This is a genomic window from Streptomyces sp. NPDC093591 (assembly GCF_044764885.1).
Lineage (GTDB): Bacteria > Actinomycetota > Actinomycetes > Streptomycetales > Streptomycetaceae > Streptomyces.
Genome location: NZ_JBIWIY010000008.1, coordinates 283524 through 339918 on the forward strand (window position 1 = coordinate 283524; position 56395 = coordinate 339918).

Here is a 56395-nt window from a genome sequence, read left to right on the forward strand (position 1 = left end):
AGGCTCGCTTCAAGGTCGTTGAGGGCTCCTCGCGCGGCCGTGATGCGGTCGCGCAGTTCGCGTTCGGCCTCGCATGACCGCGGTCCTGGTCGGGCTGGGCTGGGACGTGCGCACCACCACGGGCACCGACTACGACCTCGACGCCTCTGCCCTGCTGCTCGACGCCTCCGGCAAGGTCCTGTCCGACCGGCACTTCGTCTTCTACAACAACCTCATCAGCCCGGACGGCTCGGTCGAGCACACCGGCGACAACCTCACCGGTGAAGGCGAGGGCGACGACGAGTCCATCAAGGTGGACCTCGCCGCCGTGCCCGCCGAGGTCGACAAGATCGTGTTCCCGGTCTCCATCCACGACGCCGAGAACCGCCGCCGGGCGCGGTGCGGACGAGCGAGCTGGCGGACTGGGCCGCGTGGTTGGCGGACTGCGCGGTCGGCGTCCAGCGGTACGTCCCTGTGGGGCCTTTCTTGCCGTCTGTGCCGGTGCCGTCCCACGTCGCGGAGATCTTGCCGGTGGCCGGACCACCGGTGAGGGTACGGACGGTCCTCCCGCTGCCGGCGGCAATCGTCAGCTTCCAGCTCGCCGTCGGCTTCGGCAGTTGCCGCACCCCCGTGTACTGACTACCGTCCGCAGGCAGATCCACGCCGGCGGGGCTGTCGGTGGAGAAGACGGCAGGGGAAAGGTGGTCACCTGCGGCCATTTGACCGTCACATCCCCCGCGTCGGTGAGGTAGGCGACGGGTCCGCCGAACCGGTCCACGGCCCAGAAACGCCCACGCCGGTCGGCGGGGGCGCCCACCTGGTCCTTCAGCGGGCCCAGTTCGCTGGTGCCCACGCGATCGGACGGAACCGCGCCGGGGAAGTAGGTGATCTCCAGCTTGGCCGCCGCCTCGTTCTGGCTGACGAGGTAACCGTCTGCCAGTTCCGCGTAGCCTGACGGCACCGTGATCACGTGTTTCGTGGTGCGGTCGTAGACACCGGCTTTCCCGGTGGGACCGCAGGACCAGTAGATCCAGCGATCCACCACCTGGATCTCCTCGGGTATGCAAGGGGCGCCCACGGACACCGCGGAGCCGACTGCCTTCATCGACGGCAGGGACACCGCGGTGACGGTGCCGCTCTTGCTGCCCGCGCTCCACAGCTGGTCGCGCCACAAAGAAGCGGCGTGCCACTGGTCGGTGTGGCTCAGCTCCTTGGTTCCGTCGAGGACGTACTGAAACCGTGAGTCACGGCGCTGAATGCTGTACCTGCCGGATGCCGACAGCGTGGGTACCCAGTGGCCCTCGGGAAACCGGACGACGTCGCCTTCCCCGGTGGGGACCAGCCGCAGGCACTCCCCGGTGCACTGCAGGTCCCCCCTGGGGCCGTCCGCCGGACGCCACCCGAGGTCGCCGACGTTCCGCAGGGGCGTGGCGTTCAGCGTGCCTTCCGCGGTAAGCGACAGGGAGGAGCCGGAAAGATATGTGGTCGCGCGAGAGACGCCGAACGGTACGTGCAGCGTGCCGACCCGCAGTTGTCCCTGGTCGACCGCGACACCGCCGACGTCGTACACCGTCTGCCGGGGCAGCGGTACGTGTGCGGCGACGGCCGGGGTCCCGTCGGCGCCGAGCGTAATGCGCCGAACCGCCCAGTCGTCCGGGTCCGAGCCGCCCACGACGTAGACGGCGCCGTCTGCACCTGTGATGGGCCGGGTGTCGGATTTCGGCAGCAGGGTGCGGGCCGTGCCGCCGGCGGCAGGCTGGGCCAGGAGTTCGCCGTCGCCACCGGGGTAGACCATCCAGTCGCCCAGCAACGTCAAGTTGGCCGGAGAATCCTTGAGGGGGGTTCGGGGCGCGTCCGGATGGTCACGGTCGACGAGGTAGCGGGGCTGATCGGCGAAGGTCTCGTACAAAACCGTGGTGGCGCTGAGCGACACCAGTTGCGTTGCGGAGGCGCCATCGTCGGGCACCACGGTCAGGCGGCCGGTCGCGAAGTCCAGCAGCGCCTGGATGCCGTGGGGGCCCTCCCCGAAATGGATGGCGGCTCCCCGGGAGTCCACCAGCGCGTCGGTGACGGTTCCCGGCAAGGTGTCCGGGACGCCGGACACCAGCCGGTCGACCGGGCGGCCACCGGCCGCAGGCATCTCCAGCAGGTGCAGCGTCCACTTGCCGACTGTTTTCCGCAGCGTCATCAGGCGGTTCTCGGCGAACACCGTCGTGGCCGTGTCGCCGGCCGGCAGATCGAACTCTACGGCCTTGCCGGTGTCGTAGTCCCGGATCCGGTAGGAGCGGGTGGTGCCGACCCGCTCCAGGCCGAAGCCACCATTGACGCCCCACACACGACTAGGAGCAGGTCCAGCCGGTGGCGCAGCGCCGCCTCGCATGTCGTCGAGATGGAGGGGCTGGGGCAGGCCGTTCACGTACGTACCGTCCCGCCGCTCCCACGTGAATCGCGCAGGATTGCCACTCTCGGTGCCGAAGGACAGAAAGCCGGAATCGTCGGCGCTAATCGGGGCCGCCGGCTTCGTCAGCGGCCCCAGCTCCCCCTTGAGGGTGACCGACGGCATCCCCGCGCTGTCCGCGACCGCGGACCCCGCCTCCGCCGACGGCACCAGCCCAGCCCCAACCGCCAGGACCGTCACGACCGAGGTCGCCCCTGACGTGGTCCTTCGCCATCCTCGCCGACGTCCTTCCCGCGTCATGCGCCCGCCCCTGATCCGTTGATCCCTTGAACACGATGTGTGATCGCTGAACACCGTGGACGGCGTTCAGCCGCTGTGCCGATCCATCTGACGCTCGATCCCGGCGGAACGTTGTACGGGGACGACATGGCGTCCTGATCGCCCGACGGTCCCGCCGCACCCACGATCGCTCCCACACTTTTTTCACCGACTCTTTCGGGTATCCGCGCAGTTCACACGCCGCTTGCGATGTACTGGGCCACCTTCTGGGGCCTCGTGCTACAGCCGTTTGGTCACGTGACGTGCACGGGAAGCCGATCATGTGACCGTGCGCCTGGCCAGGGCCTGAGTCAGGGCGCGTGATCGACCCCTCCCGGGCTTCTTGCCGAGTTCGCCGAGCTGCTGTAAAGGCTGAACAGCGCTGGCCGACGTCACGACCACCACGGCCAGCAGGTCCCGGGCGGCTTGCCGGACCTCTGGGGACCGGTCCCGGCCCGTTGGCCTACGGTCGTCGGGCATGACGAACGAGTCGCCTTTTCGCACCTATCGCGGCAGGTCATGGATCACCAGGGCTTGCGGGTTTGAGACGACCACGCACCACGATTACATCGAGGCGCGCTTCCCGTTGGAGACGAGGCGCGTAGCCTGGAGCGATATTCAGGACTTCGAGATCAGCAGGAACATGTTCAGCGGCGAGTTCGTCGTGGTGCGCCTCAACTCCGGGCGTCGGCTGGCCTTGCCGAACATCGACTCCCGATCCGTAGCCTCGGTAAAGAATGAGGTGCAGGCCCTGCGCGAGCTGTGGGAGCAACTGCGCGGACCGGACTGGACACCACTCCAGCGCTGACAGACCTGCGGCGATTCCCAGGGGGAGATAGGGGCAAGGGACGTCGCCCCATTAGGAGGTGTCGCCCATGGTCGACGGGGCACGGCAGGGCGAGGGTGGCGCTGATGCCGGGAATGTCACGGAGCGACGCCAGCCAGCGGCCAGCGCCGGGCCGGTGCGGGGCGCGCCTTGCCTATTCGCCCTGATACGGGGGTCGTTGGGTGTAGGGGTTGGGGTGCTGCTGGGCCTGGGGAGGCGCGTGACCCTGCTGAGGTGCGGTGCTCGGGTAGTACTGATAGCTCGACGGCGGCTGGGGCGGATAGCCGACACCGTGAGCGGGCGTTCCACCGCCGATCTCGGGACCGCTTCCAGCGCTGCGGCGACTGCGGATGACCAGCCACGAGATGACGCCGACGATCGCAACGGCCGTGATACCGCCCACGATGACGATGAGGCTGCCGGACGAGGTCTGCGTCGCGGCGTCCGTTTCCTTGGATGACTCGCTGGAGGGTGGGCTGGCAACGGTCAGCTGGCCGAGGGGGTTCTTCTTGGGGCCAGCGGGGAGGTCCATTGTGAGTGCTGAGTAGGGGCGGACGATGCCGTAGCCGTATTCCTCGTCGGGGGCTTTCAGCCCCTTGTGGTGCGCGAAGGTGGCGGACTTGATCAGCCGGTTGATCACTTGGCCGGCGGTGAGGTCGGGGTACTTGGATCGGACCAGCGCGGCAGCGGCGGATACGTAGGCCGTGGAATCCGATGTGCCGTTGGACAAGGCGTAGTGCTGCGGCCGGTCCATATCCGCGGCGAGTATTTCAACCCCGGGTGCCACAAGGTCCAGCCCTTCACCGGTGTTTGAGCCCTCCCACAGATTGCCCTTCTTGTCGTGAGCGCCCACGGAGAGCACGCCAGGCAGCGCTGCCGGCTCGTCGACGGCTATGGAGCCGTCATTGCCTGAGCCCGCAACGAGTACGACATCGTGGGCTTGCGCATACGCGATCGCTGCGCGGCCGTCGCTCAGGGTCTTGCCGCCATCGTTGCCGAAGGACATGTTGATGACCTTCGCGCCCTGATCCACGGCGTAGCGCACCGCTGCGGCCCATGTCTCGTCATGCATGGGGTCCTTCTCCGTCTGGAGGACCCTCAGTGGCAGGATCTTCGCCTTTGGTGCGAGGCCCATCATGCCGGAGGCGTTTCCCGCACCATGGCCATGCGCAGCGATGATGCTGGCCATGGCCGTCCCGTGTCCCATCTTGTCTTCCTGCGCGTTATTTCCGCCAGTGAAGTCTTTGCCCTCCAGGACTTGGCCAGCGAGGTCAGGGTGTCTGGCGTCAACCCCCGAGTCGACCACCGCAACGGTGACGCCCTCTCCCTGGGAAACAGCCCACACGTCTTCTGCCGCGAAGGCCTCCAACACCCATTGCTGGTCCCTGACATAGTCAGCCGACGCAGTCGGGGCCGACGTGAGGAGCAAGGCCCCTGTCAAAGCCACGACTCCCGTCGTGGACCAGAATCGCTTGCCGCTCAAGTCCTTGCGCTCCTCTATCCCAAGGCCGGCCGTGCCAGCCACCACAGCAGACTGGATCCACGCTAGAGGATCAGGTGAAATGCGGTTCGCTGGGTGACGGAATGAGGCGGGGCTTCAGCTGGTGCGGCGCCAGCTCGGGAGCCGCGGCGTGGCCGCCGTGCGAACGAAGAGGTGGAGCGGCTGGGCCGCTCGATGGCCTTCAGCTGCCCGGCATCCGCCTTCAGCCGGGTATCGCACGGCAGCCTAGCGAAGCAACGCTCATTCCCCAAGGCCGTCACGACCACCTCCCTTTCACCGCGCGCGCCAGCAGCAGAGCGCGAGCAACCGCCGCGCACGGCCGGGTGAGCTCGGCGATCGTGGCTGCCCACCGCAGTTCCCGCCCCTGGTCGGAGAGCGACTGAGAGCCCCACGAAGTAAACGTTTTGGCTGGCTCACCAGATGTAGGTGTGTACGTCCTTGCGAGACTGAGGTGGAGGGGATGGCTGAGTATGTGGACGGAGTTGGGGCTGGACGGCCCTGCCTGGCCCATCGTGTGTGCTGTGCTGCTGCTGGGTGGAGTGCTGCGACTCCTGGCGGAGCGCGCCCGCCGTAAGACGCTCGTGGATGTCACGACGCGGGCGCCAGCGGGTACGAAGGTCGTTCAAGGCAGCGGCGCGGGCGGGCCAGCGATGTGGATCAGGGTGGGCAGCGACGCCACGGCTGACTGCCCGAATGAGGAGTCTGGGTGAGCCGCATCCCGCCGGAACACAGACCAGAGATCGCCCGGCTGTACATGGAACTCAGCAGCGAGCTGAAGGGGTTCGCGACCCGGCTACTCGGCTGTTCCGAAACGGCCTCCGACATCACCCAGGAGGCCTTCCAGGCCGCGGCGATGAGGTGGGGCCAGCTCAGGTCCCTGAACGAGCAGGCTCAGAGAGCCTGGTTATTCAAAGTCGTCAAGAACAAGGTATTCGACCACTGGAGTTCATCGAGACGGCATGCGCCACTGCCGGAGGTCCCCGACGCGCCGGCGGCCATGGACACACCGCGAGTCGCCGTTTCCAACGCACTGTTGAAGCGGTGCTGGGCCGCGATCGACGCGATGCCACCGGCGCGACGGCGCGTCGCCCTCCTGCGGTGGCAAGGAGAGTGGACCTCCCGGGAGATCGCCGAGCATCTGGGCATGAGCGCTGGCACGGTCCGAGTCCACTTGCACGGGGCACGCAGGGTGCTCCTGGAGAAATTCGGGACCGAGATCGTCTTCCCGTCCGACTGGTGGGAGTCACTTCAAGAGGAGGTGCCCAGTGAGCAACGCTGACAGGACTTACAGCCCGTTCGGCCCTCTTGACGCCGAGCCCCGCAGCCCGGCCACCGTGGAAGACCTCCTGCAACAGCTCGACCGGATCGCCGAGCCTTGCGCGCCGGAGTTCGACCAGGACGGGCTCGACCATCTGATGGCATGGATGGCTTCAGACGACGACCCGAATGAACCCGACCCGATCGACAATGAATCTGGCGCCCCAGGCGACGACGGATTGGTGCACGGCAAATTCCTCGTCGCGGGCGGTGAACGGGCAGGCACAGTTGAGTTCATTCGCCAGGTCAGCGATGTCAGCGGCATGACGGACATCGCACTGCCGGCAGAAGCATCGCCACCTGTCCCCGACGAACATCGCCGCGTCTTCTTCGGACGCCTGGCGGTGGCGGACGATCTCCACCTGTATCACCTGACCACACCCGACTCTTTCAACCCGCGTGTGTGGAACCAGCTTGTGAAAGGCGGGATCGGGGCGCTGGTACTTGCTGAAGCACGGCACTTGCCGGATAGCCACGATGCGCTCAACTACTTTGACCAGTGCGGCTTGCCGTACGTACTGGTACTGCGCGGCACCCCCGAAGCCTGCCCTTACGACCTCGCGGAGATCCGGGAAGCGCTGCGCCTCCCGGACGATGTCCCGATCCTGTTCTGGGACCGGCGCATTACCGCCAAGGCCGCTCTCATCGCCCTACTTGAACTCGCACTGGCACGACGCAGAGCGGAAGCGCCAGAAGGAGATAACAACCTCGACGACGAACTGACCGCCCTGGCATTGCTCACACAACTGGAGCTCCTCATGCAGTAAGCGGCGCACGCCGAGTCCCAGGACGACAGAGTCGATACAGCGCCCTCTTCCACGGGTCCGCCACAGGGCGCAGCTGGGCATCATTACTCGGCAGGCATCGTCCAGCGGGAGACGATCTTCGGCGACAAGCCGTCTTCCGTGACGCCATAGGCCCCGACCGGGCCTCCCACCCGGTTGGGGCAGCAACTTCCTGCTGACCGCAGCCGAGGCGCGCGAGACGCTGCCAGCTGTCGAGCGGGCGCTGGGCTTCCCCTCGTATGAGCGTGCCACGGCCGAGGACCAGGACTGGCTGGACTACCGCGACGATGAGGAGAGCGACGGAGTCGGCTCCGACGGCAGTGGCAGCGACTACCGAAACCCGTTCACCGCGATCATTTGGGGCGCGGGCTGAGCCAGTTGTATGGCAGCGTCACCTCCCCTGGCAGGCCGATCGGCTGGCCTTCGAACCAGGCTGCAGAACGGCCGCGTGCCGGCTTCGGACAGGCCCCGCTCACGCGGTAGTGGCGGGGCCGGGTGGAGGCTGACGCGTGCACTCGTCAGGTTCCCGAGACGACGCAGTCCTCCAGTTCCGCTGCTAGATCAGGATCCGGCTTGGGAATGGTGCCGTAATCGACATCATTGTCAGCCTCCAGCCGCCGTACGGCCTCGGCGAGGGAGTCGGACAGCGGCACCACCAGCAACGGCGTGCCGGCGTCATCCAGGTCCGCTGCCGAGTCGTCGACTTCGTACACGGCCAGGAAGGTCACGGTCCGCGGGGACCACGGCCAAGCACTGTCCCCCCGCTGCGGCGGCGTGACCTGCAGCATCGGGTTGTCGTCCAGCCGGCGCAACTCCCGTGTCTGGTCGTACCAGAGCCCAGCGTCGCGGAGTTCACTGTACTGCAGGTGATGCAAGTACAGGCAGTGGGCGGCGGTCGAGGAGTCCGCGCCGGCAGCGAACTGCCACCAGAACTGTGCGGCCTCGTGCCGCTCGGCGAGGTACAGCAGACAGGCAAACGTCAGGGCCCCGCCGGGTTCGATGGTGGCTCGGTCATCGACCAGGAGGGCCATCGCCGCGATCGCCGCCGGATCACGGACGACATGCGAGCACAGAGCCTGCAGTTCGTGAGCGGCCCGCTCATGCAGGGCGGCCGGCACATCACAGCGAATGCCGTCCGATGCGCGGCCGGCCGCACCGCTGGCCGTGCGGAACCAACGGGCACGGTCTTCGAGGTCGCTGGCGCTGTCCCACACCACGCGACGGGCGATCCGGTCCAGTGCGGCGCGCTCGTCGAAGTCCTCGTACTCGTCGGCCAGGACCTCGGCACCAGCCAGTACCTCATCGATACGCGAGCGCCTGGTACTCCCCCGACTCATCCTTCCTCCTCATCCATGTCTTCCGCTGCCCAGTCGATCCCCAGATCGCGGGACAGACGCCGCCGCGCTCCGCGCAGGTGGCTCCGGACCGTCCCGTAGGAGATGCCCATCAGCTCCGCCACCCGCCGCATCGGGTGACCGAGCACGAAGCGCAGCAGAATGACGTCGTACTGACGCTCTGGCAGCCGTGCGATCGCCGCATACAGCCCTAACCTGGACTCCAGGACGGTGAACCGGGACCGGGACGCATGGCGCACGGCGGCGAACGCGGCCGTCTCCACCAACGCCAGAGTCCGTCCCTGTATCTCCAGACGGCGGACGACTTCCTCTTTCAGTGCAGCCCAGGCGTACGCATCGACATTGGGCTGCTGCAGCACATGCGTCCAAGCCCGCGCCAGCTGAACGAAGACGTCCTCGACGACCTGCTCGGCCCCCTCACGGCTGTCCAAAGCATCAGGTCGGCTATCCGGTACGCCGTGGTCCACGACATGCCGGCCGTGCCGTCGTCCGGAAGGTCCTCATCGCGGGTGAGGACCAGGCCGGCGTTGTGGCACCAATGCTCGGTCAGCTGGACGTGACCGCCGCGTGTTCGTCGGCGCTCACGGCCCCGACAGCCCCCGGCCGGGTTTCCCCCTGGCGGCCGGCGGCTTCTTTGTGCGCAGGCCCGCTAGAAGGTGTAGCGGGTGTGGCTGAACACCTGACCGTCGTGCCCGAAGCCGTACGCCGTGCCGGGTGCCACCGCAAACAGCAGGTCGCTGCCCTTGCGGATGCTGTCACCGAAGCCGTAGAAGATCCCATCCGGCGAGGTGAGGTGGTCCCCGTACTGCGCCTCGAACGCGGCGATGACCTCGTCCTGCCGTGCCGGATCCGTCACCCGCTCCGCCGTGCCCTCGATCACGATGTCGAGGCCTTCGGAGAGTGAGTTGTGCCCTGTGGTGAGTGCGCAGTGGGCATTGCCGGCCAGGTTCTTCGCCTTCTGCTCGCCCGGCCCGGTGCTGAAGTGCAGCGCCCCGTCGTGCCAGGCGGCGATCAGCGGCGTGACGTGCAGCCGGCCGTCCGGCCGGACCGTGGTGATCCAGAAGACCTCGGCGGCCTGCAGCCGGCGCTGGACCTCGGCCCAGTCGGTGGCGGTGACGTCCTCCGCGCCCGGGCGCGGGTTGAGCGCGGAGCTGTAGCGGGCGTCGAGCTCGGTCCTGGGCTGCTTCGGCGTCATGCGGAACTCCTTTCCCTCTTCTTGTAACGAAGGCTACGCAGCCTGGCCCGGCGGCGCTCAGGCACGGCTTCCCGGCCGCCTTCGAGCTCTTCCTCACCACGCTCGAGGTCTTCGCCATCAGCCGGTTCCCAACCTGGGAACCCGCCATGACCGCCCAGACCGACGACATCGTGTGGCTGTGCACTGCGGTTGGCCACTATGCGATTCAGTTGGCCCTGGACGGCCCAACCCTGTGAGTGGCTGAACTGTCACTCCCTGTGCTGGCGGTCAGCGTCGTTCCGAGGGGTCCTTGCCACGGTGGATTGTCTGCGTGGACGGCCGAGGCGTAGCGGGACCTGCTGCAACGGCCGAACCCGCGGCCGTCGACCAACGCCGAGTGCAGGAGCAGGGGCATCCGCTTCGTCCGGGTCGCCGGCCATGCGCCTTCGGCGTACCGCCATGGCAATCACGGCAGCGATGGCGCTCACGGACATGGCTGCCAGTTCCCCATCCCGGTCATGACGCCGTGGCCCTCCCAGAACGTCACGCCGACCGCGTCTCGTTCGCCGTTCTCACCGGCATGCCGTCCCGGCGGGTACGCCCGTACGACCGAGTGAGCCTCGGCGGCCTGCGCGGCCAACGCGCTCGCGAGCTCCGGGTCGGCGACGAACGCCGTGATGAACGCCCGCTGCCTCCAGGGCCGGCCGTGGAACTCGGCGAGTTCGCCAGGTTGGCTGTTCTCTGTGAGTGTAGGGTCCGCGACTTCGTTGGCAGAGCTTCCTGCCGAAACACCGGAATCCGCGCGCAGTTGGCAGTGCTGGCGTCGGTCGCTTACTGACAATCAGTGGTTTCCCATCGGTCGGGCCCGTGACAGCGAGTGAGGCTCTATGGTCTGGCTGATCGCCGGTTTCGCGGAGGGCGCACCCCGCTCAGGTCATACCCTCGGGGTGCGCCCTCCCCCGCACAGGGGAGACGCTCCGCCGTAGCGGACGATGCGTGGCTGCCATGTCCACGGCCAGCCTGTATGTCATGACGACAGCGACCGCTCCACTGCCTACCTCTGACTCCGCACCCGTCTGGGCCCGCCGCGCCGCCCACGCCATCGCCCTCTGCGCCGTCCCGTCCGGTCTGTGGCGCATCGCCATGGCATCCGGTGTCTACGTCGGCTACAGCGACCAGGTCCTGCGCGACGTCTTCGACATCCCGGGGTGGGGTATCGCGTACGTCGTCGGCCTCTCCGTTATCACCGAGCTGGCCGCCCTGTTCCCGCTGCTACTTGTCAGCGACCGGTGCCGTCCGCTGCGCCCCCGAACTCTCGCCGCGCTGGCCTGGACCGCCTCGGCCGCCTTGGTCCTCGTGGCACTGTGGCAACTCGTGGTCGCCTTCACCGTCGAGAGCCAGACGTACATGTCAAGTGGTGCGGCCCAGACCGTCTGGAGCTTCGTCTTCGCCCCGCTGTTCGCCATCCCGGTATTGATGACCGCCGTGACCTGGTCGTACACGAAGCGGCACCGGGCACGGGGCCAAGCATGACCCCGCCCACGTGCACCCAGAGAAGTTGGAGAGTCCCAACAAGATCCCTACTGGATGTAGTCATTGCCAACGGGACCGCGGATTTGCTAGTCCACTGCTAACGAACTGCCTTCATTGCTAACGAAGTCGCGGATCCCAGAGTGAGGATCAAGGCGAGGTTGGCGGCCGCTAGGACGTCGACCAGCGGCAGCCCCTCCGGGTCCGGGCCGCCCCCGCGGCCGTTGGGATGCCACAGCATCTGACCCGGGCTGAACCCCCGGGCCTGGTACCAGGCGCGCACCCTGGAGGAGTTGGCGGTTTTGACGGCCCGGTGGCTGGCCTCCGGCAGGCCTCCCGCAACTTGGCCAGTCGACTGCGCCACTGCCTGGTGGCGACGGCGGGCGCCGGAAGGACGGTGGACTGGGTCATGCTTTCGTCACCCGGATCGCGAAGACGTCGATGCTCCGGGGCGCGGTCGGCGTGCCGGGCTCCTGGATGACGGTGCCGCGGACCTGCACCTGGTCGCCGTCGCGCAGGGGCCTGCCGAGGGCCTGATCGGCTGCGGCGATGCGGTCGGTGCTGAGCCGGGCGAGGGCTGCCTCACCGGCCGCGTCCTGCAGCAGCACGCGTAGGAACCCGCTGGACTGCCGGATCGCGGCGATCGGCGCGGTGACCTCGATGTTCCCGTCGACGGGCACCCGCGACAGCGGCCTGGTCGAGGCGCCGAGGCCGGTGTGGTGCTGGACGGGCAGGCCTCCCAGCATCGGCAGCGGGCGGCGCACCGGTTCCGAGCTCGCCGCCGGCGGGGCGGACGGGCACGATCTCCCCCGTCCGGTAGGCCTCGGCCAGGTGGTCGAGGTGCTGGGGACGGTAGCCGTCCGGGAGGTAGAGTAGGGCACAGGCGCGGTCGAGCGTCCAGTACAGGTCGTTGAGGGTGTCGTCCGCGTCCGACATGGCGCGCCACTGCTCGCTGCTCAGCTCGTTTCCCGGGATGTGGCGCAGGGGTTCGCTGTCCTGCTTCACCTGCAGGTAGCGGCGGATCGTCGCCTCGACCTCGGCAGGGGGCAGGTACGGTTCGGCGTTCTCGCGGGCGTGCTGCTCGTCGTACCACTCCCTTGCCCACTGCGTGTGAACAACCGGGCAGGGGTCGTCTGCGCTCAGTGAGAGATGTGCATCGTGAGGGTGCCGGTCACGGTCTGGCGCGGGTGTCGGTGTGCTCGGGCTGGCATCAGCAGGTAACACCGGTGTAGATCATCGGTTAGCGGGCGACTTCGCGGTTCGTCGCACTCCCCACGGTGGTGCGCACCACCGTGGCGTCCACTCCCCGGCCAGCGCGCACGATGTCGTCCACTCCCACCCGGTGGTGCGCACGGTGATGCGGGAGTGCACGGTCCCTGCACCCTCAACACCTTTTCCGCCTCACTCCGAACGGCGCCGCCGCTTCCGTCGCCTGGGACAGCAACGGCGGCCGGGCCAGCTGTGACTGAGCGCGATGGTTGGCCCCTGAGCATGCCAGTCGGCACGCGCCAGCTCGTTCTTCCGGGAGCGTTCGTCTCGTTGCCGGACGTGCACTCACGATCGTGTCGTATATGCGATGACCTGCGATGAAGAGCCGTGGCACAGTACGCCGCATGTCCGACGACATCGCCTTTCCGGTCTTCCGTACGCCCAACCGCACTCGCCTTGAGCACTGCGCGTCGCCTCATGGAGTTCGGTCAGTGGGAGCACTCCGCCGTCTGCGTGTACGCAGAGCTTCACTCCGTCGCTGAGGTGCGGCGAGTGGCGAAGGAGCTGCCCGAGGGGTGGTTCAGGGGGCGAGAGGAGTACGGGGAGTTCGACGGAGTCCCGTTGGAGGATCAGCCCGCGCTGGTCGTCGGCGTCAAGGGGCCGGGTGTGCCGGTCGACCCGGCTGCGTGCAACGGGCGGCTGCCGGTGGAGTGTGAACTGGACGACCTGCCGATTGGCAGCATCGAGGACGCCTTCACGGCGGCCATCGGCCCGAACAGAGGTTGGATCAACTGGGAGATGTTGCGTTGGCCGGACGCGCCCGAGGTGGGCTTTTACGGTGAGTCCAAGCACGCCGAGGTGACGCTCCTCTTCAACACTCCCACCCGCGAACTCGACGAACCTGCCGACGACCACACGGTCCTCGTCCACGTCCGTAGCGTTTGTGTCGACGGCCGTGAGATGCGGGAGCCGTATGCGCACTGGCTTGCCGAGCAGGTGGGACTCACGGTCATCGGGCCCGGGCAGCGGTGGTGAGGCCGGCTGGCCCACAACGATGCGGATCGGTGCTGGGCCGCGCCCAGGCCCTGCCGGAGCACCCGAGTCGTCACACACCGCCGAGCGTCGGGAAAGCAGCCCGGAACGGTCGTGATCATCACTGATGGCGGCGTCTTCTCCGGTTCTCCGGGGCCAGGGGCCTGAGTACCGAGGTTGTCCATTTGGGCCAGGTACGGGGTTCTGACCGTGCTTGCGTGAGGGATACGACGGCTTCAGGCCACCCTCGTACGCAGCCAGGCTGAGGCTGCGTGGACGAGCCGCCCTTCTTCTTGCCGACTGCTCTGAGTGGCCCGATCCTCTAGGAGTCGAGCATTGTCGACGATCACGAAATTCCCCATGTGAGACGGGTTCCGCGTCACGTAATTCCCCATCCTCGCGGTCATGTTTCCCCATGGGGGCGGCGGTCGTGAACGGTGTTAAGGAATGGCGGCTGCCGCCTTGGGGGTGGCGGCCAGCCGCAGCCCGACTTCCACGAGGGCCCAGCCGAGACGGGTGCGGAGGTCTCGGGGGTGTCGGGCTTCTGCAGCGAGACGGTACGCGTCGGCTTCGGCACGGAGTTCGGCGGCGCGGGCGTGGTGCAGGGCAAGGTGGTTCTCGGGGTGCATCGGGCTGTGGCCTTTCACTCCGTAGTGAGGGGGAACGCGTGCGTGTGGATGCGTACCTGGGCGGTGTTGGCGTCGTCCTCGTCGGCGGCCCGGTCGCGGTAGGTGTCGACGAGTGCGTGCATCTTCTCGACGAGTTCCTGGGTCAGTTCGGGCGTCAGCCGTAGCGTCGCGCTGCTCATGTCCCAGGTGCGGTTCCATTCCTCGGGCCATGCCTGGCGGTTGCCGAGCCAGGTCGACAGGTCCCGGGTCTGGGTGGTGGCGACCTCGTGGAGGTACATGTCGGCGGCGCCGCGCACGTCCGGGCTGGTGTCTGTGAGCAGCGCGTCGTCGAAGCGCAGGCCCTTGTGGACCGCCTTCCACCACCGCTCCCGGCCCTTGCCGCGCTCGGGGGCGTCCTCAATGAAGCCGTGAATGGCGAGCTGTCGCAGGTGGTAGCTGGTCGCACCGCTTGACTCGCCCAGTTTTTCAGCGAGTTGAGACGCGGTGGCCGGGCCACCGAAGCGCAGGGCGTCCAGCAGCTGCATGCGCAGTGGGTGTGCGAGCCCGCGCAGGGATCGGGCATCGAGATTGCGGACGTGCGAGTCCTGGGGCTCGTTCATGCCTACAAAGATAGCGATGCAAAGGAATGCTTGCAATGGAATCTTTGCATCGAGTCCTTTGGGGTGACTGCACCCCGCAGGACAGCGTCGAAGTCGCCATACCTTCAGTACATAGGGCGGTTTGCTGGATATGCGCCTTCCATTATGAATCCTCCTGATTGGCCATGGGTACGGCGGAGTTCGGGATCGAGGGACCTGGTCGTCGCGGAGCTCTCCGTGTTCCTCGTCCCGTGGTTCGGCAGGCCGATGGGCAGCCCGGATGGCAAGGAGAACGTTCGTCGTGGTCGACATCACCGAGATCTACGTCCACTGGTACGCGGGTCGCTCGAAGAGCGCGCTGGCCGCGTCGCTGGGGGTGGACCGCAAGACAGTCAGGAAGTACCTGGCGCCGGCGGAGGCGTCCGGGATCACCCCGGGCGGGCCGCCGATGACGGAGGCCGACTGGGCCGGGCTGATCGAGGGGTGGTTCCCCGGCCTCGTCGACAGGAGACTGCGGCAGGTCACCTGGTCCGACATCGACGAACACCGCGACTACATCAAGGACTTGCTCGGGACGGTGACGGTCTCCACGATCCACCAGAGGCTGCGGGACGAGCACAAACTGAAGGTGTCGATCTCCTCGTTCCGACGCTGGGTGCACGCCACGCTGCCCGACGAAGTGAACCGCTCGCAGGTCACCGTCCTGCGCGACGACATCGAGCCGGGCGAGGAAGCCCAGATCGACTACGGCTTCCTGGGCCAGTGGACCAACCCACGCACCGGAAAACGGCACCGCGTCTGGGCGTTCGTGATGGTGCTGCCCTGCTCGCGGCACATGTTCGTGCGGCCGGTCCTGCACCTGGACCAGCACGCGTGGACCGAAGCACACGTCGCAGCCTTCCGCTACTTCGACGGCGTCCCGCGCCGGCTGGTGCCGGACAACCTGAAGACCGGCGTCGACAAGCCCGACCTCTACGACCCCAAAATCAACAAGGCGTATGCCGAACTCACCACCCACTACGGCGCGTTGGTGGACCCAGCGAGAGCCTCGAAGCCAAAAGACAAACCCAGGGTGGAGCGGCCCATGCCCTACGTGCGCGACTCCTTCTGGCGCGGCCGGGAGTTCACCTCGATCGAGCACATGCAGACCGAGGCCGTCACCTGGAGCCAGCAAGTCGCCGGGCAACGCAAGTGCCGGCCGCTGGGCGGGGCGGCCCCGATGGCCGTGTTCGGCGCCGTCGAGGCCGCCGCCCTGCTGCCACTGCCACCCACCCCGTTCACCCTGGCCCGCTGGTCGACGGCCACCGTCGGACCGGACATCCACATCAAGGTCGGCCGCACCCTCTACTCCGTGCCCTGGAAACTGATCGGCCGCAAGGTCGACGTCCGCTCAACCCAGACCATGGTGCAGGTCTTCCTCGACGGCGACCTGGTCAAGACCACGCTGCCCTTGAGCAGGGAAAACGCACCGACAAGAGCGACTACCCGCCGGAGAAGATCGCCTTCCAGATGAAGACGCCCATCTGGTGCCGCACCCAGGCGTCCGAGATCGGCGACGCCTGCCGCGAAGTCGTCGACCAGCTCCTGGAGGTCAACGCCCTCTACCGGCTCCGCGCCGCCCAGGGGGTTCTCGGACTGCGCAAGAAGTACGGCGACACACGTCTGGAGGCCGCCTGCGCGAGAGCGATCACGGTCGGCGACCCGTCCTACCGCACCATCAAGGGCATCCTCATCGCCGGCACCGAGACCGACCCCGAGCCCGAGCCCAGCGGAGACGCCGGAGCCGCGGCCTTCCTCCACGGCCCGCAAGGACTGTTCGGCTCCATCGTGCCCCCGGACACGGCGGAGGACACCCGCGACGACCAGGCCCACGGCGAAGACGAGGTGGCGGCACGATGAGCGTGATGGACACCGCCCTGCGCGAGTCACTCAAGTCCCTGCGGCTCTCCGGGATGCTGGAGACCCTCGATGCCCGCCTCGCCCAGGCCCACGGCGGCGAGCTCGGCCACCTCGACTTCCTCCAGATCCTCTGCCAGGACGAGATCACCCGCCGCGAGACCGTCGCCTTCCAACGCAGGCTCCAGCGAGCCAAGTTCGAGCAGCAGGTCACCTTGGAGGAGTTCGACTTCACCGCCTCCTCGAAACTGCCCGCCGCCCAGATCCGCGACCTGGGCGCCCTGCGCTGGCTGCACGCGGGCGAGTCCGTCATTCTGTTCGGGCCGGTCGGTGTGGGCAAGACGCATATCGCCCAGGCCCTGGGCCACCTCGCCGTCCGACAGGGCGCCCACGTCCGCTTCGCCAAGACCAGCCGGATCCTCGCCGAACTCGCCGGCGGCCACGCGGACCGCACCTGGGAGAAACGGATCCGCGAACTGGTGCGGCCAGACGTGCTCATCCTCGACGACTTCGCCATGCGCCAGCTCTCCGCGGCCCACGCCGACGACCTCTACGAACTCGTCTCCGAGCGACAGGGGCGGTCCCTGATCATCACGAGCAACCGAGCGCCCAGCGACTGGTATCCCCTCTTCCCCAACCCCGTCGTCGCCGAGTCCCTCCTCGACCGCCTCATCAACACCAGCCACCAGGTCATCATGAACGGCCCCAGCTACCGCCCGAACAAGCGCCCCAAGAACCCCACCGACAAGCCCGCCAAGCCGTCGGTCAAGTAGCCGCCATCGGCTCCGGGGCTGGGGAATTACGTGAACTCAGCCCCGGGGAATTACGTGAACGTCCACAAGCATGGCCGACATGGCTGTCGTGTAGCTAAGAACCGCTCGGACCGCTGTCGTCGGGGCACTGGGGAGGGTGTCGCGTTGACGCAGGACGACCCGCCGGACGAATGGAGCACGCACGAGCGGCTCATGTGGGAGGCGTACCGGGTCGGCGACTGGTGTGAGGACGTGCCTGAGGTCCGCGGCAGCGCCATCCGCCATCTTCTGATCGCCGCGCCCTCGCCCCACCCGGGCTGCCAGGCCCGCCTGCGGCTGCGTGGCGCCCGCGTCAGCGGCCAGTTGGACCTCGCCGAGGTTACGGTCGGCGGCCCGATCCGTCTGGCTGGGTGCTGCTTCGATGACGCTGTCCGCCTCGACAATGCGCACCTCGACGCCGCCTTTGAACTCAACGCCTGCACGATGCCGGGGCTGAGCCTGGTCGGCGCCCGCGTCACCCTGGAGTGTGAGATCGTCGCCTGCACTGTCACCGGCACAGTTGACCTCCGCTCCCTCGCTGTCGGAAACCGGCTGTCTCTGAACGACACCGTCATACGCCCTGCCCATGGCGAGGCCGCGCTTGACGCGCAGTCTGTCGAGGTGGGTGAGGACTTCTGGGCATCGCGCTTGGACTGCGCGGGGACCGTGTTCCTGAACAGCGCCCGGATACAAGACGTCCTGGCCTTGCGGGGCACCCGCATCCGTGGCGACTCGGGTCTCCAGGCGCCCGAGTTGACTGTGGGCGGCGGTCTGTTCCTCGACTCCGGCTTCTCGGGCACGGGGCAGGTCAATCTCTACGGGGCCTCCATCGGCGGATCCGTCAGGATGGACGACTGCCGGATGGACGGACCCGGCGCTGGTCAAGGTCTGTACGCCTTGAACCTGTCCTGTGCGGAGATAGGCGGTGACATCTGGGCGGGGCGCGGTCTGGTTGTACAGGGCCCCGCCATTGTCCGGGATACCTCGGTGCGCGGCAGTGTGGTCCTCAAAGGCGCCCGCTTCGACATCTCTTCCAGCGTGCCGGCTGCGGATGCCGCTCTCGACGCCTCACGACTGCGCGTCGGCGGCGACATCGACTGCCGGGACGGACTCGTCGCACACGGCATGATCGACCTGCGTGACTCCCGCATCGGCGGCTCCGTCCACTTCGAAGGCGCCGAACTGACCACCCTCGACAACCGACACCCCGCCCTGCGCGCCAACGGAGTCGAGACAGGCGGTGTGTTCAACCTATGTGACGGCTTCACCGCGCACGGCAGGATCTCCCTCTTCAGCGTCACGATCCGGAGCCGTCCCTGCTTTGATGACGCCGTCCTCGACACACCTGCCGACGAGTGGGCCGTAAGCCTTATCGGATCGTCCGCAACCATCCTCTCGCTTCGCCTACGCGAGGTACCGGAGGGCGTGATCGCTCTACAACACAGCAGAGTCGGGTTGCTGCGAGACGCCCCCGCCACCTGGCCTACTCGACTGGTCCTCGACGGCGCCGTCTACGACAGTCTGCACCCGGCGCTGCCGGCTCACGCACGCCTGCCCTGGCTGGGCCGTGACCCTGCCGGGTTCGTGCCCCAGCCATACGAGCAGCTCGCCGCCACCTACCAGCGCCAGGGCCACGACGCCGATGCCCGCACCGTTCTGGTCGCCAAGCATCGCAGCATGCGGCGTACGTTGCCGCCCCCGGCCAGGTTGTGGAGCTTGCTCCAGGACGCGACGGTGGGCTACGGCTACCGCCCTCTGCGTGCCGTGTGGCTGCTGCTGTGTCTCCTGACCGCCGGATCAGCTCTCTTCACCGCTTGGCCACCCGCTGCTGTGGGTGACGGCAAGGCACCGCCCTTTCAGCCTGCGATCTACACGCTCGACCTTCTGCTGCCCCTCGTCGATCTGGGACAGGAACGCTCGTACGCTCCGACCGGAATGATGCAGTGGGCGGCCGTCGCACTGATCGGTACAGGCTGGCTCCTGGTCACGACGGTCGCGGCAGGCGCAAGCAGGGTTCTTCGCCGGACATAGAGCTCGCTCCTCCGGCTGCGGCCGCAGATCCACCCCGAATACGCCGGAAGCATCCATTTGCCTCCTGTGCTGAGCTGATCCTTCACCAAACGTCGGAGAAAGCCTTTCGGCTGGCTGTGGCCGCGTTCCACGAGGCTACGACTGATGCACCGTCGCTGTACCTCTTTCAGCCGGCCTTTCACGGAAGCGCGGCCAGAGCCAGGTACGGCGCTCAGTCACAGCCGTGCCTCGCTACGACTGGCCGGGGCGCCCCGCAGTACGCCGGAGATCCGCAGCAGCTTGCCCTGCCGGTTGCTGACGTAGATCAGGTCGTTGTCGCGGTCCAGCTCGATGCCGCTGACATTGCCCAGGCCGTCGGCCACCACGCGCTGACGGCCCTTGGCCTCGCCGTCGGCCACGACGACCTCGTGCACCTTGCCGCCGGCCGAGTCGCAGACGTACGCGTGGCCCGCGCCGTCCAGCGCCACGCGGACGCTGCACCCGAGATGGGTGGCCACGGTGCGCGGGGTGGCGCCGTCCGCCGTCAGGTCGACCTCGTACAGCCCGCCGAGGTCGTACTGACCGACGTACGCCCTGCCCTCGGCCAGCGCCACCCCGGCGGCCCTGGGCACGTTCCAGGTGCGCTGCTGCTGCGCCGGGCGGCCGTTCAGGCGGTACTCGATCAGCTGGCCGTTCTCCACGTCGGTGACGTAGGCCCGGCCGCCCGGCAGGTCCAGGGCGACGCCGTACGCGTACATGCCCTCGGCGATCGCGACCGGAGGGGCGGAGCGGTCGGCCAGGTCCACCGTGAACAGGCGCTTGCCGCTGTAGTCGGTGATGTATGCCTGATTGCCCAGCAGGTCCAGCGCCACGTCGTTGACCTGGCCCGGCGTCACCAGGACCCATTCGGTGCCGTCGCCGTCGTCGGCGAGATCCACCTTCAGCAGCCTGCCGCTGTTGTACCGGTCGGTGACGTACGCCTTCCGGTTCGCCCGGTCCAGCGCGAGGCCGTCGGCCGTGCCCAGCCCGTCGGCGAGCGTAACGGGAGGCTTCCGGGAACTCGCCTGCTTTGCGCCGCCGCCCTTGTGAAGAGGGTGCATCTTGCTGTCGAACTCGAGTTTCTCCAGCTCGAAGACCTCATGGACCCCGGCGAGAGTGGAGACGACCTCGGCCTCCCCCCTCTGCAAGAACGGCCTGCCCTCGTCGGTCAGGTCGAAGGTGTCCTCGGCCGCGCCGGTCTCTCCGAGCTTCCACGCGATGACCTTGGCGTACTTCGGCTCCTTGGCCTGCGGGCCGTCCGGGTGCGTCTCCTTGACCTCCACCGGCTCGGGGTAATACAGCGCGACCCACCCGCCGAAGGAGATGGGGAATTCGTAGTCGAACCTCCGCACCTGGCGCCGCTGCGTGGCCAGGACGTCCACCCGGCTGCCGACCTCACCGCTCAGCGTGGACGACGTCTTGAACGCGGTGGTCAGCGAGCCGCTGACCGACGCGGTGATCCCCAGCATCAGCTGTGCCGACAGCTCGCCGGTGCCGGTGGCGGTGCTCGTGGCCGTAGTCGTACTGGTCGACTGCGACTGGGACTCGGAGTCGACGCCCTGGTTGTCCTTGCTGTTCTTCAGGGTGGTCTTCTGCGACTGGTTCGCCGCCATGCTCTTCTGCAGTTGCTGCTGCAGCGAGGCGGTGGCCTTCGCGCCGAAGGTGAGCTGCACCTGTCCCTGGAGCGACCAACTGATCGTGTTCGAGATCGAGAACTCGACCGTGTGCGACCACTTCGTGGGGACGGGGTCGGTCCGGTTGACGTACGTCTGCTTGGAGATCACATCAGGAGGGGGCTGCGCGATGTCGGCCCGCTCTTCGACGAGCGGCACACCCACCGTCATGTAGGCCGTCCATCCGCGCTCGTGCGCCGTGGCCTCCCCATCGGGGAATTCCTGGAACCGCCCCTTGTTCAGGGAGAACCCGATGGGGTGGACGTACCGATCCTCACCGTCCGGCGACTTCTTCTCGGCCTTCCTCTTCAATTTCTCCCTGTCCCGCTCCAGGATCGCGGGGGCCTTTGTGGCGACGTCGAGCTCTTTCAGGTTCCGGCCGGTCAGCGGGTGGCGCATGTACCGTTCGCCGAGATGAGCCGTACTCACATTGTTCTTTTTGGCGTCGCCCATTCCCTTGGGCCCTCCCTTTCCCGCGCATCTCAACGATGTGACAGTCATTCACCCTCGGTCGGCGCGCCGTCGGTCCTTTCGACTTTCGCGGCCGCTTCGGAGTTCTTCCTTCTCATTTCTTCCATCTCTTCCTCGCTCATCTTCGGCAGGTCCTCGCCCTTGACCCCCGGCCGGTCCTCGTCCCTGATCTCCACCTTCACCTTCTTGAACGTCTCGCCCTCGGCCGAGGACGCCATGCCCGCCGTCGATGCGGGGTCCTCGCAGGTGACTCGCTGTTCGGCGGCCGCCGACCCGGTCCTATTGAACAGCGGAGACAGAAAGCCGTTCATGATGCGGAGCGCCTCGGGTGACGTCTCACGCACAATCTTCGGGTCGCGCTCGACATCCGGAATTCCGTCGTATAGTTCCGGGTCGACCCCTTGCCGTTCGGGCCGGGCGCCCGGGATGTTTTCGTACACCTTTTGAGCGGACTCTTCGGCGGACTTGGCTTCACTCCCGCCGCCCTCGAAGATGTTTTTGAAAGACATGGGCTCCCCTTCGATCGTGTTTATTGCCTACCCCTGAGGCAATCCGTCCATCCGGCTCGGCTCCACACTTCGCGTCCATCACCTGACCCCGAGTCGGCCGTAACGTTTATTCGGGCCGCAATGTCGGCCGAAACTGATCCTCGGCCGGGGTTTTACCTCGCGTGACGTACTGAAATGGCCCCGTCCCCGGGCCTGAAGAGGGCCGGGGACGGGCCGTCGGGCGGGCGGGGTCGGGGCGACGTCGAACTGCAGAGCGGGATGAGTCCTCGCCAATCCGGCGGCTTCCGCAACGGGGCTGCGTACGCGGCCCGTTGCTCACTCCGTCGTGTAGTAGCGGTAGAACGTCACCGCGAACACCGCCGCCGCCACCGCCAGCGACATCCCCACCGACCTCAGCACGCTGGCGTCGGTCTGGCTGTAGAGGAAGCCGAACGCGATCCCCGCGAACGCCGTCCAGGACAGGGCGCGCAGTTCGCGGGAGAGCGCGGGTGCCATCTTTCAGGGGCGGGCGCCGCAGCGGCCCCGGGTGCAGGACCGGGCGGCACTGGTGGAGCGGTGGGCTTCGGCGGCGCAACTGCCGCAGGCCGCTCTTCGGCGGCCGTCGGCGACGCCACAGCTTCTGCCTCCGCGGACTTCGATACTTCCGGGGACTGGTCCGCCGGGCGCGTCGATCGCACGGGCTCGGGCGCCTCAGCCAGCTGCGATGCGGGGCCACTGCGGGGCCTGGTGTCCGGCGCGGCTCCCGGGCGTGGCCGGGTCGGTCGCGACGGCCGGTGCGCTCGTTCTGTGCGGCGCCGCCGGTTGTTGGCTTACGCCACTTTGAGGGCCTTCACCCCACCACGTCGGCCGTGCCCGCTCCGGATCGACAAGGGAACATAGACGACGATCGCCGGTTTCGGAAACCGGTGATCGTCGCGGCACTTGAAGCTCCCCATCACCCCAACTGCCGCGCGGGTCAACGCGCCTATTGGAGGACCGCACGGCACACAGGAGAGCGCATCCGAAGGCACCGACACCCACCCTCAGTGGCCGGCAGCAGCACGCCCGTACTCAGGGCGACGGATAGGTGGGAGCCGCTCGTGCATTCTGCTCATGATCGGCTGTCGAAGCGATGCTCATGGGGCGCGGAAAGCCGGATCGCAGCAGAAGCCACTGCTTACGAAACCGCGCTCCCTACAGCACATGCTCGTCAGTCGCGTGAGCGTGGCGGGCGAGTTCGTGCGGCCGACAGCGGCGTCAGTCGTGACGGGCGAGCTTGACTGCGGAGATGAGCAGGATCACGGCCAGCGCGGGGATGAGCACCATGTCGGGGAACACGCCGAGCAGCAGGCCGCCCTGGACGGCTCCGGCGATCGAGCCCGCGACCATGACCAGGGCGAAGCGACGGTTGGCACCCAGCACTGCGAAACTGCCGTCGCGGCTGTAGCGGGCGAAGGCGACCAGCATGGTCGGCAGGGAGACCAGCAGGGAGAGGCTTCCGGCGGTCTTGATGTCCTGTCCGAACAGCAGCACGATCGTCGGGATCAGCAGCTCGCCGCCGGCCACGCCCGTGATCGCAGCGACCACCCCGATTCCGAAGCCCGCCACCACTCCGAGCGGCACCTGCGCCCACAGGGACAGGTCGAACGTTCCCAGGGTGGAGATATGGGTGACCAGCAGGGCCGCGGACATGAGCACCATCAGCGCGGCCAGCACCTTGTACAGGGTCGTGGAGCGCATGCGGACCGCCCAGGACGCCCCGGCCCAGGCACCCAGCAGGCTTCCGGCGAGCAGGTTGACCGCGACGGGCCAGTGCCCGGCCACCTCGGAGGCGGACACGGCCGTCAGGCGGGCGGGCAGCGCGGTGATGACCACGACCAGGCTCATCGCCTTGTTCAGGATCACTGCGGAGAGCGCGGCGAAGCCGAAGAGGCTGATCAGCAGTGGCAGGCGGAACTCCGCACCGCCCAGACCGATCATCCCTCCCAGCATGCCGATGGCCGCTCCTGCGCCGAACACGACGGGCAGGGCCTGCGTCGAGCGCAGCGGGGCAAGGGTCTGCTCGGTGGTCATGCCGAGAATCCTCGCCGGTCGGCGCCCGTGCCCTCTACGGCGCAGGCCCACGTTCGGGGAAAGGTACCGGGTGATCCCTGGGGATTCGTCCAGACCTCCCAGTCCCGTCACTAGGGCCGATCGCCGCTAGGAGGGCGGTGCGGTGAGCTGCTCGGCGATCTGAGCTTCGAGCGCGGCGATGCGCTTGTCGGCGAATCGCGCGTTGTCTCGGGCGGCGGCGATTCGCTTGGTGAGGCGCTCCCGCTCGGCCGTCAGGGCCCTGACCTCGCGTTGCAGGGCGACGTTGGCGGTGGTGATGCGCACGACGTCGGCGTCGGTCCATTCGCCCTGCAGTGCGGCGATCTGGCCGAGGAGTTCGGCGATGCGTTCCCGCTGGTTGATGACCTCCGCGTTGGTGTTCTTGAGGGCCTCCTCGGTGTTGAGCGCACGTTCTCGCCAGGAAGCCTCGCCCGCGTCGCGCTGGGCTTGATCCGTCTGCGCTCGCAGTCCGCGGGCCCGGAGGGTGGCCTCGGCGACGATGGTGCGGGCCTCGGTGTGTTCGTACAGGAAGGTGCGCGAGACGTCCGCTTGCCGGGCGACCGCGGCCACGGTGATCGGGCCGCCGCTCTTGGCGAGCTGGTCGACGACGCTCGTGATCTCGATCGTGTCGCTGTGCACCTCGATAGCGGTGTTCTACTGGCAGCGCTGGCATGGGGACTTCGACCTCGCGCGCATACTCCATGCCGATCTGACCGGAGGCGAGGTGGCCAAGGCCCGCGACCTGCTCGGAACCCTTGTTCACTCGCCCGGCTCGTTCCGCGACGACGGCCTTCCCGAGGCGCGGACCGCGTACTTCACGCTCCTGTGGTGCTTCGAGCGCCTCTACGTTGGACGTCAGCGGCCTCGAACGCTGGATCCTCGAGGTGATGGCCATGTCGGAGACAGAACCGGCCGCCTCGGTGACCTCCGCACGGCCGAGCCCGCCGACCCTGCCGACCGTCAGAAGCCCACGGTCGCGCAAGGCATAAGCCGAGCGCCAGACACCCGGCGACCAGGTTCTTCACCGGCCGCGAAGCGTTCGAGAAGAGCGCGCTGCCGTTCGTTCGGAGGAGACCACCTGTGAACGGCGACCAGCCCACACCGCGCCCCCGTACGCTGCATAGAGCCGAACGAGTGGCGCTTGGACCGGGACAACCGAGCATGGCGGAGTCGACCGCTTCTTAGCGCCTCAGTCCTCTGACAGTCACTCAGCGTGCCTACGGCAGGTAGGGTTTTCCGTCAGGTCGCCGCTGGTGACGTCAGTTTTCCCTGGGGAGAATCTGGGGAGTTTCCACCCCTCCGGGGAGCGCGTGGGGAGGATCGGCTACATAACGCAGCACGAACCTGAAACGCTCTGAAAGACGCATCTGCGCAGGTCAGCCCCTGACGCAGCGGCATCAACGCAGGTCAGCACCACCCCGTGGACGACTAGACGACGTACGTGCCCAGGTCGTCGGCCTCGACGACTCCGGGCACGGAGCCGCCGGACCGCAAGGGGGTCACGTATCGAACAGCAGTCACGTCGCGCAGCACACGGGCCAGGGTAGTTCAGGTCATGTACCGGCCAGCGGGTTCGGAAGAGGCAGATAGCGGGCGTCGGCGCCGTCCGCGCCCGTCCAGCGCAGCAGCAGGTTGGTCTTGCCGGGGAGGGTGGGGGCGGACAGCAGGGCCGGGATCTCGGGGAGGTCGTGGCGGGCCAGCTCACGGCGGGCGGCGGGCCAGGGGTCCAGGGTGGGGTGGCGTTCGGCCAGGGCGCCGGCGATCTCGACGAGGTGGTTGACGACGAGGCAGTACACCAGCCGCTCCCAGCCCGCCGCCCGCTCCACCTCGGCCAGCAGCTTGACGCCCTCGGCGTCCCGGAACAGTGCCTGCGCGGGGATGCCGTCGGCGTCCACGGCGACCAGCGTGTTCTGCAGGTGCGCTTCGAGTACGACGCCGTGGTCGGCGAAGGCCGCGAGGGCGGGCGGGACGACCTGGGCCAGGTACGCCTCCCACCACGCCGCCGGATCCTCGGCGGCGGCGAGCGGGCTGCCCTCGAAGCCCTCGACGAGCCCGGCGGCGAGCAGCGGGGTCGTGCCGGGGAGCAGGCGGTCGTGGAAGCCGTCGCGGAGCAGGACCGCGAGTTCCTCGAAGGCGAAGTCGGCGGTGCGGTAGCCGCGGTCGCCGAGCCAGCCGGCGGGGCCGTGCAGCGCGGCGAACGCGGTGGCCGCGGCCGTGTCGGTGCGGCGGAGTCTCAGCAGGTCGTGGCGCCAGAGGCGGCGGACGTCGTTGGTGATGCGCACATCGAGGCTGAACTTGAGGAAGAGATCGCGCTCGGGGGCGTACAGCGTGCGGATCGCGGCCGTCGGCCAGGCGTCGAAACCGGTCGTGCCCAGCCGCAGCAGCCTGCCGTCCGCGAACGCCCCGGCGAGTTCCCGGCCGACCAGGTCGAGCTGCCAGGGGTGCGCGGGCAGCAGCCGGTAGCCGGGCGGGGCCTCGCCGAGGGTGTCCAGGGCGGAGGTGTCGCCCTCTTCCACGACCGCGTCCTCGCGCACGGCGAGCAGCGTCAGCGGGAAGTGGGCGTGCGCCTCGGGGGCGTAGGGCAGCCAGGCCGCGGCCGGGCCGCCGCCGCGCGCCTTGGGGGCGGGGTGGTAGGGGTGGCCGGTGAGGAGGGACTGCTCGGAGCGCAGGTACGGGTCGTCCGGGGGCGTCGCACGCGCGCGTGCCGTGAGCAGCGCGGCCACCGCGTCCCGGCTGTCGATCATCTCGGCGGGCAGTTCGTGGTTGGACAGACCGGTGTGGCGGCGCAGTTCGTCGGCGACGAGTTTGACGAGCTCGGTGTGGTCGAGGCGCTGCCAGGCGCCGCCCGCCCACACCTCGGGCTCGGTGGGCCGCCGCTCGCCGAGGACCCGCAGCAGGCGGCCCGTGCCGGGCAGCCGGTACACCTGCCGCTCACCGGGCCCGCCGTGCGGTTCGGCCACCTCGCGCAGCAGGCAGTTGAGCAGGGGCGCGACCGCGTGGGCGTCGGCGCGTGCCGCGACGTCGGCGGCGGGTGGAGGGTTGAGGTGCACGCGATCCACTCGTTCTCTGCGGTCCGTCCAGGACGGTCTCAAGTCCGTTCAGGACGGTCTCTGCGATCCGGTCAGGACGGTCTCTGCGGTCCGTCAGGCGGGAAGACGATCAGTATGTCTGTCGTCGGTGCCTGCCCCGACGCCCTACTCGTACCCGAGGAGCCCGCCCGTGCACCGTTCCCCCAGCGCCGAGGCCGAGGTCGCCGCCGAACTGGCCGATGTACGCCCCGAACTCGCGTCGCGCTACGCGGCCGAGCTCCCCGGGGCCCGCGCGGCGGTGCTCACCCGGCTGTGGCGTGCGCTCACGCACGAACCCCTGCCCTGGGTCACCGGCCGGGAGCGGGGCCGGGAGGGCCTCACCCTGCGCCTTTCCGACGGCCGTCGGCTGCACGGGCCGCACCCGGACCCGTACGCCACCGCCACGTACGTCACCGCCGTGCGGCTCGACGAGACGTCGTACGACGATCCGGCCCGGCTGCCGGCCGGCCTCTCCGTACCGCACGGCACGTCTCTCGCCGCCGAACTCGGCCACAGCGTCGCCTCGTTGGCGCTGTCGCGGGCCGGGCAGGACGCTCACTCGAAGGAGTGGCCGGTGCGCGACTGGGAGTGGGAGCAGCGGGTGGTGGACGGGCATCCGTTCCATCCCAACTGCCGTTCCCGGCCCGGCTTCTCGGTCGCCGAGCAGCTGGCGTACGGGCCCGAGCACCGGCCGCTGGTCCCGCTGGGGCTGGTGCCGGTGCGGGCGGACGAGTGCCTGGTGACGGGCGCGTGGCCGCAGGCGATGCGGGACGGGGAGCGGCTGCTGATCCCCGTGCATCCATGGCAGGCCGAGCATGTGCTCAAGCGCCCCCGCGATCTCTGCGGCGACGGCATCGCCGCGCATCCGCTCATGTCCCTGCGGACGCTCGCCCTCCCCGAGGGACCGCACGTCAAGACCGCGCTGAGTGCCCGGCTGACGTCCTCGGTGCGGGACATCTCGGTGTACTCGATCGCCCTGTCTGCCACGTTGTCGGACTTCGCGGAGACGCTGGCGGCGCGGACGGACGGGCTGCTGCACGTCACCCGCACGCTGGGGGCCGCCACCGCGAACTCGCCGGATCTGGCGGCGGTCGTACGCGAGTCGCCGCAGGAGTACGCGGGGCCGGGCGAGCGCGTGGTGCCCGTCGCCGCGCTCGCCACCACCGACTTGCCCGAATCCCCCGCCTGGCTGGCCGAGTTCACGCGTCTCGCGCTCACCGTGGGGCTGCGGCTGCTGGAGCTGGGCGTGGCGCTGGAGGCGCACGGGCAGAACCTGCTCGTGGTGCTGTCCGCGAGCGGCTCCCCGGTGCGCCTGGTCTACCGCGACCTCGCCGACATCCGCGTCAGCCCGGCCCGGCTGGCCCGGCACGGCATTCCCGTGCCGGAGCTGACCGGCCGGATCGTCACGGACGAGGTGACGACCCTGCGCCGCAAGCTGTTCGGTTCGCTGGTGGCCGGGGCGCTGGCGGGTACGGCCGGCTCGGGGGCCGCGTTGCGCGGGGCGCTGGAGGCGGTCGTACGGGATCTGCCGGGCACCTCCGATCTGGCGGCGCTGCTCGGCGAGCCGCTGCCGACGAAGGCGCTGACGCTGATGCGGCTGTCGCCGGGGACGCCCGGGGACCAATGGGCCGAGCTGCCCAATCCGCTGGTCAGCGAGGTGTTCTGACCGGTGGGCGGCAGGTGCTCCGATCTCGTTTTGAAGCGGAACACCTCTGATCAATAAGATCCGCCGATGATCAGAACACAACGGCTGGCGGCCGGGGTCTGCGCCCTGCTCGCCGCGCTCACGGCCGGGATAGCGTTCCCGGCCGGGGCGGTCGCCGACGAGACCACCGCCACCGCTCCGAAAGTCGATCTCGTGATCGACGTCAGCGGTTCGATGCGGGCGAAGGACATCGACGGCCAGTCGCGCATGGCCGCCGCGAAGCAGGCCTTCAACGAGGTGCTGGACGCGACGCCGGAGGAGGTCCAGCTCGGCATCCGCACCCTCGGCGCCAACTACCCGGGCGACGACCGCAAGACGGGCTGCAAGGACACCGCCCAGCTCTACCCGGTCGGCCCGCTGGACCGCACCGAGGCAAAGACAGCGGTGGCGACCCTCACGCCCACCGGCTGGACGCCGATCGGCCCCGCGCTGCTGAAGGCGGCCGACGACCTGGACGGCGGCGAGGGCTCCAAGCGCATCGTGCTGATCAGCGACGGCGAGGACACCTGCGCGCCGCTCGACCCGTGCGAGGTGGCCCGGGAGATCGCCGCCAAGGGCATCGGCCTGACCATCGACACGCTCGGCCTGGTCCCGAACACCAAGATGCGCCAGCAGCTCAGCTGCATCGCCGAGGCCACCGGTGGCACCTTCACCTCGGTCGAGCACACCGACGAACTCGCCGACAAGGTCAACCAGTTGGTGGACCGGGCGGCCGATCCGGTGGTGACGCCGGTCGCGACGACGGGCGCGGACCAGTGCGCGAAGGCGCCGACGCTGCGGTCCGGCCTGTACACCGACCGCGAGGAGTTCGGGAAGCAGCGCTGGTACCGCGTAAAGGTCCCGCACGGCTGGGAACTGCGCGCCTCGGTGAGCGTCGCGGCCGACCGCGCGGTGGATCCGTCGTACGGGCTGCTGCTGCGGGCGGTGACCGAGCGCGGCCGGGAGATCGTTCGCGGCGAGGCGGCGGGCGACGGCCGTACCGACGTGATCTCGACGGGCCTGCGCTACCCCAAGGCCGAGGACGAGGACGTGGAGGGCGAGGTCGCGCCCGAGACCGTGTGCCTCCAGGTCACGCACTCCTTCTCGGCGGCCGACGGCGTGAAGACCACCCCCGGTCTCCCGCTCGAACTGACCATCGACGTGGTGCACGGGCCGGACGCGTCGAGCGACGTGGCCTCCTTCGGCCTCGGGCGCGGCTGGTGGCTGCTGGGCGCGCTGATCCTCACCGGCTTCCTCGCCGGTCTCGTCTGGGGCTGGCTGTCACGCTGGCGGGTCGCGGTCTGGAGGACCAACTGATGGGGATCACACGTGTGTTGAGCGCCGCCCTGCTGACGCTGGGGCTGGCGGCGGGACCGGCGGTCGCCGACTCCTCACCGTCGCCGAGCGCCTCGGAGGACGGCGGCGCGCCGACCGAGGCGGGCACCGCCTTCCGTACGGCGACCGAGATCGAGCAGGGGCAGACGGCCACCGCGAGCGCCTCCACGGGCGACTACCTGTACTGGTCGTTCCCCGCGGACGCCGGACAGCGCCCCACCGTCAAGGCGACGGTGAAGCTGCCGGACACGCACGCCGCCGAGACCTGGCAGATCGACGTGTACGACGGTCTGCGGCGCCGCCAGGCCTGCCAGTCCGGGGCACAGACGCGCACCGCCGCGGCGGATCGGTCCTCCGTGGAGCTGGTCTGCGTCCTGCGTACCGTCCGCGCCTGGTCGGAGCCGTGGGCCAATGACCCTCTGCCGGGCACGTACTACCTCCGGTTGACGGCCGTGGACGTCCCCACCTCCGACCTCGGACTGCCGGTCGACGCCGAGGTCCGCGTCGACTCCAAGGACATCGGCGGGGCGGCGGCGGTGGACGGGGCGCTGGCCCAGCCGCTGGTGCCGGGGGCCGGTGCCATCGCCCAGGGCGACGAGGAGGAGTCGACCAAGGAGGCCCTGCTCGCCGGCCTCCAACCCAGCGGCGGCTGGGCGTCGGGCTGGTGGTCCGACCGGTGGGTGTGGACGGCGATCGGCGGCGCGCTGGCCGCGCTCGCGGGGGTCGGCGGGTATGCGCTGACACGCGGGGCGGGACGGCCGTCGCGGGTGCCGCCGGGCGCCTGACGGGAAGCCGGAAGGGCCCGCTGTCCGCCCTGGACAGCGGGCCCTTCCGCTGAGGTCAGCCTTCCCGCAGCGCCTTGGCGAGGGTTCCGTCCCCGGTGACCTCGATACGGCCGTCCCGGACGGCGTCGGCCACCCTCAACTCCCCTCGCGCGACCGCCTCGCACGTCCCGGAGTCCAGCACCAGCCGCGCGTCGGGCTCCCTGGGAGCGGGGCCGTCGCCGTGGACCGGCCCGTCCTCGGCACCGACGTACAGGTGGAAGTCCCCTTCCTCCAACCGGACTTCGACAAGCCCCTCCCCGTCCAGCGACCGGAGCAACGGCAGCGCGAACCAGTGCGCCCGCACCGCGTCGGTAGGCCGCCGCTCCCCGAGCTCGGCCTGCCCCCACTCCCCCAGCGCCTGCAGCACGGGCAGCAACTCCCGCCCCCGTGGGGTGAGTTCGTAGACGTATGCCGCGCCGGGCGGGGGCAGCCGGCGCCTGGTGCCGATCCCGTCCCGCTCCATGTCCTTCAGCCGTGAGGCCAGTACGTCCGTGCTGACGCCCGGCAGATCGGCGTGCAGGTCGGTGTAGCGCCGCGGGCCGGCCAGCAGCTCCCGGACGATCAGCAGGGTCCAGCGGTCGCCGACGAGGTCGAGCGCCCGGGCGGCGGAACAGTACTGGTCGTAGCTTCGGCGAGGTGACATGCGACGCAGTCTAGACATGTTGTTGGACTTTCCAAGCTCGAACTTGGTAAAACCAAGCAACACACGAAACCGGAGGGGCGAGCGCGCATGGAGTTCCGGCAGTCGAGCAAGCTGAGCGAGGTCTGTTACGAGATCCGCGGCCCGGTGATCGAGCACGCGAACGCGCTGGAGGAGGCGGGGCACAGCGTGCTGCGCCTGAACACCGGCAACCCCGCGCTCTTCGGCTTCGAGGCGCCGGAGGAGATCATCCAGGACATGATCCGGATGCTCCCCCAGGCGCACGGCTACACCGACTCGCGCGGCATCCTCTCCGCCCGCCGGGCCGTGGCCCAGCGCTACCAGACGCTGGGCCTGGAGGTGGGCGTCGACGACGTCTTCCTCGGCAACGGCGTGTCCGAGCTGGTCTCCATGGCCGTACAGGCCTTGATCGAGGACGGCGACGAAATCCTCATCCCGGCCCCCGACTTCCCCCTCTGGACGGCCGTCACGACCCTCGCCGGCGGCAAGGCGGTCCACTACCTCTGCGACGAGCAGGCCGACTGGTACCCGGACCTGGACGACATGGCGTCAAAGATCACGGACCGCACCAGGGCCGTGGTCATCATCAACCCGAACAACCCGACGGGCGCGGTCTATCCGAAGGAGATCCTTGAAGGCATCCTCGACCTCGCCCGCCGCCACGGCCTGATGGTGTTCGCCGACGAGATCTACGACCAGATCCTGTACGACGACGCCGTGCACCACTCGGTCGCGGCCCTCGCCCCCGACCTGGTGGTCCTCACCTTCTGCGGCCTGTCGAAGACCTACCGGGTGGCGGGCTTCCGCTCCGGCTGGCTCGTCGTCACCGGCCCGAAGCAGCACGCGAAGGACTACCTGGAGGGCCTGACGATGCTGGCCTCCATGCGCCTGTGCGCCAACGCTCCCGCGCAGTACGCCATCCAGGCCGCGCTCGGGGGCCGCCAGTCCATCCGCGAGCTGACCGTGCCGGGCGGGCGGCTGTACGAACAGCGCAACGTGGCCTGGGAGAAGCTCAACGAGATTCCGGGGGTGTCGTGTGTGAAGCCGAAAGGCTCGCTGTACGCGTTCCCGCGCCTCGACCCCAAGGTGTACAGGATCCACGACGACGAGCAGTTCGTCCTGGACCTGCTGCTGAGGGAGAAGATCCAGGTGGTGCAGGGGACGGGCTTCAACTGGCCGACCCCTGATCACTTCCGGATCCTGACCCTGCCGTACGCGGACGACCTGGAGGCGGCGATCGGGCGGATCGGGCGGTTCCTGAGCGGGTACCGGCAGAACTGAGCCGGTCGGGAGAGCTCAGCGGGTACCGGCAGATGTTGCCGCGCCCCCGTGGGCAGGCGCCCCGCCGTGGGTAGAACCCGTGCATGAGCGCCCGCCCCCTGCTGCTCCTCGACGTGGACGGCCCCCTCAACCCGTTCCGCGCCCCGTTCCTGCGTCATCGCGGCTACGTGACCCGGCGGCTGCATCCGGCCAACTGGTCGGCCCGGCAGCAGCCGGGGTCCCGGCGGCTGCGCCGGGGACTGCGGGTGCGGTTGCATCCGGGGCACGGGGCGCGGCTGCTGGCTCTGCCGTATGAGTTGGCGTGGGCCACCACGTGGCAGCACCAGGCCAACGAGATGATCGCGCCGGTGGTCGGGCTGCCCGGTGATCTGCCGGTCATCGAGTGGCCCGAGCTCTTCGGGCGGGATCCCGACGGGCTGTACTGGAAGACGCGGCACGTGCTGGCGTGGGCGACGGGGCGGCCCTTCGTCTGGGTCGACGACATGGTCACCGACCTCGACGTACGGCATGTGGCGGCCCACCACGACTCGGCCGCGCTGCTGCTGCCGGTCGACGCGCGCAAGGGGCTGCGGGAGGGTGACTTCGCGGAGTTGGAGCGCTGGGCTCTTAGCCTGTGACGCATGGGTGATCTCCTTCTCGTCCGGCACGGCGAGACCGAGTGGTCGCGGTCCGGGCGGCACACCGGCCGCACCGACGTTCCGCTGACCGAGCACGGGCGGGAAGAGGCGCGGCGGCTGGTGCCGTTGGTCCGATCGCATCGGATCGGGGCCGCGTTCGTCAGCCCGGCGCGGCGGGCACGGGAGACGGCGGAGCTGATCGGGGTGCGCGACGCTCGCGTCGACGTGGACCTGCGGGAGTGGGACTACGGCGGGTACGAGGGCGTCACCACGGTGGAGATCCAGCGGGAGCGGCCCGGCTGGTTCCTGTTCACGGACGGGGTCGCGCCCGGGCCGCCGGCTCACCCCGGGGAGAGCCCGGAGCAGGTCGGTGAGCGTGCCGACCGGGTGCTCGCCAGGGTGGACGCCGCCCTCGCGCACACGGAGGGCGCCGTCCTGCTGATCGCCCACGGGCACTTCCTGCGCGTGCTCACCGCCCGCCGCCTCGGGCTGGCACCGCAAGCCGGGGCCCTCTTCCAGCTGGGCACGGGCACGCTGTGCCGGCTCGGCACCGAGCACGGGCGGCCGGTGATCGCGGGGTGGAATGTCAGACCCCCGGCGTAGCCTGCGAAGCGGGTGAGTCCCCACGCAGGAAGGAACACGCCGTGACCCGACCGCCGACCGCCGCGCAACGGCGTGTCATCGACGCCGCCGATCCCGTGACCGGGCGCCTGAGGGGTACGGAGGCGCAGCTCGCCGCGCTGGTCAAGCGAGGGCTCGCCTTCCGGCACCCGCGGCCGCCGCACGATCACTTTCTGACGCCTGCGGGACATCGCATACGGGAGGCGCAGACGACTGCGCCCGAGGAACCGGCTGCGGCTCCCGCGGCCGGCGGTGTCTTCGCCGCGCGCATCGGCGGTGAGCAGGACGCGCCGAAGGAGGGGCCTGCCCGAGTGCGTGAGGTGCACAGCGCCTGGCAAGGGCTGCTGGAGCTGCGCCGGATGACCAACCGGGACGGGGCCGTTGACCGGCCGTGCGACTGGGAGCGTACGCATCTGGTGCGGGCCGCCGCCCTCGCCCTGGAGGCGGCCGGGCACCGTCCGGCCGGACCGGAGCCGGACGCCCCGGGATACCGGGTGCGGGCGACGCCGCAGCCGGAGGCGGTCGCAGTTCACGAGCCGGACCTCGACGCGCTGCACGCCTGCGGGGCGACCTTGGAGAAGGCCGGCTGGCAGGTCGGCGAGCACACCGAGCCTCGGACGAGAGCGCGCTATCTGCTGGCTTCCCCGCGACGGATGTAGGGGGCACGTGTCAGGATCGGGGGGTCCAGGCAGCATGGCACGCGAAGGGGAAGTCGTGACCGAGCCGTTTTCCGTTCCGGTGACCGTCCGTGGGTACGAGACGGACGTCCAGGGACACCTCAACCAGGCCGTGTACCTCAACTACGCGGAGCACGCCCGCTGGTCGCTGCTGCAGGCCGCCGGGATCAGCCAGGCCGGCCTGATCGGCAAGGGTGTGGGCCCGGTCGCCCTGGAGACGACCATCCGCTATCTGCGGGAGCTGCTCGCGGGCGACGAGGTCGAGGTGACGTGTGCCTTCGACTGGGGCGGCGGCAAGACGTTCCGCATCGAGCAGACGATCCGCAAGACGGACGGCACGGTGGCGGCGGAGGTCACGGCGGTCGGCGGGCTGCTCAACCTCAAGGAGCGCAAACTGGTCGCCCATCCGCAGGAGTACTTCAAGGAACTCGCCTCGGCCCCCGCGCTGTTCGGCCTGTAGGTCACACCAGCTCCGGTGCGTGCTCCTCGTCGTAGGCCGCGCGCGACTCGGCGATGTAGACCCTGTTGCGCTCGGCCCAGTCGGTCAGGCGCTGCAGGGTCTCGTGCAACTCCCGGGCCACCGGGGTGAGTTCGTACTCCACCTTCGGCGGCACCGTCGGATGGACCGTGCGGGTGACGAGGCCGTCGCGCTCCAGGTTGCGCAGGGTGAGGGTGAGCATCCGGCGGCTGATGCCCTCGATGCTGCGCTCCAACTCGGTGAAGCGGATGGGGCCGTGGGCGGCCGCGACCAGGATCTGGACGCTCCATTTGCCGGAGACCCTGTCAAGAACCTCGCGGACGGGGCACGCGTGCGCGTTCATTGCCTGGACGGTAACACCGGTGTTCCTCTGGGACATTGAACTGCCTCCTTATGCCGACCCCCATGGTCACCCACGATGTTCTCCGTTACAAGTCGTGCACCATTGGAGAACCCGGAGGCAGCGCCGCCATGACGGCCATCGTCGAGTCCCCGACGCGGACACCGCACCGAACGCAGCGAACGTACTCCCGCTGGGCGGCCCTCGTCGTCCTGTGTGCGGGAACACTGATGACGATCCTGGACGGCAACATCGTCACGGTCGCCATGCCCGCCATCCAGAGCGACCTCGGCTTCTCGGGGCCGGGCCTGGCCTGGGTCGTCAACGCGTACCTGATCCCCTTCGGCGGGCTGTTGTTGCTGGTGGGCCGCCTCGGCGATCTGGTCGGCCGCAAGCGGATGTTCACGGCGGGGCTCGCCGTCTTCACCGCGGCCTCCGTGTTGTGCGGGGTGGCCACCGAGCAGGGCGTGCTGATCGCGGCCCGTGCCCTGCAGGGCGTGGGCGGGGCGATGACCTCGGCAGTGGTGCTGGGCATGCTGGTCGCGCTGTTCCCCGAACCGCGTGAACAGGCCCGTGCCATCGCGGTGTTCAGCGCGGTCGGCGCGGCGGGCGGAGCGCTCGGCACGTTTCTCGGCGGGGCACTGACCGAGGCCCTGAACTGGCACTGGATCTTCCTGATCAACCTGCCGATCGGGATCGTGGCCCTCCTCGCGACCGTACGGGTACTGGAGCCGGACCGCGGCGCCGGGCTCGGCAGGGGTGCCGACTACCCGGGCGCGGCGCTGGTCACCGGCGCGCTGATGCTCACGGTGTACGTCATCGTCGGCGCCGGGGACCGCGACCTGACGGCCACCCTGCTCCTGGCCGTCCTGTCCCTCGCCCTGTTCGTGGCGTTCACGGTCCGGCAGGCGCGGGCGACGCGTCCGCTGCTGCGGTTGCGGCTGTTCGGTTCCCGGCTGTTGAGCGGTGCGAACGCCGTGCAGATCCTGATGATCGCGACGATGTACGGCTTCCAGTTCATCGGCGCGCTGTACGTCCAACGCGTCCTCGGCTACGGCGAGTTGCTCACCGGCGCGGCGTTCCTGCCGGCGCCGATCGTGATCGGGGTGCTGATGCTGGGCCTGTCGGCGCGTACCGTCGGCCGGTTCGGCGCGTACCGGGTGCTGCTGGCCGGGCTGGTGCTCATCGTCGCGGGCATGGCGCTGCTGAGCCGCGCACCCGTCGACGGCTCGTACGTCACCGACGTCCTCCCGCCGCTGCTCCTGCTCGCCACCGGCTTCGCCGCCGCGATGCCCGCCCTGACCGGTCTCGCGATGTCGGGGGCGCGCGAGGAGGACGCGGGGCTGGCGTCCGGGCTGTTCAACACCACCCAGGTGGTGGGTGGTTCGCTGGGCCTGGCGGCGCTGTCCGTCCTGGCGGCGAACCACACCGACGGTCTGCTCGGCCGCGGCACGGAGCTGCTGGCGGCCACGGCCGAGGGCTACCAGCTGGCGTTCCGGGTGGCGACGGGGATCGCGGCGGGGGCGCTGGTGCTGGCGGCGGTGGTGTTGCGGGAGCGGCGGGGCTGAGAGGGCTGGCCGGGGCCGGCAGTGGCTTGGGAGAGGCGGCGGGTGATCGGTTCGCCGCCTCTCCCTACGTCTCTCAGGCCGCATCCCGCCAGATCGTCATGTTCGCGGTCACGAAGGCGGCTGGGATGTACGCGGTCGATTTCGTCTGGATCACGAGCAGCGCGATGTCCCCGGAGGAGTGCCTGATGCAGATCTCGCTGCCGTTCGCCGTCGCGGCGAGTGGGAGGCGACGGCCTTCGGGGTCGGAGAGGGCGACGCGACACGAGTCGAGGGTGGCCCCGGGCTTCGTGTACAGCAGCGCGAACTCGCTGGTGTCGCTCTCCAGCGCACAAGTCTGCCCGCACACGAGGCGGATGTCGCCCTTCCGATCCTTGCGCAGGTCTTCCGGGTTGTCGAAGCTCACCGAGGTCTTCCCGTCCAGCCAGACGAGAGGGTACGGGGTGGCTTGCGGCGACTTGGACACGGCCGGGGCAGGCCCCGATGCCCCTGTCCCGTCAACCGTTCCCGAACCCTCGGAACCGGCCCCCGACGTCGGCGCGGATGCCGAGGGCGACACCGACGACCCCGCGGACTCCTCCGCGCCGGGCGTCGTCGGAGCGCCCGCGACCCAGTCGCGGAACCTGTCCCCCGCGTCCGCGACCATCCACCCGAAGCCCGTCAGCAGCAACACAACCGCCGTCACGGCCGCGGCCGTGATCAGCGCGGTACGACGTCGCCCCGGCCGCCGTGCGTCCGGCACCACCGGCTGTGGTCGCGTGACGATCAACGGCACCGCCTGTACCCGGGTGGGTTCGGGGACCGGAGCCGGAACCGTCACCTCCGGCCCCATGACGTCCCGCCACACGGCCGGCCCCGCGCCCGCGTCGGCATCCGTCCCCAACCGCCGCCGACACCACTCGACGATCTCCGCCGGGGTGGCCCGCTCCCCGGGATCGGCGGCCATGCACCGGGCGATCAGCGGGCGGAGCGGCTCGGGCAGCCGGGACAGGTCGGGCTCTTCGTGCACGATCCGGTACAGCACCGTCGCCGCGGGGCCGTTCCCGTACAGCGGCTCGCCCAGCGCCGCGAACGCCGCCGTCTGGCCCAGCGCGAAGATGTCCGTCGCCGCCGCGACCTCACCCGCGGTCGCCTGCTCCGGCGCCATGAACTGGGGCGTGCCGACGGCGGAGCCCGTGGCGGTGTGCGAGGTGAGATCGGCGGCGAGCGAGATGCCGAAGTCGATCACGCGCGGGCCGTCGGCGGCCAGCAGCACGTTCGACGGCTTCAGGTCCCGGTGCACGATGCCCGCACCATGGATCGCCTGAAGCGCCTCGGCCACCCCCGCCACCAGCCACAGCACGGCAGGCACCGGCAGCGGTCCGCGCCGGGCCACGGCCTCCGCCAGGGACGGCCCGGGCACGTACAGCGTGGCCAGCCAGGGCGGTACGCCGTCCGCGTCGGCGTCGATCAGCTCGGCGGTGTACGCCCCGCGGACCCGCCGGGCCGCCTCCACCTCGCGGCGGAACCGGCGCCGGAAGTCCGGGTCGTCGGCCAGCTCCGGCCGCACCACCTTGATCGCCACCGGTCGGCCGCCCTGTGTGTGCGACAGGTAGACCCGGCCCATGCCACCCGCGCCGAGCCGGGCGGCAAGGCGGTAGCCGGCCACGACGGGCGGATCGTCCGCCTGCAGTGGCCGGAACACCTCGGTCGCGTTGTTCATCGGCCCGCTTCCCCCTCATCCCCTGAACCCCTGGTCAACTTTGAGTTGACCGAGGCAGAAGCCTAAGCGGAATTCGGATGCGGAAAGTCCCGGACCCCTGGGATGCTCCCGCTCCATGGCGGCACGACGCATCAAACCCAGCCTCTACATCTCCGTCGACATCGAGGCCGACGGCCCGATCCCGGGTCCGTACTCGATGCTGAGCCTCGGCGCGGCGGTCGCCGGAACCCAGGACGCCGACGGATTCACGGCGGCAGACCCGGAGCGGCACACCTTCTACCGCGAACTCCGCCCGATCAGCGCGGAGTTCGTCCCCGAGGCGCTGGCCGTGAGCGGTCTCGACCGCGAGCGCCTCGGCAAAGAGGGCCTCGACCCCGCCCTGGCGCTCGCGCAGTTCACGCGCTGGGTACGCGAGGTCTGCGGCGACGCGCAGCCGGTGATGTGCGGCTACCCGGCGTCGTACGACTGGACGTTCCTGTACTGGTACTTGATCCGCTTCACCGGGGCGAGCCCGTTCGGCCACTCCGGGTGCCTGGACATGAAGACGCTGTACGCCACCAAGGCGGGGCTGCCCCTGCGGGCCGTGGCCAAGGGCACCATGCCGCGCGAACTGCTGTCGAGGCGCCGCCACACGCACCATGCGCTGGACGACGCCGTCGAGCAGGCCGAGCTGTTCGCCAACCTCATGGAGTGGCGGGGGCCCGGGGCGTCGTCCCGGTGAGTTCTTCGCCCGCCTCCATGGGGTGGGTGACGTCCTGCGCGTCGCGGTTCCGGCCGAGGTGGTTGAAGACGAGGTTGAGCGCCACCGCCGCCACGCAGCCCGTGGAGATCCCCGAGTCCAGCACGATCCTCACCGTCTCCGGGAACGCGTGATAGAACTCCGGCGCCGTGATCGGGACGATGCCCACGGCCAGTGAGACGGCGACGATCAGCACGTTGTTGTCCTTGTCGAGGCCGGCCCGGACCAGGGTCTGGATGCCGCTCGCGGCCACCGAACCGAAGAGGACCACGCCCGCGCCGCCGAGTACCGGGCGCGGTACGACCGCGATGAGCGAGGCCGCCATCGGGCACAGGCCCATCAGCACCAGGAAGCCACCGCCCACGGCGACGACGTACCGGCTCCGGATCTTCGTCATGGCGACCAGGCCGATGTTCTGCGCGAAGGCGCTGCACATGAAGCCGTTGAAGAGGGGGCTGATCGCGGAGCCGAGGGTGTCGGCGCGCAGGCCCGCCGCGATGGTCTTCTCGTCGGCCGGGCGTTCGACGATCTCGCCCAAGGCCAGCATGTCGGCGGTCGATTCGGTCATCGAGACCACCATGACCACGCACAGCGAGATGATCGCGGCGAGCTGGAACTGCGGGGCGCCGAAGTGGAACGGGGTCGGGAAACCGATGACGTCCGCGTCCGCGACGGGCCCGAAGTCCGTGACGCCGAAGGGGATCGCGATCAGCGTGCCGACGACCAGGCCGAGGAGTACGGCGATCTGCTTGACGAAGCCCCTGGTGAAGCGGCGCAGGAGCAGGACGATCAGCAGGGTTCCGGCCGCGAGGCCCAGGTTCGTCGCCGAACCGTAGTCGTGCGCCGCGGGGTCGGGGCCCTGCGCCCAGCCGAAGGCGACCGGGAGGAGGGAGATGCCGATCAGGGTGATGACCGTACCCGTGACCACCGGTGGGAAGAAGCGGACCGCCTTGCTGAAGAAGGGGGCCGCCAGGAAGCCGAGGAGGCCGGCGACGATGACCGCGCCGAAGATGATCGGCAGGGCGTCGGACTTGTCCTCGGTGGAGGCGACGACCGCGGTCATGGGGGCGACGCCGGCGAAGGTGACGCCGTTGACGAAGGGCAGCCGGGCGCCGATCTTCCAGATGCCGAGCGTCTGGAGGAAGGTGGCGAGGCCCGCGGTGAACAGGCAGGCGCCGGTGAGGAAGGTCAGGTCGGTGGCGCTCAGGCCGATGGCCGCGCCGACGATCAGGGGCGGGGCGACGACTCCCGCGTACATGGCGGCCACGTGTTGCAGACCGGTGGTCGCCATTTTCAGGGCGGGGAGCTTCTCGTCGACGGGATGGACGGGCTGGGCGGCGGACTGGGCGGACACTGCGGCTCTCCTCCGGGCGGGTAACACGTCGGCTCTGACGTGGGTTTCAGGGAGGTGGTGCGCGGTCGTGCGGGACCGGGGACGGGCCCGTTCTGGGGGAAACGGAGACCGTTCCGGGGCGCACGCGTCCACGCGCGCCCCGGAGACGGCCGCCATGGAACCCGAGTGGGGTCCACGGCCACCGGTCGGGAGCCGTCCCTCCCGACCGGAGATCTTCGACTGGTCAGACCTGCGTCAGGCCTGCGTCAGACCTGCGTCAGGCCTGCGTCAGACCTACGTCAGGCCTGCGCCGCGATCCTCGCCAGGCGCTGTGCCTCGTCCCGCGTCGAGCGGGCGATGGCGTCCTCGTCGGCCGTGAGCAGCCGCCCGTCCTCGACGATCTGCCGGCCGTTGACGAACGACGCCGTGACCGGGGCCGCCGCGCCGAAGACCAGCGCGGTCACCGGGTCGGCGATGGAGGCGTGGGCGAGGGTGTCCAGCTTCCACAGCACCAGGTCGGCCAGCTTGCCCGGCTCCAGCGAGCCGATCTCGCGTGCGCGGCCGAGGACCTGGGCACCGCCGTACGTCCCGAGGCGCAGCGCCTGCCGGGCGTTCAGGGCGGCCTCGCGGTGGGCGCCGAGGCGGTTGATGAGGAGGGCGTTGCGCAGTTCGGTGTGCAGTTCGCCGGACTCGTTGGACGCCGTGCCGTCGACGCCGAGGCCGACCGGGACGCCGGCGGCGAGCATGTCGGGGACGCGGGCGATGCCGGCGGCGAGGCGGGCGTTGGAGGACGGGCAGTGGGCGACGCCGGTCCTCGTCCGGGCGAAGGCGGCGATGTCGGAGTCGTTCATGTGGACGCAGTGCGCCATCCACACGTCCTCGCCGAGCCAGCCGGTGGACTCGAAGTAGTCGGTCGGGCCCATGCCGAACAGCTCGTGGCAGAACTTCTCCTCCTCCACGGTCTCCGAGCCGTGGGTGTGCAGCCGTACACCGAGCCGGCGGGCCAGCTCGGCGCCGTCGCGCATGAGTTCCGTGGAGACGGAGAAGGGGGAGCAGGGGGCGACGGCGACCTGGGTCATCGCGTCGAAGGAGGCGTCGTGGTGCTGCTTGACGGTCTCCTCGGTCGCGGCCAGCGCGCCGTCGAGGGTCTCGACGGCGAAGTCCGGCGGCAGTCCGCCGTCCTTCTCGCTGCGGTCCATGGAGCCGCGGGCGAGGGTGAAGCGGACGCCCATGTCGCGGGCGGCGCCGATGATGGCGCCGGAGAGGTCGCCGGAGTCCTGCGGGAAGACGTAGTGGTGGTCCATGGCGGTGGTCACACCACCGCGGGCCATCATCGCCAGCGAGCCCTGCGCGGCCGAGCGCACCATCTGCTCGTCGATGCGTGCCCAGGTCGGGTAGAGGGCGACGAGCCAGTTGAAGAGGTTGTGGTCCGTGGCCAGGCCCCGGGTGATCCACTGGTAGAAGTGGTGGTGGGTGTTGATCAGGCCGGGGGTGACCAGGTGCCCGGTGGCGTCGATGCGGCGGACGACGTTCTCCAGGCCCTCCGGGGCCTTGCCCGCGCCGAGCGACTCGATGCGGTTGTCCGCGATGACGATATGGCCCGTGGCGTACTCGGTGTCCTTCGCGTCCACCGTCGCGATCGAACAGTTCTCGATGACGATGCGCTGGGCTGCTGCCATGGTTCGCCCCTTTTTCACGGGTGTTGTGCTGAATGAGAGAGGGCACGGCAGGACCCTGGGAGTTTTGAGTGCCGTGACCGGGAAGACGGGTTCCCCGGTCACGGGTGCCGAAAGGGGATGGATCAGAGGTTGGTGAGGTCCATGGGGATCTTCGCCTCGCAACCGTCCCGCAGGATGGTGGCCTCGATCAGGCCGTAGGGGCGGTCGGCGGCGAAGTACACCTCGTTGTCGTTCTTCAGCCCGAACGGCTCCAGGTCCACCAGGAAGTGGTGCTTGTTCGGGAGGGAGAAGCGGACCTCGTCTATCTCGCTGCGGTTGTTGATGATGCGCGAGCCCATTTGGTAGAGGGTCTGCTGCAGCGACAGCGAGTAGGTCTCGGCGAAGGCCTGGAGCATGTGCTTCTTGGTCTGCTCGTAGGACTTCTCCCAGTTGGGCATCCGCTGCTCGTCGTCGGTCCAGTTGAACCGCCAGCGAGCGGAGACCTGGGTGGCCAGGATGCGGTCGTAGGCCTCCTTCAGCGTCGTGTACTTGTCCTTGACGTAGCCCCAGAACTCGGAGTTCGTCGAGTTCATCACGACCAGGTCCTTGAGGCCGGAGACGACCTCCCACGTCTCACCGTCGTAGGTGATCTGCGTGAGCCGCGTCTCCTGGCCCTTGCGGACGAAGGAGTGCTTGACCTCGTCGGAGCCGATGAACTGCGAGTTGGCGTCGGAGGCCTCGATCCGCTCCCAGGCGTACTCCTCGATGCGGATCCGGGCCTGGTGGATCGGCTCCTGCGAGGTGACGAAGTGACGGGCGAGGTGGATGCCGAACTGCTCGGCGGACTCGATGCCGTACTCCTTGGCGAACGCGTACACCGTGTTCTTGGTGGTGTCGGTCGGCAGGACGTTGGCGTTCGAGCCGGAGTAGTGGACCTCGTCCATGTCGCCGCTCAGCGCCACGGATACGTTCAGGTCCTTGATGTGATGGGTGGCGCCGTCCCGCGTGATCTTTACGACTCGGTTCTCGGCCTTGCCGTACTGGTTCTGTCCCAGGATCGTGGGCATGTCTGCTAGCTCCCTCGGTAAACGGAGTAGCCGAACGGGTTGAGCAGCAGCGGTACGTGGTAGTGCTCCCCGGGCTTCACGGCGAAGGTGATCGCCACCTCGGGGAAGAACACGGCACCGCTGTCCCGATTCGCGGGGGCGTCCTGCTGCGCATCGGCTTGCTTCTTCTCGAAGTACGGCTCCACCGCGAAGTCGAGCCGTACGTGTGTGGTCCCCTCCGGCAGTGCCGGGAGGTCCTTGCACCGCCCGTCCGCGTCGGTCGCGGAGCCGCCGAGTGCCTGCCAGTCCGCATCCCTGCCCGAGCGGGCGGAGAGCTGGACGGCGACGTCCTCGGCGGGGCGGCCGATGCTGGTGTCCAGGATGTGCGTGGACACGGAGGCGGTGGTGCTGGTGCTCATGGTCAGGCGTCCTCTTCGGTCTTCCTCGAAGATCAGTCTTCTTCGACGAGGCGGGCGAGCCGGATACGGTTGATCTTGCCCAGCTCGGTGCGGACGATCTCCCGCTCCTGCTCCGGCGAGTTGCCGATCCGTTCCTTGACCGCGTCGCGCATCTGCTCCCCGGTCCGGCCGGTGGCGCAGATCAGGAAGACATGGCCGAACTTGTCCTGGTAGGCCAGGTTGAGTTCGAGCATCTCCGCCTTGAGCTCCTCGGATGCGCCGGCCAGGCCGCGCTGCTCCCGGGCCGAGGTCGGATCGCCCGGCTTGGGGCGGCCGATCGGCGGGTGCCCTGCCATCGCCTCGGCCAAGTCCTCGGCGGTCAGCTCGGCCATGGCGGCGTCACTGGCGGCGTAGAGGTCGTCGGCGGTGGCGTAGGGACGGGCGGCGAGCAGCCGCTTCGCCCACGCCGTGGCGGCACACGCCTCGAGGAGGGCGGCGTGGGCCGCGTGCTCCTCCAGGGCGTTGAACCGGGCCAGGCCCGAGGGCGTGGAATTCGACGTCACGGGAGCCTCCGTGGCCGCGAAGGGCCTTCGTACTGAACGGGCGTGCCGATAGCTAACGCCCTACGACGACGAGACGTCAACACTTTGTTGAAAATTCGCGGTAACGAAACCGGCGGGGCGCCGACAGGACACCGAGGGGGCCGCTCAGGCGCCTTTCTCACGGTTCAGATAGTTGTAGACCGTGAAGCGACTCACTCCGAGCGCGCTCGCCACGGTCTCCACGCCATGCCGCACGGAGAAGGCGCCGCGCGCCTCGAGTATCCGCACGACCTCCTGCTTGGCCTTGCGGTCCAGGTCGGCCAGCGGCTTGCCCTTCCTGCGCTCCATGGCCGCCAGGATGTGATCCAGGGAGTCGGCCAGCTGAGGCAGGCGTACGGCGACGACGTCGGCCCCCTCCCAGGAGAGCACGACATCTTCGGGGCCGGCCTCGTCCGGCGGGAGAATCTCGCCGCCCATGGCGTCGACCAGCGGCTTCACGGCCGCGATGAAGGGCTCGTCCCCGGTACCGGTCACTCCTCGCCCTCCCCGACCACGTTGAGCTGAAGCGAGATCCGGGTGGCGCCGGCCTCCAGCGACTTGCGCAGCAGGGCGTCCAGGGCGGTGAGCACGGCGTCGGCGCCGCCCTCGGCCGTGTTGCCGAACGGGCCGACGTCCACCGCGTCGAGCTCGGCCGCCTCGATGACCTCGCGGGCCACCAGCGCGTGCGCGGGTGCCTCGTCGAGGTCGAACGGCTCGGTCGTGAACTCCACTCTCAATCGCACGCGGTCAACCTAACGCGCGGGGCCGCCTTCCGCCGAGCCCTCTTGACAAGCTTGGACGCACAACGGCAATCTTCCAGTACGCAGAAACTAACTTCCGCAATATGGAATCTCGACACGGAAGGGAGCGCCGGCGATGGGATTCGCAGAGCAGCGCTTCAACGTCAACCTGTCGATCCTCTTCACGGAACTCCCGCTCCTGGAGCGCCCCGCGGCCGCCGCCGCGGCCGGCTTCACCGCGGTCGAGCTGTGGTGGCCCTGGATCGACTCCCCCACGCCCGAGCGGTCCGAGCTCGACGCCCTGAAGAAGGCGATCGAGGACGCGGGCGTCCAGCTCACCGGGCTGAACTTCTACGCGGGTCAGCTGCCCGGCCCCGACCGCGGCGCCCTGTCGGTCCCGGGCGCGGAGTCGGAGAGGTTCCGCGCCAACATCGACGTGGCCGCCGACTTCGCCCAGTCGCTGGGCTGCCGTGCGCTCAACGCCCTGTACGGCAACCGCGTCGACGGCGTGGACCCGGCCGAGCAGGACGCGCTCGCGCTGGAGAACCTGGCCCTCGCGGCCCGGGCGGCCGACCGCATCGGCGCGATCCTTCTCGTCGAGGCGCTGAACAAGCCCGAGTCACCGCTGTACCCGCTGGTGTCCGCACCGGCCGCCGTCGGCGTCGTCGACCAGGTCAACGAGGCGACGGGACTGGGCAACGCGAAGTTCCTCATGGACCTGTACCACCTGTCCATGAACGGCGAGGACCTGCCCTCGGTGATCGAGCAGTACGCCGCGAAGACCGGCCACGTGCAGATCGCCGACAACCCTGGCCGTGGCGCGCCCGGCACGGGGGCGCTGCCGCTGGAGGACCTGTTGGGCCAGTTGCAGAAGGCGGGCTACGAGGGCTGGGCCGGCCTTGAGTACAAGCCGGGCGACAAGCCCAGCGGGGAGGCCTTCGGCTGGCTGCCGATGGAACAGCGCGCCGCCCGCTGATGGCACCGCCCCCGAGGGCTGCCGCCCCCGGACCCCCGCTTCGGCCCTTCGGGCCTCGTCCTCAAACGCCGGACGGGCTGAATGGCGCCGGCCGGCACCCATTCGTTGACGCACCACAGCAGTTCAGAGAGGTACCCCCATCATGAGCAACCTCCCCAAGATCGCCTGGATAGGCCTCGGCATCATGGGCTCCCCCATGTCCGAGAACCTGATCAAGGCGGGTTACCAGGTCACCGGCTTCACCCTGGAGCAGGACAAGCTGGACCGCCTGGCCGCCGCCGGTGGCACGGTCGCCGGTTCGATCGCCGAGGCCGTGAAGGACGCCGACGTCGTCATCACGATGGTGCCGGCCTCCCCGCAGGTCGAGGCCATCTCCTACGGCCCCGACGGCATCCTGGAGAACGCGAGGTCCGGCGCGCTGCTGATCGACATGTCCTCGATCACGCCGCAGACCTCGGTGGACCTGGCAAAGGCGGCCAAGGACAAGGGCATCCGCGTACTGGACGCCCCGGTGTCCGGCGGTGAGGCCGGTGCCATCGAGGCCGTGCTGTCGATCATGGTCGGTGGCGAGCAGGCCGACTTCGACGCCGCGAAGCCGATCCTCGATGCCCTCGGCAAGACCATCGTGCTGTGCGGTCCGCACGGCTCGGGTCAGACCGTGAAGGCGGCCAACCAGCTGATCGTCGCCGTGAACATCCAGGCGTGCGCCGAGGCCGTGGTCTTCCTGGAGAAGTCCGGCGTGGACCTGACGGCCGCGCTGGACGTCCTCAACGGCGGTCTGGCCGGCTCGACCGTACTGACGCGGAAGAAGGACAACTTCCTGAACCGGGACTTCAAGCCCGGCTTCCGCATCGACCTGCACCACAAGGACATGGGCATCGTCACGGACGCCGCCCGCAACGTCGGCGCCGCCCTTCCGGTCGGTGCCGTGGTCGCCCAGCTGGTCGCGTCCCTGCGTGCGCAGGGCGACGGCGGCCTGGACCACTCGGCCCTGCTGCGGGCCGTGGAGCGCCTCTCCGGCGCCCAGGTCTGACCAGGACTGACCAGGCCTGACCCCACCCCGAGACTTCCGGGCGGCGCCCCCGCTGACACCTGTCCTGTCGCGCCCAGGCGGGGCGCCGCCCGGAATCAACCGCTGCAAACAACTTCAACAAACTGTTGACGTTCAGATTCTCCCACTTCTAGGCTCCACCAAGCGGAAAGAGTTTTCCGCTGCCACCAGCACGGAAGTGCCACCGCACGGAAGGTCCACGATGTCGAAGCGCGTGCTCACGACCGAGGCCGGCGCCCCGGTCGCCGACAACCAGAACTCCGCCTCCGCCGGCGTCGGCGGCCCGCTCCTGCTCCAGGACCAGCACCTGCTGGAGAAGCTGGCGCGCTTCAACCGCGAGCGCATCCCGGAGCGCGTGGTGCACGCCCGGGGCTCCGGCGCGTACGGCCACTTCGAGGTGACCGACAACGTCACCGGCTTCACCCACGCCGACTTCCTCAGCGCGGTCGGCAAGCGGACCGAGGTGTTCCTGCGCTTCTCGACCGTGGCCGACAGCCTCGGCGGCGCGGACGCGGTCCGCGACCCGCGCGGCTTCGCAGTCAAGTTCTATACGGCGGAGGGCAACTACGACCTCGTCGGGAACAACACCCCGGTTTTCTTCATCAAGGACCCGATCAAGTTCCCGGACTTCATCCACTCGCAGAAGCGCGACCCGTTCACCGGCCGCCAGGAGCCGGACAACGTCTGGGACTTCTGGGCGCACGCCCCCGAGGCCACGCACCAGGTGACGTGGCTGATGGGCGACCGCGGCATCCCGGCGTCGTACCGCCACATGAACGGCTACGGCTCGCACACCTATCAGTGGACGAACGCCGAGGGCGAGGCCTTCTTCGTCAAGTACCACTTCAAGACCAACCAGGGCATCCGCTGCCTGAGCGCCGAGCAGGGCGCCGAGCTCGCGGGCAAGGACCCCAACTCGCACCAGACGGACCTGCTCCAGGCCATCGAGCGGGGCGTGCACCCGTCGTGGACCCTCTACGTCCAGCTGATGCCGGCGGCCGAGGCGGCCGACTACCGCTTCAGCCCGTTCGACCTCACCAAGGTCTGGCCGCACAAGGACTACCCGCTCCAGCGGGTGGGCCGGCTGGTCCTCGACCGCAACCCCGACAACGTCTTCGCCGAGGTCGAGCAGGCGGCGTTCTCCCCGAACAACTTCGTGCCGGGCATCGGCCCCTCCCCCGACAAGATGCTCCAGGGCCGCCTGTTCGCCTACGCGGACGCCCACCGCTACCGCCTGGGCGTCAACCACACCCAGCTCGCGGTGAACGCCCCGAAGGCGACGACCGCGCAGAACTACGGCCGCGACGGCTTCATGGCGACCAACTCCCAGGGCCGGCACGCCAAGAACTACGAGCCGAACTCCTACGACGGCCCCGTCGAGACCGGGCGTCCCCTGTCGGCCCCGCTCGCGGTGACCGGCCACACCGGCACCCACGAGGCCCCGCTCCACACCAAGGACGACGACTTCTTCCAGGCCGGCGAGCTGTACCGCCTGATGTCCGCCGAGGAGAAGTCCCGCCTGATCGCCAACATCGCCGGCGGCCTCTCCCAGGTCTCCCGCGACGACGTGATCGAGAAGAACCTGGCCCACTTCCACGCCGCCGACCCGGAGTACGGCAAGCGCGTGGAGGAGGCGGTCCGCGCCCTGCGCGAGGACTGAACCCCAAGGCGGCGTCCGTCTCCTGACAGGAGGTCAGGAGACGGACGCACCGCCCGCGCCTCATGGCCGAGCGACCCGGATGAGGGGTGGTCGCCCGGAACGGGCGCGGGCAACGCGAGGACCGCGGCGGCGTGCGAGCCAGTGCGGTGGTAAAGGTCCCGGCCTCCTTCTTCGACCTGAGGGAAGGAGTCCCGGAGCCGTCGCAACCGCCGCGGTCCCGAGCCCCCCAAGACCCCGTCCGGCGGCGCGAACGTCCTGTCGCGCCCAGCCTCGCACCGTCGGACGGCCATAACCGCATACCTCACCGGCTGAAGAGCGCCGGGTACGGACGGTCCCGTACCCGGCGCTCTTCGGCTTCTCCCGGGGTCGAGCTCCGGGGTCGAACTCCGGGGTCGGACAGGGCTAGGTAGCTTGGCCGAATGCCTTCCGTACTTGTTGTCGGTTACGACCCGCAGGCGATACCCGGCGTCGACGCGCAGGCGCTTCGTGCGGCGCTGGACAAGGAGCTGGCCCGGTTCGGCGAGCACAGCATCGACGCGGCCATGACGCTGGTCGTGTTCGACGAGTCGGCCGAGCCCACTCTCGTCGCGTCCTTGGCCGAGCGTCCGTGGGACGTGGTGGTCGTCGGCGGGGGCATCCGCAAAACGGAGCAGTTGCTGCCGCTCTTCGAGCAGATCGTGAACCTGATCCGACGCCATGCGCCCCAGGCCGCCATCGCGTTCAACACCAGTGGCGGGGACAGCGTCGAGGCGGCCCGGCGCCGCCTCTGAGGCCCTCCGGCGTACGCCACCGGGCGTATGCCGGCTACGGAACCCTCAAATCAACCTCTGAACACACGTCGGAGGGCTTCAACCGCCCCCCGTCGCGGGCACATTCTTCTCACACGGGGCCCGCCGACACGGGGGCGGCGGGCCCCGCGACGGGGGATCACCAAAGGGGCGGCCCAACCTTTCGGTTGGACCGCCCCTCGGTGCAGCGAGACGCGTCAGACCTTCAGCGTCCTGATCGACGTGGGCGCGTGCTCCGGCTCCGTCGCGATCTCCTCGAACTCCACCACGTTGCTGATGTCGTTGGTGGTCGACATGGAGATGTTGGTGACCCGCTCCAGGATCGCCTCGACCACCACCGGGACCTGGTACTCCTGCGCCAGCTTCTTGGCCTGCTCCAGGGCCGCGCCCAGTTCCGCCGGGTCGGTCACCCGGATCGCCTTGCAGCCGAGGCCCTCGGCGACCTTGACGTGGTCGACGCCGTAGACGCCCAGCTCGGGCGAGTTGATGTTCTCGAACTCCAGCTTGACCTGGAAGTCGATGTCGAACGCCCGCTGCGCCTGACGGATCAGGCCCAGGTAGGAGTTGTTGACCAGGACGTGGACGTACGGGATCTTGTGCTGCGCGCCGACCGCCAGCTCCTCGATCATGAACTGGAAGTCGTAGTCGCCGGACAGCGCGACGACCTGTGCCTCCGGGTCGGCCTTCGCCACGCCCAGCGCGGCCGGGATGGTCCAGCCGAGCGGGCCCGCCTGGCCGCAGTTGATCCAGTGCCGCGGCTTGAACACGTGCAGCATCTGGGCGCCGGCGATCTGCGAGAGGCCGATCGTGGAGACGTACCGGGTCTCCGGGCCGAAGGCCTTGTTCATCTCCTCGTAGACACGCTGCGGCTTGATCGGGACGTTGTCGAAGTGCGTACGGCGCTGGAGCGTTGCCTTCCGCTCCTGCGCGGAGGCCGCCCACGCCGAGCGGTCGGGGAGCTTGCCCGCCGCCTGCAGTTCCTTCGCCACCTCGACGAACAGCTCCAGCGCGGCCTTGGCGTCCGACGCGATGCCGTAGTCCGGGGCGAAGATCTTGCCGATCTGGGTGGGCTCGACGTCGACGTGGACGAACTTCCGCCCGGCCGTGTAGACGTCCAGCTTGCCGGTGTGGCGGTTGGCCCAGCGGTTGCCGATGCCGAGGACGAAGTCGGACTCCAGGAAGGTGGCGTTGCCGTAGCGGTGCGAGGTCTGCAGGCCGACCATGCCGGCGTTCAGCTCGTGGTCGTCGGGCAGCAGGCCCCAGCCCATCAGGGTCGGGACGACCGGGGTGCCGGTCAGCTCGGCGAACTCGACGAGGAGTTCGGCGGCGTCGGCGTTGATGACACCGCCGCCCGCGACGATCAGCGGACGCTCGGACGCGTTCAGCATCCCGATCGCCTTCTCGATCTGGGCGCGGCTCGCGGCGGGCTTGTAGACCGGGAGCGGCTCGTACGTCTCCGGGTCGAACTCGATCTCCGTCAGCTGGACGTCGATCGGCAGGTCGATCAGGACCGGGCCGGGCCGGCCGGAGCGCATCAGGTGGAAGGCCTGCTGGAAGACGCCGGGGACCTGCGCGGCCTCCAGGACGGTCACCGCCATCTTCGTGACCGGCTTGGCGATCGAGGCGATGTCGACGGCCTGGAAGTCCTCTTTGTGGATCACCGCGGTCGGTGCCTGGCCGGTGATGCACAGGATCGGGATGGAGTCGCCGATCGCGGAGTACAGGCCGGTGATCATGTCGGTGCCGGCGGGGCCGGACGTGCCGATGCAGACGCCGATGTTGCCCGCGTGCGTGCGGGTGTAGCCCTCGGCCATGTGCGAGGCGCCCTCCACATGGCGGGCAAGGGTGTGCTGGATGCCCCCGGAGGCCTTGAGCGCCGCGTAGAAGGGGTTGATCGCCGCGCCCGGCACGCCGAACGCGTTGCTGACGCCCTCGCGCTTGAGGATCTCGACTGCCGCTCGGGCAGCGGTCATACGAGCCATTGAGTACTCCTGCTTCGGCTGTCGGATTCGCACTCCCGTCGCGCCCCGCGGTGAGCAATTCCGTGACGATGACACTCCCGCGATCCGACTTATTCCGTATCGCGGAAATTGTTTTCTACTATCTGGAAGCAATGTAGGTGGGGCCGGTGAAGACCGTCAAGGGGCGGACAACCGGGCCCGGCCTGGAGGACGATGGGACCGCTGTCCCGATGCGAAGTCGTCCTGGAGTGGGGCCATGTCCGAGAGCGTGTCGGTGCGCTGCCCGGCCTGCCGGCGCGAGCATCTCTACGAGGCGACCGCCTATCCGTGCGCGTGCGGCGCGCCCGTCGCACCGGCGCTCGACCCGCACGCGGCCGCCACGGCCGTCACCCATCGCGCCTGGGACGACGAATGGATCGGCGTGCGCTGTACGGCATGCGGCCGGGAGAACGAGTGGCCCCGCCCGGAGCTGGGCTGTCCCTGCGGGACGGTGATGCGCGTTCCGGTGGCGCGGGCGGACACGGGCCAGGCACAAGAAGCGGACATGGACCCGCCGGCACGGCAGGCGGACACGGGCTCGGCGGGACGACAGGCCGACACGGGCCCGGCGCAGCGGAAGGCGCCCGCCGCGCGCCGCGCCTTCCAGCCCGTCACGATCCGCACCGCCCGCGACGCGGTCACGGCGGCCGCCGTCTATCTGCGCTGGCTCGGCTACCGGGACATCCGCCGCGCCGACCAGCGGCCCCCGACCGGCATCGGTATCGCCGCCCACGGCCTGCTCGCCCAGGTCGACCCGACCGTACGTCCGGCCTCGCTGCGGGACGTGGAGTGCCTGTGGCTTACGGCCATGACCGAGTCCGTGGCCTGTGTCTACTTCTCCCTCGCCGGATACGCCCCCGACGCCCGGGCCCGCGCCGAGACCCTCGGCGTCCCCCTGTTCGTCCTCGACCTGACGGGCACGCCCCAGCCGGTCAACGGCCTCGCCGACGAACTGGACGCGACGGGCGCCCGGTAATCCGCTCGCGCCCGGCGTGGTCACCGACCGACACTCGGCACATGCGCATCCGCCCCGCCGGACCCGACGAGCTGCCGGCCCTCCAGGACATCGAGCGCGCCGCGGGAGCCGCCTTCCGCGACCTCGGCATGGCGGCGATCGCCGACGACGAGCCGCCCGCCCTGGATGTCCTGGAGCACTTCCGCCGGGTCGGCCGCGCCTGGGTCGCCTGCGCCGACGGTGACCGCCCGGCCGGCTATCTGATCTGCGAGCCGGTGGACGGCGCCCTGCACATCGAGCAGGTCTCGGTGCACCCGGACTTCGCGCACCGCCGCATGGGCCGCACCCTCCTCACGCACGCCGCCGACCACGCACGCGCAGAGGGCCTGACCGCTCTGACCCTGACCACCTTCACCGAGGTCCCGTGGAACGCGCCGTACTACGCACGCCTCGGCTTCCACGTCCTGGACGAGGCCGAGCTCACCCCGGGGCTACGGAAGATCCGCGCCCATGAGGCGGAACTCGGCCTCGACCGATGGCCACGGGTGTGCATGCGCCGGAACCTGGACAGCCGGTAGAACGACAGCGCAGCCGGGAAAACGACAGCATGGACACCGCCGTACTCGAACAACTGCTGGACGACGTCTTCGACCAAGCCGTCGTGCACCACGGCCTGTGAAGTGGCGCTGCCTGCACCCGGGCGCGAAGCTCTGGCCGCCTCGGAGAGGACCCGCCGGTTGTCGCGGACTGAGCGATCAGGCCCCGCTGCCCCCGCTGTCCCCGCTATCCGCGTACTTCTCCCGCAGCTCCACCTTCCGCACCTTCCCGGACACGGTCATCGGGAAGGAGTCGAGCACCCGCAGCCGGCTAGGGATCTTGTAGTGCGCCAGCCGCCCGTCGCAGAAGGCCCGTAGCTCCTCCAGCGTCAGCGGATCGGCCGAGTCGGGCGGGATGACGCAGGCCAGCACCTCCTCGCCGTACCGTTCGTGCGGCACCCCGACGACCTGGATGTCCGCGATCTTCGGGTGGGCGTACAGGAACTCCTCGATCTCGCGCGGGTAGATGTTCTCGCCGCCCCGGATGATCATGTCCTTGATGCGGCCGACGATCTCGACGTAACCGTCCTCCCGCATCGTCGCGAGGTCACCGGTGTGCATCCAGCGGCCGGGGTCGACGGCCTCGGCGGTCTTCTCGGGTTCGTTCCAGTAGCCGAGCATCACGCTGTAGCCGCGGGTGCACAACTCCCCCGCCGTGCCGCGCGGTTGGGTCACCCCGGTCGCCGGGTCGACGATCTTCACCTCGATGTGCGGCAGCACCCGGCCGACCGTGCCGGTGCGGTGTTCCAGGTCGTCGTCGCGCCGGGTCTGGGTGGAGACGGGCGAGGTCTCCGTCATGCCGTAGCAGATCGAGACCTCGGCCATGTGCATCTCGGTGACCACCCGCTTCATCACCTCCACCGGGCAGGGCGAGCCCGCCATGATCCCGGTGCGCAGGCAGGAGAGGTCGTACGAGGCGAAGTCGGGGTGGTTCAGCTCCGCGATGAACATGGTCGGTACGCCGTACAGCGAGGTGCAGCGCTCCTGCTGGACCGCCTCCAGCGTGGCCTTCGGGTCGAAGGACGGGGCCGGGATCACCATGCAGGCGCCGTGCGATGTGGCTGCCAGATTGCCCATGACCATGCCGAAGCAGTGGTAGAAGGGCACCGGGATGCACACCCGGTCCTGCTCGCTGTAGGCGATCAACTCCCCCACGAAATAACCGTTGTTGAGGATGTTGTGGTGGGAGAGGGTGGCCCCCTTCGGGAAGCCCGTCGTACCCGACGTGTACTGGATGTTGATCGGGTCGTCGCAGGACAGCTCCTCGAACGGCACGGGCGTTCCCCGCGCGATCAGCGCCTCCCAGCTCGGGTCACCGATGAACACGGTCTCCCGCAGCTGCGGGCACCTGCCGCGCACTTCCTCGACCATCGCCCGGTAGTCGCTCGTCTTGTGGCCGAGGGAAGCGAAGAGCAGTGAGATCCCGGCCTGGTTGAGGACGTACTCGACCTCGTGGGTGCGGTAGGCCGGGTTGATGTTCACCATGATCGCGCCGATGCGGGCGGTGGCGTACTGGACGAGGACCCACTCGGGGCAGTTGACCGCCCAGATGCCCACCCGGTCGCCCTTGGCGACGCCGCTCGCGAGCAGCGCGTACGCCAGCTCGTCGACGTCGGCGGCGAACTGCGCGTAGGTCCAGCGCCGCCCGGAGGGGACGTCGACCAGCGCCTCCCGGTCCGGCCAGGCGGCCACCGCCCGGTCCAGGTTGGCCCCGATCGTGTCCCCGAGCAGGACCGTCTCGCTCGTCCCGTGCGCGTACGACAGTTCAGCGGTCACCGGAAGTCCTCCTCGCGGTACTCGGCGTCCGAGCCCGCGGCCGTGGCCTCGCGCAGCTCGATCCGGCGGATCTTGCCGGAGACGGTCTTGGGCAGCGGCGCGAACTCCAGGCGGCGCACGCGCTTGTACGGCGCCAGGACCTCGTGTGAGTGCTCGAAGAGCACCTTGGCCGTGTCGGGGCCCGGCTCCCAGCCCTCCGCAAGGACGACATACGCCTTCGGCACCGCGAGCCGCAGCTCGTCCGGCGCGGGCACGACGGCCGCCTCGGCCACCGCCTCGTGCTCCAGCAGGGCGCTCTCCAGCTCGAAGGGACTGATCTTGTAGTCGGAGGCCTTGAAGACGTCGTCAGCTCGCCCGACGTAGGTGATGTATCCGTCGGCGTCCCGCGAACCGATGTCCCCCGTCCGGTAGTAGCCGCCGGCCATCGCCTCCGCCGTACGGTCGGCGTCGCCGTGGTAGCCGGTCATCACGCCGACGGGGCGCGCGGACAGGTCCAGGGCGATCTCGCCCTCGTCGGCGCCGGGCGCGCCGGAGACGGGGTCGAGGAGTTCGACGCGGAAGCCGGGGCTGGGGCGGCCCATCGAGCCGGTCTTCAGGGGCTGGCCGGGGCTGTTGGAGACCTGGACGGCGGTCTCGGTCTGCCCGAAACCGTCCCGGATGGTGACGCCCCAGGCACGCCGGACCTGCTCGATGACCTCGGGGTTCAGGGGCTCGCCCGCCGCCACGACCTCGCGGGGCGGGGTGCGCAGGGCGCTCAGGTCGGCCTGGATGAGCATGCGCCAGACGGTCGGCGGGGCGCAGAAGGTGGTGACCCCGGCGCGGTCCATCTCCGCCATCAGGCGGGCCGCGTCGAAGCGCGTGTAGTTGTGGATGAAGACGGTCGCCTCGGCGTTCCACGGGGCGAAGAGGTTGGACCAGGCGTGCTTGGCCCAGCCCGGCGAGGAGATGTTCAGGTGCACGTCGCCGGGCTTGAGGCCGATCCAGTACATGGTGGCCAGGTGGCCGATCGGGTACGAGGTGTGGGTGTGTTCGACCAGCTTGGGGCGGGCGGTGGTGCCGGAGGTGAAGTAGAGCATCAGCGGGTCGTCGGAGGCGGTCGGCCCGTCGGGGACGAACTCGGCGGGGGCTGCGTACGCGTCCTCGTACGACTGCCAG

53 protein-coding genes and 2 pseudogenes (1 of these 55 running past the window's edge) are annotated in these 56395 nt (G+C 69.4%); 26 read left to right on the forward strand and 29 right to left on the reverse strand.

Annotated features, from left to right (window positions below):
* Window positions 1-73 precede the first annotated feature (73 nt).
* Window positions 74-376 (forward strand): annotated as a pseudogene (locus tag ACIREI_RS19230) (TerD family protein); the annotation flags it as partial.
* Here the strand turns inward: ACIREI_RS19230 and ACIREI_RS19235 are convergent.
* Entirely contained in the window at window positions 288-641 is a 354-nt protein-coding gene (locus tag ACIREI_RS19235) for a FlgD immunoglobulin-like domain containing protein (RefSeq protein WP_403334359.1), read from the reverse strand. The pseudogene ACIREI_RS19230 and the gene ACIREI_RS19235 overlap by 89 nt on opposite strands.
* Window positions 566-2617, reverse strand: coding sequence for a hypothetical protein (locus ACIREI_RS19240; RefSeq protein WP_403334135.1), 2052 nt, complete (start codon window positions 2615-2617; stop codon window positions 566-568). Before ACIREI_RS19240 ends, ACIREI_RS19235 begins: the two co-directional genes overlap by 76 nt.
* Window positions 2618-3173: 556 nt before the next feature.
* On the opposite strand from ACIREI_RS19240, the gene ACIREI_RS19245 reads away from it, so the two are divergent.
* The gene (locus ACIREI_RS19245; protein ID WP_403334136.1) at window positions 3174-3503 is read left to right on the forward strand and encodes a PH domain-containing protein; all 330 of its coding nucleotides are present in this window, start codon (window positions 3174-3176) and stop codon (window positions 3501-3503) included.
* Between the two features lie 172 nt (window positions 3504-3675).
* Here the strand turns inward: ACIREI_RS19245 and mycP are convergent, their stop codons facing one another.
* On the reverse strand, window positions 3676-5004 hold the full coding sequence (gene mycP / locus ACIREI_RS19250; protein WP_403334138.1) for a type VII secretion-associated serine protease mycosin: 1329 nt from the start codon (window positions 5002-5004) through the stop codon (window positions 3676-3678).
* Between the two features lie 724 nt (window positions 5005-5728).
* Between mycP and ACIREI_RS19255 the strand changes: the two genes are divergently transcribed.
* Both ACIREI_RS19255 and ACIREI_RS19260 read left to right on the forward strand, forming a co-directional pair.
* Complete coding sequence (locus ACIREI_RS19255; RefSeq protein WP_403334140.1) at window positions 5729-6301, forward strand: RNA polymerase sigma factor; 573 nt, start codon at window positions 5729-5731, stop codon at window positions 6299-6301.
* Window positions 6288-7106, forward strand: a complete 819-nt coding sequence (locus tag ACIREI_RS19260) for a hypothetical protein (protein ID WP_403334142.1) — start codon at window positions 6288-6290, stop codon at window positions 7104-7106. The genes ACIREI_RS19255 and ACIREI_RS19260 overlap by 14 nt, the downstream gene beginning before the upstream one ends.
* 536 nt (window positions 7107-7642) lie before the next feature.
* Here ACIREI_RS19260 and ACIREI_RS19265 read toward each other — a convergent pair.
* From ACIREI_RS19265 to ACIREI_RS19280, 4 genes are all read right to left on the reverse strand, one after another.
* The gene (locus ACIREI_RS19265; RefSeq protein ID WP_403334144.1) at window positions 7643-8461 is read right to left on the reverse strand and encodes a hypothetical protein; all 819 of its coding nucleotides are present in this window, start codon (window positions 8459-8461) and stop codon (window positions 7643-7645) included.
* Window positions 8458-8910, reverse strand: a complete 453-nt coding sequence (locus tag ACIREI_RS19270) for a sigma-70 family RNA polymerase sigma factor (protein WP_403334146.1) — start codon at window positions 8908-8910, stop codon at window positions 8458-8460. Before ACIREI_RS19270 ends, ACIREI_RS19265 begins: the two co-directional genes overlap by 4 nt.
* Before the next feature lie 218 nt (window positions 8911-9128).
* Complete coding sequence (locus tag ACIREI_RS19275) at window positions 9129-9674, reverse strand: pyridoxamine 5'-phosphate oxidase family protein (RefSeq protein ID WP_403334148.1); 546 nt, start codon at window positions 9672-9674, stop codon at window positions 9129-9131.
* 463 nt (window positions 9675-10137) lie between these two features.
* Complete coding sequence (locus ACIREI_RS19280; protein WP_403334150.1) at window positions 10138-10494, reverse strand: DUF6919 domain-containing protein; 357 nt, start codon at window positions 10492-10494, stop codon at window positions 10138-10140.
* Between the two features lie 179 nt (window positions 10495-10673).
* On the opposite strand from ACIREI_RS19280, the gene ACIREI_RS19285 reads away from it, so the two are divergent.
* The gene (locus ACIREI_RS19285; RefSeq protein ID WP_403334361.1) at window positions 10674-11186 is read left to right on the forward strand and encodes a hypothetical protein; all 513 of its coding nucleotides are present in this window, start codon (window positions 10674-10676) and stop codon (window positions 11184-11186) included.
* 404 nt (window positions 11187-11590) lie between these two features.
* Here the strand turns inward: ACIREI_RS19285 and ACIREI_RS19290 are convergent, their stop codons facing one another.
* Window positions 11591-11947 carry a hypothetical protein gene (locus ACIREI_RS19290; protein WP_403334151.1) on the reverse strand — a complete coding sequence of 119 codons (357 nt, stop codon included), beginning with the start codon at window positions 11945-11947 and terminating at the stop codon, window positions 11591-11593.
* A gap of 901 nt (window positions 11948-12848) precedes the next feature.
* Between ACIREI_RS19290 and ACIREI_RS19295 the strand changes: the two genes are divergently transcribed.
* A complete protein-coding gene (locus tag ACIREI_RS19295; protein WP_403334153.1) occupies window positions 12849-13427 on the forward strand; it encodes a hypothetical protein in 579 nt (192 codons plus the stop codon).
* 437 nt (window positions 13428-13864) lie between these two features.
* Here ACIREI_RS19295 and ACIREI_RS19300 read toward each other — a convergent pair whose 3' ends face one another.
* The gene (locus ACIREI_RS19300; protein ID WP_403334155.1) at window positions 13865-14053 is read right to left on the reverse strand and encodes a hypothetical protein; all 189 of its coding nucleotides are present in this window, start codon (window positions 14051-14053) and stop codon (window positions 13865-13867) included.
* 14 nt (window positions 14054-14067) lie between these two features.
* A complete protein-coding gene (locus tag ACIREI_RS19305) occupies window positions 14068-14652 on the reverse strand; it encodes an ArsR/SmtB family transcription factor (RefSeq protein WP_403334157.1) in 585 nt (194 codons plus the stop codon).
* 280 nt (window positions 14653-14932) lie between these two features.
* Here ACIREI_RS19305 and istA point away from each other — a divergent pair.
* The 3 genes and pseudogenes from istA (at window position 14933) to ACIREI_RS19320 (ending at window position 19349) form a co-directional block, all read left to right on the forward strand.
* A pseudogene (istA, locus tag ACIREI_RS19310) lies at window positions 14933-16530 on the forward strand (IS21 family transposase).
* Window positions 16527-17300, forward strand: a complete 774-nt coding sequence (gene istB / locus ACIREI_RS19315) for an IS21-like element helper ATPase IstB (protein ID WP_403334159.1) — start codon at window positions 16527-16529, stop codon at window positions 17298-17300. The pseudogene istA and the gene istB overlap by 4 nt, the downstream one beginning before the upstream one ends.
* 144 nt (window positions 17301-17444) lie before the next feature.
* Window positions 17445-19349, forward strand: coding sequence for a hypothetical protein (locus tag ACIREI_RS19320; RefSeq protein WP_403334161.1), 1905 nt, complete (start codon window positions 17445-17447; stop codon window positions 19347-19349).
* A gap of 215 nt (window positions 19350-19564) precedes the next feature.
* Here the strand turns inward: ACIREI_RS19320 and ACIREI_RS19325 are convergent, their stop codons facing one another.
* From ACIREI_RS19325 to ACIREI_RS19345, 5 genes are all read right to left on the reverse strand, one after another.
* On the reverse strand, window positions 19565-21493 hold the full coding sequence (locus ACIREI_RS19325) for a YncE family protein (protein WP_403334163.1): 1929 nt from the start codon (window positions 21491-21493) through the stop codon (window positions 19565-19567).
* 44 nt (window positions 21494-21537) lie between these two features.
* Complete coding sequence (locus ACIREI_RS19330) at window positions 21538-22020, reverse strand: hypothetical protein (protein WP_403334165.1); 483 nt, start codon at window positions 22018-22020, stop codon at window positions 21538-21540.
* Between the two features lie 315 nt (window positions 22021-22335).
* Complete coding sequence (locus ACIREI_RS19335) at window positions 22336-22515, reverse strand: hypothetical protein (RefSeq protein ID WP_403334167.1); 180 nt, start codon at window positions 22513-22515, stop codon at window positions 22336-22338.
* Between the two features lie 741 nt (window positions 22516-23256).
* The gene (locus ACIREI_RS19340; RefSeq protein ID WP_403334169.1) at window positions 23257-24072 is read right to left on the reverse strand and encodes a sulfite exporter TauE/SafE family protein; all 816 of its coding nucleotides are present in this window, start codon (window positions 24070-24072) and stop codon (window positions 23257-23259) included.
* A gap of 126 nt (window positions 24073-24198) precedes the next feature.
* Window positions 24199-24729 carry a DUF6262 family protein gene (locus tag ACIREI_RS19345; RefSeq protein WP_403334171.1) on the reverse strand — a complete coding sequence of 177 codons (531 nt, stop codon included), beginning with the start codon at window positions 24727-24729 and terminating at the stop codon, window positions 24199-24201.
* On the opposite strand from ACIREI_RS19345, the gene ACIREI_RS19350 reads away from it, so the two are divergent.
* The gene (locus ACIREI_RS19350) at window positions 24704-25174 is read left to right on the forward strand and encodes a hypothetical protein (protein WP_403334172.1); all 471 of its coding nucleotides are present in this window, start codon (window positions 24704-24706) and stop codon (window positions 25172-25174) included. The two genes, ACIREI_RS19345 and ACIREI_RS19350, sit on opposite strands and share 26 nt — an antisense overlap.
* A 469-nt stretch (window positions 25175-25643) precedes the next feature.
* Here the strand turns inward: ACIREI_RS19350 and ACIREI_RS19355 are convergent, their stop codons facing one another.
* The gene (locus ACIREI_RS19355; RefSeq protein ID WP_403334174.1) at window positions 25644-27149 is read right to left on the reverse strand and encodes an IucA/IucC family protein; all 1506 of its coding nucleotides are present in this window, start codon (window positions 27147-27149) and stop codon (window positions 25644-25646) included.
* Window positions 27150-27309: 160 nt separating this feature from the next.
* Here ACIREI_RS19355 and ACIREI_RS19360 point away from each other — a divergent pair, with 160 nt between their 5' ends.
* From ACIREI_RS19360 to ACIREI_RS19370, 3 genes are all read left to right on the forward strand, one after another.
* Window positions 27310-28824, forward strand: coding sequence for an IucA/IucC family protein (locus ACIREI_RS19360; protein WP_403334176.1), 1515 nt, complete (start codon window positions 27310-27312; stop codon window positions 28822-28824).
* A gap of 66 nt (window positions 28825-28890) precedes the next feature.
* On the forward strand, window positions 28891-30159 hold the full coding sequence (locus ACIREI_RS19365; RefSeq protein ID WP_403334178.1) for a VWA domain-containing protein: 1269 nt from the start codon (window positions 28891-28893) through the stop codon (window positions 30157-30159).
* Window positions 30159-30962, forward strand: coding sequence for a hypothetical protein (locus tag ACIREI_RS19370; RefSeq protein ID WP_403334180.1), 804 nt, complete (start codon window positions 30159-30161; stop codon window positions 30960-30962). Before ACIREI_RS19365 ends, ACIREI_RS19370 begins: the two co-directional genes overlap by 1 nt.
* A 55-nt stretch (window positions 30963-31017) precedes the next feature.
* Here the strand turns inward: ACIREI_RS19370 and ACIREI_RS19375 are convergent, their stop codons facing one another.
* On the reverse strand, window positions 31018-31644 hold the full coding sequence (locus ACIREI_RS19375) for a winged helix-turn-helix transcriptional regulator (protein WP_403334182.1): 627 nt from the start codon (window positions 31642-31644) through the stop codon (window positions 31018-31020).
* Between the two features lie 87 nt (window positions 31645-31731).
* On the opposite strand from ACIREI_RS19375, the gene ACIREI_RS19380 reads away from it, so the two are divergent.
* From ACIREI_RS19380 to ACIREI_RS19400, 5 genes are all read left to right on the forward strand, one after another.
* On the forward strand, window positions 31732-32943 hold the full coding sequence (locus ACIREI_RS19380; RefSeq protein WP_403334183.1) for a pyridoxal phosphate-dependent aminotransferase: 1212 nt from the start codon (window positions 31732-31734) through the stop codon (window positions 32941-32943).
* 83 nt (window positions 32944-33026) lie between these two features.
* A complete protein-coding gene (locus tag ACIREI_RS19385; RefSeq protein ID WP_403334185.1) occupies window positions 33027-33560 on the forward strand; it encodes an HAD domain-containing protein in 534 nt (177 codons plus the stop codon).
* 3 nt (window positions 33561-33563) lie between these two features.
* The gene (locus ACIREI_RS19390; protein WP_403334187.1) at window positions 33564-34163 is read left to right on the forward strand and encodes a histidine phosphatase family protein; all 600 of its coding nucleotides are present in this window, start codon (window positions 33564-33566) and stop codon (window positions 34161-34163) included.
* A 41-nt stretch (window positions 34164-34204) separates the two neighbouring features.
* Window positions 34205-34840 (forward strand): hypothetical protein, encoded by a 636-nt coding sequence (locus ACIREI_RS19395; protein WP_403334189.1) that lies wholly within the window; start codon window positions 34205-34207, stop codon window positions 34838-34840.
* 55 nt (window positions 34841-34895) lie between these two features.
* Window positions 34896-35318 (forward strand): acyl-CoA thioesterase, encoded by a 423-nt coding sequence (locus tag ACIREI_RS19400; protein ID WP_403334191.1) that lies wholly within the window; start codon window positions 34896-34898, stop codon window positions 35316-35318.
* Between the two features lies 1 nt (window position 35319).
* Here ACIREI_RS19400 and ACIREI_RS19405 read toward each other — a convergent pair whose 3' ends face one another.
* A complete protein-coding gene (locus ACIREI_RS19405) occupies window positions 35320-35715 on the reverse strand; it encodes a winged helix-turn-helix transcriptional regulator (RefSeq protein ID WP_403334193.1) in 396 nt (131 codons plus the stop codon).
* A gap of 92 nt (window positions 35716-35807) precedes the next feature.
* Here ACIREI_RS19405 and ACIREI_RS19410 point away from each other — a divergent pair, with 92 nt between their 5' ends.
* Window positions 35808-37244: an MFS transporter gene (locus ACIREI_RS19410; protein ID WP_403334194.1), complete on the forward strand. Its 1437-nt coding sequence runs from the start codon at window positions 35808-35810 to the stop codon at window positions 37242-37244.
* 73 nt (window positions 37245-37317) lie between these two features.
* Here ACIREI_RS19410 and ACIREI_RS19415 read toward each other — a convergent pair whose 3' ends face one another.
* Complete coding sequence (locus ACIREI_RS19415) at window positions 37318-38943, reverse strand: serine/threonine-protein kinase (protein ID WP_403334196.1); 1626 nt, start codon at window positions 38941-38943, stop codon at window positions 37318-37320.
* Between the two features lie 115 nt (window positions 38944-39058).
* Here ACIREI_RS19415 and ACIREI_RS19420 point away from each other — a divergent pair, with 115 nt between their 5' ends.
* The gene (locus tag ACIREI_RS19420) at window positions 39059-39664 is read left to right on the forward strand and encodes a 3'-5' exoribonuclease domain-containing protein (RefSeq protein ID WP_403334198.1); all 606 of its coding nucleotides are present in this window, start codon (window positions 39059-39061) and stop codon (window positions 39662-39664) included.
* Here ACIREI_RS19420 and ACIREI_RS19425 read toward each other — a convergent pair.
* The 7 genes from ACIREI_RS19425 to ACIREI_RS19455 form a co-directional block, all read right to left on the reverse strand.
* Window positions 39627-40973, reverse strand: coding sequence for a nucleobase:cation symporter-2 family protein (locus ACIREI_RS19425; RefSeq protein ID WP_403334363.1), 1347 nt, complete (start codon window positions 40971-40973; stop codon window positions 39627-39629). The genes ACIREI_RS19420 and ACIREI_RS19425 overlap by 38 nt on opposite strands.
* A 341-nt stretch (window positions 40974-41314) precedes the next feature.
* Window positions 41315-42694, reverse strand: coding sequence for an 8-oxoguanine deaminase (locus ACIREI_RS19430; RefSeq protein ID WP_403334199.1), 1380 nt, complete (start codon window positions 42692-42694; stop codon window positions 41315-41317).
* A gap of 122 nt (window positions 42695-42816) precedes the next feature.
* Window positions 42817-43740, reverse strand: coding sequence for a factor-independent urate hydroxylase (gene pucL / locus ACIREI_RS19435; protein ID WP_403334200.1), 924 nt, complete (start codon window positions 43738-43740; stop codon window positions 42817-42819).
* A gap of 5 nt (window positions 43741-43745) precedes the next feature.
* A complete protein-coding gene (gene uraH, locus ACIREI_RS19440) occupies window positions 43746-44138 on the reverse strand; it encodes a hydroxyisourate hydrolase (protein WP_403334202.1) in 393 nt (130 codons plus the stop codon).
* 32 nt (window positions 44139-44170) lie between these two features.
* Window positions 44171-44680, reverse strand: coding sequence for a 2-oxo-4-hydroxy-4-carboxy-5-ureidoimidazoline decarboxylase (gene uraD / locus ACIREI_RS19445; RefSeq protein WP_403334204.1), 510 nt, complete (start codon window positions 44678-44680; stop codon window positions 44171-44173).
* 144 nt (window positions 44681-44824) lie between these two features.
* Complete coding sequence (locus ACIREI_RS19450) at window positions 44825-45193, reverse strand: helix-turn-helix domain-containing protein (RefSeq protein ID WP_128429378.1); 369 nt, start codon at window positions 45191-45193, stop codon at window positions 44825-44827.
* Window positions 45190-45441: a hypothetical protein gene (locus ACIREI_RS19455; protein ID WP_301995723.1), complete on the reverse strand. Its 252-nt coding sequence runs from the start codon at window positions 45439-45441 to the stop codon at window positions 45190-45192. The genes ACIREI_RS19450 and ACIREI_RS19455 overlap by 4 nt, the downstream gene beginning before the upstream one ends.
* A 133-nt stretch (window positions 45442-45574) precedes the next feature.
* On the opposite strand from ACIREI_RS19455, the gene ACIREI_RS19460 reads away from it, so the two are divergent.
* The 4 genes from ACIREI_RS19460 (at window position 45575) to ACIREI_RS19475 (ending at window position 49895) form a co-directional block, all read left to right on the forward strand.
* Window positions 45575-46414, forward strand: a complete 840-nt coding sequence (locus tag ACIREI_RS19460) for a TIM barrel protein (protein WP_403334207.1) — start codon at window positions 45575-45577, stop codon at window positions 46412-46414.
* 142 nt (window positions 46415-46556) lie between these two features.
* Entirely contained in the window at window positions 46557-47447 is an 891-nt protein-coding gene (locus ACIREI_RS19465; RefSeq protein ID WP_403334209.1) for a 2-hydroxy-3-oxopropionate reductase, read from the forward strand.
* 220 nt (window positions 47448-47667) lie between these two features.
* Window positions 47668-49125 carry a catalase gene (locus ACIREI_RS19470; protein ID WP_403334211.1) on the forward strand — a complete coding sequence of 486 codons (1458 nt, stop codon included), beginning with the start codon at window positions 47668-47670 and terminating at the stop codon, window positions 49123-49125.
* 419 nt (window positions 49126-49544) lie between these two features.
* Window positions 49545-49895: a hypothetical protein gene (locus tag ACIREI_RS19475; protein ID WP_403334213.1), complete on the forward strand. Its 351-nt coding sequence runs from the start codon at window positions 49545-49547 to the stop codon at window positions 49893-49895.
* 215 nt (window positions 49896-50110) lie between these two features.
* On the opposite strand, the gene gcl is transcribed toward ACIREI_RS19475, so the two are convergent.
* Window positions 50111-51895, reverse strand: coding sequence for a glyoxylate carboligase (gcl, locus tag ACIREI_RS19480; RefSeq protein ID WP_403334215.1), 1785 nt, complete (start codon window positions 51893-51895; stop codon window positions 50111-50113).
* 235 nt (window positions 51896-52130) lie between these two features.
* On the opposite strand from gcl, the gene ACIREI_RS19485 reads away from it, so the two are divergent.
* A complete protein-coding gene (locus ACIREI_RS19485) occupies window positions 52131-52889 on the forward strand; it encodes a hypothetical protein (protein WP_403334217.1) in 759 nt (252 codons plus the stop codon).
* A 41-nt stretch (window positions 52890-52930) separates the two neighbouring features.
* Window positions 52931-53446 carry a GNAT family N-acetyltransferase gene (locus tag ACIREI_RS19490; protein WP_403334219.1) on the forward strand — a complete coding sequence of 172 codons (516 nt, stop codon included), beginning with the start codon at window positions 52931-52933 and terminating at the stop codon, window positions 53444-53446.
* Between the two features lie 177 nt (window positions 53447-53623).
* Here the strand turns inward: ACIREI_RS19490 and ACIREI_RS19495 are convergent, their stop codons facing one another.
* Entirely contained in the window at window positions 53624-55240 is a 1617-nt protein-coding gene (locus tag ACIREI_RS19495) for an AMP-binding protein (RefSeq protein WP_403334221.1), read from the reverse strand.
* A protein-coding gene (locus ACIREI_RS19500) for an AMP-binding protein (protein WP_403334223.1) crosses the window boundary here: on the reverse strand, window positions 55237-56395 show its 3' portion. Its footprint extends 512 nt past the window's final position; 1159 of the gene's 1671 nt are visible here — the last part of the coding sequence; its start codon lies off the right edge, out of view; the stop codon is at window positions 55237-55239. The genes ACIREI_RS19495 and ACIREI_RS19500 overlap by 4 nt, the downstream gene beginning before the upstream one ends.

Bases quoted from the DNA above. Each gene is read 5' to 3' on its own strand.
- ACIREI_RS19245 (WP_403334136.1), top strand. From the start codon at position 3,174: ATGACGAACGAGTCGCCTTTTCGCACCTATCGCGGCAGGTCATGGATC.
- ACIREI_RS19265 (WP_403334144.1), bottom strand. From the start codon at position 8,461: ATGAGTCGGGGGAGTACCAGGCGCTCGCGTATCGATGAGGTACTGGCT.
- ACIREI_RS19275 (WP_403334148.1), bottom strand. From the start codon at position 9,674: ATGACGCCGAAGCAGCCCAGGACCGAGCTCGACGCCCGCTACAGCTCC.
- ACIREI_RS19300 (WP_403334155.1), bottom strand. From the start codon at position 14,053: ATGCACCCCGAGAACCACCTTGCCCTGCACCACGCCCGCGCCGCCGAA.
- ACIREI_RS19305 (WP_403334157.1), bottom strand. From the start codon at position 14,652: ATGAACGAGCCCCAGGACTCGCACGTCCGCAATCTCGATGCCCGATCC.
- istB (WP_403334159.1), top strand. From the start codon at position 16,527: ATGAGCGTGATGGACACCGCCCTGCGCGAGTCACTCAAGTCCCTGCGG.
- ACIREI_RS19325 (WP_403334163.1), bottom strand. From the start codon at position 21,493: ATGGGCGACGCCAAAAAGAACAATGTGAGTACGGCTCATCTCGGCGAA.
- ACIREI_RS19330 (WP_403334165.1), bottom strand. From the start codon at position 22,020: ATGTCTTTCAAAAACATCTTCGAGGGCGGCGGGAGTGAAGCCAAGTCC.
- ACIREI_RS19335 (WP_403334167.1), bottom strand. From the start codon at position 22,515: ATGGCACCCGCGCTCTCCCGCGAACTGCGCGCCCTGTCCTGGACGGCG.
- ACIREI_RS19340 (WP_403334169.1), bottom strand. From the start codon at position 24,072: ATGACCACCGAGCAGACCCTTGCCCCGCTGCGCTCGACGCAGGCCCTG.
- ACIREI_RS19365 (WP_403334178.1), top strand. From the start codon at position 28,891: ATGATCAGAACACAACGGCTGGCGGCCGGGGTCTGCGCCCTGCTCGCC.
- ACIREI_RS19370 (WP_403334180.1), top strand. From the start codon at position 30,159: ATGGGGATCACACGTGTGTTGAGCGCCGCCCTGCTGACGCTGGGGCTG.
- ACIREI_RS19375 (WP_403334182.1), bottom strand. From the start codon at position 31,644: ATGTCACCTCGCCGAAGCTACGACCAGTACTGTTCCGCCGCCCGGGCG.
- ACIREI_RS19380 (WP_403334183.1), top strand. From the start codon at position 31,732: ATGGAGTTCCGGCAGTCGAGCAAGCTGAGCGAGGTCTGTTACGAGATC.
- ACIREI_RS19385 (WP_403334185.1), top strand. From the start codon at position 33,027: ATGAGCGCCCGCCCCCTGCTGCTCCTCGACGTGGACGGCCCCCTCAAC.
- ACIREI_RS19390 (WP_403334187.1), top strand. From the start codon at position 33,564: ATGGGTGATCTCCTTCTCGTCCGGCACGGCGAGACCGAGTGGTCGCGG.
- ACIREI_RS19405 (WP_403334193.1), bottom strand. From the start codon at position 35,715: ATGTCCCAGAGGAACACCGGTGTTACCGTCCAGGCAATGAACGCGCAC.
- ACIREI_RS19410 (WP_403334194.1), top strand. From the start codon at position 35,808: ATGACGGCCATCGTCGAGTCCCCGACGCGGACACCGCACCGAACGCAG.
- ACIREI_RS19415 (WP_403334196.1), bottom strand. From the start codon at position 38,943: ATGAACAACGCGACCGAGGTGTTCCGGCCACTGCAGGCGGACGATCCG.
- ACIREI_RS19420 (WP_403334198.1), top strand. From the start codon at position 39,059: ATGGCGGCACGACGCATCAAACCCAGCCTCTACATCTCCGTCGACATC.
- ACIREI_RS19425 (WP_403334363.1), bottom strand. From the start codon at position 40,973: ATGGCGACCACCGGTCTGCAACACGTGGCCGCCATGTACGCGGGAGTC.
- ACIREI_RS19430 (WP_403334199.1), bottom strand. From the start codon at position 42,694: ATGGCAGCAGCCCAGCGCATCGTCATCGAGAACTGTTCGATCGCGACG.
- pucL (WP_403334200.1), bottom strand. From the start codon at position 43,740: ATGCCCACGATCCTGGGACAGAACCAGTACGGCAAGGCCGAGAACCGA.
- uraH (WP_403334202.1), bottom strand. From the start codon at position 44,138: ATGAGCACCAGCACCACCGCCTCCGTGTCCACGCACATCCTGGACACC.
- ACIREI_RS19460 (WP_403334207.1), top strand. From the start codon at position 45,575: ATGGGATTCGCAGAGCAGCGCTTCAACGTCAACCTGTCGATCCTCTTC.
- ACIREI_RS19465 (WP_403334209.1), top strand. From the start codon at position 46,557: ATGAGCAACCTCCCCAAGATCGCCTGGATAGGCCTCGGCATCATGGGC.
- ACIREI_RS19470 (WP_403334211.1), top strand. From the start codon at position 47,668: ATGTCGAAGCGCGTGCTCACGACCGAGGCCGGCGCCCCGGTCGCCGAC.
- ACIREI_RS19475 (WP_403334213.1), top strand. From the start codon at position 49,545: ATGCCTTCCGTACTTGTTGTCGGTTACGACCCGCAGGCGATACCCGGC.
- gcl (WP_403334215.1), bottom strand. From the start codon at position 51,895: ATGGCTCGTATGACCGCTGCCCGAGCGGCAGTCGAGATCCTCAAGCGC.
- ACIREI_RS19485 (WP_403334217.1), top strand. From the start codon at position 52,131: ATGTCCGAGAGCGTGTCGGTGCGCTGCCCGGCCTGCCGGCGCGAGCAT.
- ACIREI_RS19490 (WP_403334219.1), top strand. From the start codon at position 52,931: ATGCGCATCCGCCCCGCCGGACCCGACGAGCTGCCGGCCCTCCAGGAC.